This window comes from Alteromonas sp. AWQ4_252, assembly GCF_056158205.1.
Genome location: NZ_JBSWSV010000001.1, coordinates 2,767,549 through 2,825,219, shown reverse-complemented (window position 1 = coordinate 2,825,219; position 57,671 = coordinate 2,767,549). Strand labels below are relative to the sequence as shown.

The following is a 57,671-nucleotide window of genomic DNA, read 5'->3' as shown; positions in this document are numbered from 1 at the left end:
TATTTATTCAACAAAATCCTGATGTTATTGACCAAGGGGTATTCCACAATGACGTTATCTCTGTGGGCAATCAAAACGTGCTCTTTTACCATGAGCAAGCATTCTTAAATACCCACACAGTCCTCAATGAAATTAAAGCCAAATTTGGTGATAGCCCACTTCATTTTATTGAAGTTCCCTCGGCTTCTGTTTCTGTGCTGGATGCGGTTAGTACGTATTTGTTCAACACCCAGATAATTACATTGCCAGACGGTCATATGGCGATTATCGCACCTACGGAATGCCAGGAAAACAATGCTGTATCAGCTTATCTTGAACAACTGACTACCTTGGGCACTCCCATAAAAGAGGTGAAGTTTTTCGACGTAAAACAGAGCATGAAAAATGGTGGCGGACCAGCATGTTTGCGCCTGCGTGTAGCCATGACCGAACAAGAACTGGCCGCAACCAACCAGCATACCCTCATGAACGATATGTTGTTTGCCCGATTGAATCAATGGGTAGAGAAGCATTATCGCGACCGACTCAGTGAAGACGATTTACGGGATCCTGCACTTCTCAACGAAAGCCGTACCGCATTAGATGAACTCACACAAATTATGAAGCTCGGATCTGTTTATCCCTTTCAGCAATCATCATTGTGAGTTGCCATTAGAGCGTGACGAGTTTTTGTAACGGAAAGAAAACGTTTTGATAAGAAAAAAGGCTGTGGATTTTATCCACAGCCTTTTTTTAATTTGGTTTAGTTTGTGTTGTCACACCTAAAACCTGTACCAAAAGGACTGGACGGCGGTCGAATGTTTTCATTCGACGCATCTTCTGCCGCAATGCCATAGAGATACTTCATACTCGCACTGGCTTCACTGCCTGTCGACTGAGCAAATACAGTAATTTCTGCCTCATAGAATGCGGCGTATTCTCGCGGATAACGCAATTCAAGAGTAGCCTGACCATTTGCGTCAGTTTCATTCACGCCCTCCTTGAATGTTACGGAGCCAATGATACCTGGCGTAAGAAATCCGTCACCATTGGTATCTTCACTGTCTATTTCCAAAATACCATTGGCGTTAATATCTTCATTGTCACACATTGCCGTATATTCAAATATCTGCTCATCTTCGCCATCGATTTCCATGATATAACCCACTGTCCAGGTAGGTTCAACGAAGATCCAACCACCTTTGAAATACTGACCTCCCTGGCTGTATTTTACCGGTGTAGACGATGCGGTAAGAGCCACCCCTTCTACCGGTTGTCCAACGGCGTCAGTCACAAACACTGCAAATTCTTTCAGGTATGTGGTTGAATCCGGTTTTGATATTTCATTGCCCGTACCGATAGACACATCGAAAGCGCGATTGCCGACAGTAAGTGTCACGTCACCCGTTACACTGGGTTTATCCTGCACTGTAGCAGTAATTAACACGGCATCTTCACTGGTAACACCGCCAGAAGTAAATACCGTAGAAGCGATACCATTACTGTCTGTTGTAGCCTGGGATGGTGAAATAGAACCCGTACTGGTATCGTTTACCGTAAAGTTAACCACCTCATCTTTTACCAGATTTCCGGCAGGATCCCGAACTATCGCGGTAATTGTACTGGTTTGCCCGTCTGGACCTATTTGGTCCGGGGATGCATCAACCAGAATCGTGTTTGAATTGGTTGCCACAAATTCAACTTCAATAGATGCGCTGACTTCCTGACCGTCGTTATCAACGCCAGTTGCTGTTATTGCAGCAAGGCCAGCGTTGGTTGACGCGATACTGAAGCTAACTTTACCGTCGGTGCCTGTGGTGCCAACTTCATCTCCTGGGCGAATATCTCCTCTTGAGGCAGAAAACGTCACTTCGCCGCCGTCAAAGGGCGCACCGTCTTTGTTCCATGTCACTTCAATTACTGCATAATCACTCGCTTCGTAATTATTGTCTGGTGCGACCTCGATATCATCTTCAGGTACTGAACTAAAACCAAAATCATCTTGTTGAACTGTGATTTCAAACAGCTCTGATGTTACGTTTAATGCTTCAGCAGAAATGATTGCGAGCCCAGAAGCCGTACCGACGAAGCGAATAGTTCCCTGCCCTTCGGTACCCGTGTTTGTCGTGATGGATGTTCCCGCAGTGCCTTCATCCGTATTGCGCAATTCTCCCAGTGTGGTTGTAACGAGTACTTCCTGGTTAGTCAGGTTTGTGCCATCTGAATCCTGCACACGAATGGTGAGTTCGGTACTATCATTCACCGTCATCGACTTCGCACCGTTAATGGTAACCTCTGTGCCAACAATCAAAATATCGACTGTCTGAACTTGTTCACCCGCCGTTGCAGTTACTTGTACAGTTCGGAATGAAGCATCATTCTGACTGGTAACAATGGCTGTTGCGATGCCATTTTCCCCGGTGACCTCATCTACCTGCTGAATTTCCAGGCCTGCGTCTACCGGCGCTGAAAATGTCACTTCTACCCCTTCCATTAAAATACTGCGGGAATTTTTAACCAATGCAATGAGTTCGACTTCGTCCGAACCTGAAGAGGCAAGTGTCAGCGAGTTCGCATATAGTTCTAAATCGGCAGGTACATCATTTATTACTGTTGTACCCGTTGAAGAAAATGTAGTAGACGCAGTTGTGTCGTCCGGCAACGTCACTGTGATTTGCCCGTCGCCAGCTACTGTGCCAGGTGTCAGAACAATACTCGCCCTGCCATCACTGTCAGTTCTTGCTGTCCCGGTATCATTGCTAAACACAGCTAAATCATCGTTAGATAGAGAAAACGTTACCAAAGCGTCGGTGAGCGGATTATCGTTTTGATCCACCACTAACAAATTTACCGTTAGAGGATTGTCAGACGCCAGGTTTTTATCTTCATCCCCGGCAGCATTGACGACAGAAAACGTCACTGTGTATTCAGCATCTTCTTCTTCATCGCTTCCCGCCGACGTAAACGTAGTGGTGCCAGTGGTACCATCAGGCAAGGTTGCAGTTATTTGCCCATCGCCTGCAGCCGCTCCCACAACAAGCCCAATACTAGCTGAGCCGGAGTCGTCGGTTCTTGCCGTTCCAGTATCATTTCCGAAGGAGGCCAGATCTGCGTTTGAAAGAGAAAAGGTAATAAGCGTATCAGCAACAGGTGCACCTTCATCGTCAATGACAGATGCATTTATGGTTAATGGGTTATCTGTCGCAAGATTCCGGTCTGTGTCGCTATTTTGGTTTACGAGTGTGAGGGAAACCGTGTAAGTTGGATCACTGCTGTCGCCAGAGTCTCCGGAGCCGGTATCTGTATCGGAATCCCGCTCAAGGGAACCACCGCCTCCACAAGCAAATAATAAGAACAGCAAACTGAACAGCGTCAGAGACTTGGAATATGTTTTCATAGTTGTCTTCCTGGACCTCTAGTAATTGACAATACTGAAATATTTCTCATTTCATTCTGATATGATTCTGGCACACTAAAGCAATAAAAAAATTAAAAACATCGTTTTTAGGGAACTTACATGTCGCAATCTTCTAAAAAGCTCAGTCTTACTGCCAAAATCTTTATCGGCATGGGCACCGGAATCATTACCGGAGCTTTACTCCAATTTTTGTTCGATGATAGCGGAGATTTACGCTTTTCGATATTCGGCTTTAACTTTTCCACGTATGGGATTGTAGTAGAAGGTATATTCTCTACTATTGGTCAAATTTTTATTAATAGTCTCAAAATGTTAGTGGTACCACTTGTATTTGTTTCGTTAGTTTGTGGTACCTGTAGTCTTTCCGACCCGAGTAAGCTTGGCCGCCTTGGGTTTAAATCCATTTGCCTTTATATTCTAACAACGGCTATTGCGATTACACTGGCAATAAGTCTGGGATTATTAGTGTCGCCCGGAAGTGGGGTTAACATCCCTACCGATGCAGACTACGTTGCCAAAGAAGCCCCGTCATTTGCTCAGGTCATCATAAACATGTTCCCCACCAACCCCATCAAAGCAATGGCTGAAGGCAACATGCTACAAATTATTATCTTTGCTGTTTTGTTTGGCGTATCTATGGCCATGACGGGTGAAGCGGGTAAACGTTTGGGCGCTATTTTTGAAGACATCAATACGATTATCATGCGCCTGGTAACAATTATCATGAACCTTGCACCGTATGGTGTATTTGTTCTTATGGCGAAGTTATTTAGTACCATTGGGGCCGACATGCTGGGTAGTCTGGCAAAATATTTCTTCTTAGTCCTGTTCGTGTTATTTGTCCATGCGTTGTTAACGTACCCCATGCTTCTGAAAGCTTTCACCGGTCTAAGCCCCTTAGCAATGTTGATTAAGATGCGTGACGCTGCTTTGTTCGCTTTTACCACATCCAGTAGTAGTGCCACACTTCCTGTTACCATGGAAACTGCGCGCAACAAGTTAGGTGTAGGCAAATCAGTTTCTTCATTTACACTGCCGTTAGGTTCAACGATCAACATGGACGGCACCGCCATTATGCAAGGCGTTGCAACTGTGTTTATCGCTCAGGTCTATGCAGTGGACCTCACACTCGGTGATTACCTCATGGTTGTACTTACTGCGACACTGGCCTCAGTTGGAACCGCCGGTGTACCTGGTGTAGGACTAATAATGCTGGCAATGGTATTGCAACAGGTAAACCTGCCCGTTGAAGGTATTGCTCTTATTATTGGTGTAGACCGATTGTTAGACATGACACGCACTGTGGTGAACATCACTGGCGATTGTACCGTGTCATGCATTATTGCGAAAAGTGAAGGTGAACTTGATGAAGGCGTATTTAATGATCCCAGCGCTGGCATTAAAGAAGAAACCGTCGATTTTGAGCACTTCGACCACAATAAATAAGTAATTAGCGGGTTAGTTTCTGTCAAAGTGTCCCGAGACACTGATGACAGAAAACCCGCTTTAACTAGCCATTCAATGCCGAAGCCGGGGCAATGTGAACTGCCCTGGATGCGGGATACCAAGTAGCGAGCAAACACAAGACAAAGGCGACGCTGACTGTTACCACTACATCAGGCCATTGAAGCTCCGATGGCAGAAAATCTATAAAATAGATATCCCCAGACAACAATGTGACGCCCGTTAGCTGTTCTAAAAATGAGACAATAGTTGATAAATTCGGCGCGACTAACACACCACCAACCGTTCCAATAACAATGCCCAGCAGCCCGTTAATCAAGCCTTGAATAACGAATGTTTGACGTATCAGACGATCGGATGCGCCCATCGTTTTTAAAATCGCAATGCCCCCTCGCTTCTCTCTTACCGACATGACCAGTGACGACACAATATTAAAACAAGCTACCGCAATAACCAAAGTAAGCGCAATATATACTACGGTTCTTACCAGTTGAATGTCGTTGTACAAATGGCCCTGAGTACGAGTCCAGTATGATATGTAAACCGCTTGTGGGAAATCATAGCCGATACTCCTCATGGTTTCATAAGCACGATAGGGATCATTGAGCCTGAAGCGTAAACCTTGTGCACCAAAACTCACTCCCGCTTCTTCAGAGGCTTTCTCCAGGTGCATCATGGCGACGTAGTTGTCCATCTCACCGCCAACATTTAACGTACCAGCGATTGTTAGAGACATAGTGTGAGGTGCTTTAAATGACAGGTCCTGCGTAGCCGTGGGGATCAATATGGAAATACGGTCACCAGGTTGCAGTGAAAGTTTTTCCATAAACCCCGCCCCTAATAACACACTGTTTGAATTATTTTGAAATTCGAGCCAGTCAGCTTCATTTACCTGATCACGCCAACGGTCGTGTTTTGCAAAAGATAAATCAAGCCCGGTAAGCTCGATGGCCTTCAGCGTCCCCTTGTGTTGCAACATTCCGGTAATTTTGGTGTAGGGTTCAACACTGCTAACCCGGGGATCTTCATTGAGCTCTTTTGTCACCTGCTGCCAGTTATCAATGCCTTCTTCACTTATTGAATACAGTTCCCCGTGCGGAACCACAGCCAGGACCCGGGTTAGCAATTCGCGCTCGAAACCGTTCATGATTGATAGCAATACGATCAGAACAAAACAACCAAGTGCTATGCCTGCCGTAGATGAAAACGAAATAAAAGAGATGTAGCCATTGCGCTGTTTACCTTTTCTGAACCGAACCCCTAAAAACCAGGCTAATTGCATGCTAGCTCCCCTCTTCCACCAACTGACCATCTCTGATCCTAAGGGTCCTGTCCATTTTAGACGCAAGTGCTATGTCGTGGGTTACTACCACAAAACTGGTACCACTTGACTGACTTAGCCCGGTAAGCAAATCATAAACTTGCTCCCCGGTCTTGTTGTCCAAATTTCCCGTAGGTTCATCTGCCAGTACCACAGCTGGTTTGGTTACCAGCGCCCGGGCAATGGCTACCCTTTGCCTTTCTCCCCCTGAGAGCGCCGCGGGTTTGTGGTGCAGACGATGACTTAGCCCCACTTCACTGAGCATATCCGTAGCCAGCACCTGGGCTTTGTCAACGTCGTACTGACCGATTAGGAGTGGCATAGACACATTTTCTAATGCAGTAAACTCAGGTAATAAATGATGAAACTGGTAGATAAAACCCATTTTCTGGTTGCGCAGTGTTGCCAGGGCCTTTGCTTTCAGAGACGTCAACGCTTGCCCCTGAAACCACACTTCTCCTCGAGACGGTGTGTCCAGTCCGCCGAGGATATGCAGTAATGTGCTTTTCCCAGAGCCCGAGCTACCAAGCACAGCAACGTGCTCTCCTGCTTTAATTGAAAGACTTACGTCGGAAAGTACAGCGGTTTCAGTTTCGCCATCATGGTAGGTTTTAGACACCTCCCGACAAGCGAGAATATCATTCATAGAAAATTTCTTCGTGTAAATTTGAACCCGCAGAATGATACCGTGATACAGCGTATGTACCAAGCATAAGGGATTGAATAAATGAATATTTCGAGTAGATGGCGGAGCGGACGGGACTCGAACCCGCGACCCCCGGCGTGACAGGCCGGTATTCTAACCAACTGAACTACCGCTCCAAAGGGAATATTGCGAAACTAAATGGCGGAGCGGACGGGACTCGAACCCGCGACCCCCGGCGTGACAGGCCGGTATTCTAACCAACTGAACTACCGCTCCGAAGAACCATATTAGTTTTGCTATTGAAAAGTGGCGGAGCGGACGGGACTCGAACCCGCGACCCCCGGCGTGACAGGCCGGTATTCTAACCAACTGAACTACCGCTCCACATTTTCAATATTTTCAGCAGCTTGCAGAAACTTCGTTGAACTCTCTGCCCTGACTGCGGCGCAGATAATACGTATTCCCTATGGTCGAGTCAACGGTTTTTTTAGATAAAATTTCCCAATTGGGTTTGTTTGCGCGTTTTCTCGCCATGATGCTGCAATATAGAACAATTAAAATGAAAAAACGCATTTTTTTAGCGTCTTCGATTTATTCGCTTGGTTTTTTCTTTTTAAACTTGGCCAGCAGACCACTAAACATGCCAGACTTTGTCTTGTCTTTTTCAGTTTCTTGCGTAGCTTCAACAGTTTTAGGTTCTGTAGCTTTGCCCTCAGCGCCAGAGCGTTTTTTTCTTCGCCATAAAACCACGCCCGCTACAGCCACACCCACAACGACAATAGTGCCATTTACAATGCCTATCAATAAATAGAGGGTACTGTCATCCATGCCGTGGTGTTCTTTGTCTGCGTCAGGGGTTACCACAGGTGTATCGGTACTTTCCAACTCGGCGGCTAGCTGAGCCTCCATATCCACAGTTTCCCCCGGCTCTGCGACGTCTTCATCGTCTGTAGCGACTTCACCCAAAAATGTGAACTCAGGTACATCCAGGATCACATCACGACCGTCTACAGTGGTTGCATAAGCAGTTACTTTTATACGAAACAAGCCATCTTCGTAAGACAACACCCGATGAATTCGCGCCGCTTCGGAAGGTTCGGTAAGGGAAAAGTTCTGAATGTCACCGTTGGGGAAGCGCACTTTTCCATCAATCAACAGTGAATAAATGTCAATTTGATCACGTACTACGTCGATGACCACATCGTGATAACCAGACTGACCGTCGTCCAGAACAACATCTAATGTGACGGGGTTTGGATACAGCATTAGTACCGGGTCAACCTGTTCTCTTGAGAACATAGGCGTATCTACACTGAATACAGGTCGCCATTCGCCAGATGGAATTGCCAGGTTGAATTGCCCGGTGAAAACGCCATCCAAAGGCGCTTCGTCCATACCCCGCCCATTATCTTCAAAGGTTGCAATAAGCTCATCCGCCGCTCCGAAATTCGTGTAGTTAGGGTTATTAGTGCTTTTCAGCGTAATTGAAAGGTCTACTACATCACGAAATTGAGCATAATCGATAGGTTCGCCACCATTGGTCAGTCTTGCGGTCTGTTTGAGAACTTCGCCAGAAAAAATCACACTCGGTAAAGGTTGTGCATGAAGTTCAATATCTGATAATACCATTACCCGGCTGTCGGGAGAGATTTGCCCTACCGCTTGCCAGGGCCCTGGGACCGGATCCTTAATTTTGATCATGTCGTAGGTATCGTCGTCATACCACACCACATTTTCCCCATCAGCCTGACCAGAATAAATCTTAGAGCCATCTGGCCGCACCAATACCACCGACGCCGAACCGAAGTCACGGAAAAACAACATTGTCACTTCATCGACATTATGATCGATTCTGAACCGATTTCTCAGTAATAAGATGGAGTTTTGATAATCGTCACCGAGGGTTTCAACCACAGAAGCATTGTCTGCCTTCTCAACCTGGTCAGATTCAGACTGAGCCCACACAGCTCCGTTGCTCCTGTAAAGAAGTGCAACAACAATGATGAAAAGAACAACTAATTTTCGTGAGTTGTACGCCACAAACACTTACCACCGCTTTTTTGCACGATATCCAGACGCGCTTCATGTTGATCTAATTCATCGGCGGATGCAGTTATAACCTTTAATTTATTTCCGTTGCGTTGTATGCGTCTTATCCCGTCTGCATCTCCCCCGCTGTCACCATTATTCTGGCCGGCAAGGTTGAGCTTGGTTTGCCCGCCGGTCATCATTAAATAAACATCTGCCAGAATTTCGGCATCTAATAATGCCCCGTGTAATTCACGGTGACTGTTGTCTATTCCATAGCGTTTACACAACGCATCAAGATTGTTCTTTTGGCCGGGGTGCATTTTCCTGGCCAGCAGCAATGTGTCCAGTACGGTACAAATGTCATGGGTTTTTACTGACGACGTTGGCCCGTTCATGGCAAACTCGTGATCCATAAAGCCCACATCAAACGCAGCGTTGTGGATCACCAGTTGACCGCCATCAATAAAGCGGATGAAATCTTCAGCCACTGCTGAAAACACAGGTTTATCAGCCAGAAACTCATTGGTAATACCATGAACTTCGATGGCTTCCTGCTCGATTTCCCGTTGTGGGTTGATGTAAACATGAAAGTGATTACCCGTCAGTTTTCGGTTGATCACTTCCACACAGCCAATTTCTATTATCCGGTGTCCTTCCCGGGGTTCGATACCCGTTGTTTCCGTATCAAGTACTATCTGACGCATTTTTGCAACCTGCTTACAACTTATTTGATGGCAATATAGACAGTGCAGCCACTTTTTTCTGGCACTGAATCTGACAGACCTTTAGTATACCAAGCCAGAAAATCAGTAACAGCATAAAAAGAAGTACAGAGAAAAAAGGCGCTCATAACCTATGAAAAATATTGCAGTGTATACAGATGGCTCTTGTCTGGGTAACCCAGGTCCGGGAGGCTATGGCGCACTACTTATTTACAATAATCACGAAAAAGCACTCAGCGGTGGCTACTTCAATACCACTAACAACCGAATGGAGTTACTCGCCCCAGCGGTGGCACTTGAATGTCTCACTGAGACGTGTGAAGTTGATCTCACGACGGATAGTCAATACGTTAAAAATGGCATCAATCAATGGATCCATAACTGGAAGAAAAATGGGTGGCGTACCTCAGATAAAAAGCCGGTTAAGAATGCTGATCTCTGGCAACGCCTGGATGCCGCAGTACAAAAACACACGGTTAAATGGCACTGGGTCAAGGGTCACTCTGGTCACCCCGAAAATGAGCGCTGTGACGATTTAGCCCGCCAGGCCGCTGAGAACCCCACCCAGGACGATGAGGGGTTTAAAGGCTGACGTCTCTTATTGCCAGGTTACGATTACTTTCCCCATAGTGGCATTTTCTTCCAATAACTGGTGGGCCCGTTGAATTTGGTCAATGGGCAACACCGTATCGACATTGACAGCAAGTGTGCCATTGGCAAAACCTGGCATGGCGTGTGTCACGAAATCGTCAATCAGTGCAGCTTTATAATCGTCGTCGCGGTTGCGTAACGTGGAGCCCTGGATCCTGGCTCGCTTCGCCAGCAGTAGCGCCATATCAAGTTTGTCAGCATAGCGACCGGCTAGCATTGCCAGATACACCATCATTCCATCCCGGCTTAAAACCCTGAGATTGCGATTTACATAGTCGCCCCCTACAAAATCAAGAATGAAATTAACGCCCTCAGGCCATTGAGATTTAATTTTTTCAGCAAAATCTTGTTGTTTGTAATTTACCGTCAGCGAAGCGCCCTGCTGGCGGCACATAGCAAGTTTTTCCTCGCTGGATGCTGTGGTTGCAGTTTTTACGCCTTTAAAACGACACAACTGTAATGCAGCAAGCCCAACCCCACTTGCACCAGCGTGAATCAGTGCTCTGTCATCTTGTTGCAGGTTACCGATAGTAACAAGGGCCTGCCACGCTGTTAAAAAAACTTCGGTTATACCTGCCGCATGAGTTAAAGACACACCATCAGGAGCGGGCATCACGTGCCTTGCATCGACGTTGACAAACTCGGCGTATCCACCGCCTGGCACCAGCGCACACACTCTGTCTCCCACTGACCATTTGGATGCACCATCGCCCACTGCCGAAATCTCACCGGATACTTCCAACCCGAAGATCTCACTCTCTCCAGGTGGCGCAGGATACTTTCCCTGGCGCTGCAACGTATCAGCGCGGTTAACACCAAACGCCTTAACAGCAATGGTAACTTCACCCGCTTTACGTTCCGGTACCCGTGTCGTTTCAAGCTTAAGGGATCCAATCCCCTTCTTTGCATCATAGCTAACGTACTTCATTCTGCCCTCTTCTTGTGCTTTTTCTTTTGTTACAGTGTGGGTCGTGGGTTGGTTCAGTATACCTCACTGCACAGGTCGCGAAAGCCGCGGAATAAGGTTATAATTCGCGTCCTTTGCTTTTACTTATACAATTACGCCCATGCCTGCTTCTGTTATTCTTCATCCTCAACGTGATAAGTCACTTCGTCGTCGCCACCCTTGGATATTTGCAAGCGCGGTTGACACACTCAATGGCCGTTGTCGACCTGGCGACACGGTAGATGTATACAGCCATGACGGAGAATGGCTGGCCCGTGGCGCATGGTCACCGACATCTCAAATACGCGTAAGAGTATGGACTTTTGACAAATCGGAAGTTATCGACAATGGCTTTTTTGTCAGACGATTACAGTCAGCTCTTGCCTTGCGGCAAAAATGGGTCATTGCAGATCACACCAACAGCTACCGATTAATTGCTTCTGAGTCAGATGGTTTGCCCGGCGTCACCATTGATGTTTACAACGATGTTATTGTTATGCAATTACTCAGCGCTGGCGCCGATAAACAGCGCGATAAGCTTCTCTGGGCATTACAAAAGCTGTTACCTGGCAATGCTATTTTTGAGAGAAGCGATGTTGATGTTAGGGCGAAAGAGGGCCTTGAACCTCTTGTGGCATGTCGAGTCGGTGATATTTCAGAGCAAGTAGAAATTCTTGAAAATGGGATGCGAATTAACGTCGATGTAGAAAAAGGCCATAAAACTGGCTTTTACCTTGACCAAAGGGACAGTAGAAATGCGGTCAGACGCTATGCCAATAACGCTGACGTTCTTAATTGTTTTAGCTATACCGGTACCTTCGCTTGCGCGGCCCTGCGGGGAGGCGCCAAACACGTCACCAATGTAGATGTATCTGATAACGCGTTATCTCTTGCTGCAACACATCTCAATATCAACGGCTTCGGACCTGAACAAGCTGAAATGGTCAATAAAGATGTGTTTGAAGCATTGCGTGAATATCACACCAGCAAACGTCAGTTCGATATGGTTATCCTTGATCCACCAAAATTTGTCGATAGTAAAGCCTCTTTAAATCGGGCAGCCCGTGGATATAAAGACATTAATATGTATGGTATTCACGGGGTAAAATCAGGAGGTTTGCTATTTACGTTTAGCTGTTCTGGTCTCATGCCAGCAGACCTTTTCCAAAAAATCGTAGCAGATGCCGCACTGGATGCGGGAAGGACAATTAAAATCGTGGAAAGGCTCACCCAGGCCAAAGACCACCCGGTAATTGGAACCTTCCCCGAGGGCTACTATCTTAAGGGGTTGGTGTGTGAAGTGAGCGATTTATAATCGCTTACTTCATCTCAGAGATTTCAACGCCTATAACGCAACTGTCATCTGACTCAGCCACACAACGCACAACTGTCGCTACTGCAGACAACGAGGGAATTTGTGAACTATTTGAATCAATAGACACAACTACCTGAGTACCAAGCTCAATTGAGGGCTCTTCTACCTCTAAAGACATGCCTGTAGCACTGATATCCTTACAGACCGCCTGAAGCGTTCTACTGGATTCTTCGTCGTTAATTTGTACCTGACAGGGTGAATTCACCATCATCCTGAAAAAATTGCGCTTGTCGTCGTATCCTAACATCTATTACTTCTCCTAAACCTCTGGCTGCAACCTCATACTACATTCTCTTATAGGCGGTGGATGCACCTCTGTCAACTTGAAACAACCCTGATTATCCTAAAGTCACAATACCCGGACAATATGACAACCGTTTTAACCTGCTTTATCTGTTAGCTAAACTCCTCAATGGCGTTTATTACCCGCTTTGCAGACACGGGATATGCAGTACCCAGCTGTTGCGCAAAAAAAGACACTCTTAATTCTTCTATCATCCAGCGAATTGCAAGCAGTTCATGTGGCACTTTATGTTGTGGAAACTTACTGCACGCTTTAGTGAATGCTGCTTGCACTTTGTCAATTTGCTGCTGATGCATTCTGTCTTTGTTGGGGTCAATGGGCAATTTTTCCAAGCGTCTGGCAAGCCCCTTAATATAGCGATTCCAATCTACTAGTTTTTCACTGCCAATATCGGAAACAAACCCCTGATATACAAGTGAACTCAGATGTTGTTTTATATCACCCAATGCACTTACCATAGTTAGCGGTACGTTTCCTTTCATCTGTTTCTGACACTGGTGCGCCAGGGTTAGTCCTTCTTCCACCTGTTTTGCGATGGCCAATACCGTATCGTTAATTTCTGCTCTAACCAGGTCTAGACACTTTTTAAAATCTTCTTCTGAGCGAATATCCGTGTCGGCGCTCTTCATGTATTCCCCCGCCAGCTTATCAATACCCGCAAAAATGCAGTCATCAATGAGCGGCTTGATCTGGCCAAACGGGTTGAAATACAGGCCTAATTTAGCTTTATTAGGCAATTTGGCTTGCAGATAACTCAGCGGTGAAGGCATAGCATTGCGGATAAGTACATTTACGCCTTCCCGGTGTTGACGTCTGGCTTTCTCCGGTTCATCAACTAACACAATATCAACCTTGTTACCCCGGCGAACCAGTGCAGGAAACGCCTGAACTTCAAATCCACCTAGTTTCTGTGTGAACGTTTCTGGTATGTACTCCATATCCCAGGCTTCAATATTTTTGCGTTCCAACTCTGGTGTGGCGGCTTGTTCGAATGTGGCTTTCACCTGCCCCTGGCATTGCTTCTTTAGCGCCTCAAGGTCATCCCCACTGGCAATAACTTCACCTTTCTCACTCACCACTGCAAAATGCATCACCAGGTGTTTATCGAGTTGAGATAAATTCCACTCGTCTTCCTGGACTATTACTCCCGTCATTCTGCGCAATTTTTCGGTTAGCGCCGACAAAAGTGAAACCGGTTTGCCTCGTTTGTCGAAGGCACTTATATCAGCGAGGCAAGCCTCCGCGTAATCAGGTGCGGGAACGAAGTTTTTGCGTACCCGTTTTGGCAAGCCTCTGATCAAACTCACAACGAGTTCGTGCTGCAGGCCTGGAACTAACCAGTCAAAGCCGTCATTGCTAACCTGATTTAAAATGGGGAGTGGAATTGACACCGTCACGCCGTCGTCTTCAGCATTAGGTTCGAAGTGGTAGCGCAAGGGTAAACGAATACTGCCTTGCTGCCACGTATCCGGATAGGCATTTTCCACCGATTTCTTCGGCTGTTGACGATAAACGTCTTCTTCCGAAAAAAGTAACGATTCCTGCTGAGGGTGTTTTTGGTACCACTTTTTAAAGGCCGCTTCATTATTCACTTCAACCGGCAGGCGAGCTGAATAAAAAGCCACCAGCGTTTCTTCATCGACCATGATGTCACGGCGTCTGGTTTTCTTTTCCAGTTCGTCCACCTGGTCCAGCAGTGCTTGGTTATCTTGCAAAAAACCGTATTGAAGCTTGGTATCTCCTTCAATAAGTGCGTGACGAATAAATAGCGCCTGGCACACAGCCGGATCGATTCTACTGTACGTAATCGGCCGTTTTGGCACTATTGGCAAACCGAAAAGTGTGACTTTCTCGAACGCCACCACTGCCCCTCGCTTTTTCGACCAGTGGGGCTCGGAATAACTCGATTGCGTAACATGCGTAGCAAGTGGTTCAACCCATGTCGGATCTATCCTGGCGTTCATCCTGGCAAATAAGCGAGATGTTTCCACTAATTCCGCCGCCATGACCCATTTGGGTTGACCTTTGGCGAGTCCCGAACCTGGAAACAGCATAAATCGGGTGTTCCTGGAACCTATGTATTCCCGATCCTTGTCCTTTAACCCAAGGTGAGATAGTAGACCACTACACAACGCCTGATGAACAGATTGATAACTGGCCTGCTGGCTGCTGATTCCCAAACCAATTTCGGCGATAGATTTCTTCAGTTGACTAACAATATCCTGCCACTCACGCATACGTAAATAGTTGATAAATTGTGTTTTACACCACTTCCTCAACTGATTATTCGTCAGCGCCTGTTGCTGCTCTTTGAAGGCAAGCCAAACGTTGTACAGGCTTATAAAATCCGAATCTTTATCTGCGTATTCACTGTGCTTTTCATCTGCTTGCTGACGCTTTTCCTGAGGGCGTTCTCTGGGATCCTGAATAGTCAGTCCTGCGGCAATGACGAGTACTTCGTTAAGCGCATTCGTCTTGCCCGCTTCAATGACCATTCGCGCATATCTTGGGTCAACAGGTAATCGGGCTATCTTTCTGCCCAAAGACGTTAAAGCAGGCTTACCTTTGTTGCGTTCAATAGCTTGAATTTCCTCTAATAAACGAAATCCATCGGTAATATTTCTGTTGTCAGGAGGCTGAACAAAGGGAAAAGCACCTATATCGCCAAGACCTAACGCTAACATTTGCAAAATAACGCTGGCCAGATTTGTACGCAGTATTTCCGGGTCGGTAAATTCCGGTCTGCCAAGGTAGTCGTCTTCACTGTAGAGCCTGATACAAATACCATTTGAAACACGGCCACATCGCCCTGCCCTTTGATTCGCTGATGCTTGTGAAATAGGTTCAATGGGTAGGCGCTGAACTTTACTTCGGGCACTATAACGTGAAATCCTTGCCGTACCGGGGTCAATGACGTATTTAATACCAGGCACCGTCAAGGACGTCTCAGCTACGTTGGTGGCCAGCACTATACGCTGACCGCTATGAGACTGGAAAATACGATTTTGTTCTGCGGCGGAAAGCCGGGCATATAAGGGCACGATTTCCGTGTTGCGGTATTGCTGTTTTTGTAAGGCATCCTGGGTATCTCGGATCTCTCGTTCGCCGCTTAAGAAAACCAGAATATCGCCCGGTGCTTCGCCTCGTAGCTCATTCACAGCACCAACAATTGCTTCCGTTTGATCAATCTCTTCATCACTGTCTTCCCGATCGTGATATCTGATTTCAACCGGATAAGTACGTCCGCTCACTTCCACAATAGGTGCGTTATTAAAATGCTGACTAAATCGCTCGGGATCGATTGTCGCAGAGGTAATGATAAGTTTTAATTCGGGTCGCTTTGCAAGCAATTGCTTGAGATAACCAAGTAAAAAATCTATATTCAGACTGCGTTCGTGGGCTTCATCAATAATAATGGTGTCATATTGGTTTAGGAAGCGATCCTGTTGCATTTCCGCCAACAACATCCCATCAGTCATCAATTTAATATAGCTATTTTCACTGACCTGATCGGAAAAGCGAATTTTGAAACCCACTTTTTCACCCAATGGTGTGTCTAATTCTTCTGCAATTCTTGACGCCACACTACGTGCAGCAAGGCGGCGAGGCTGAGTGTGGGCAATCATACCTGCTATTCCGCGCCCCAATTCCAGGCAGATTTTGGGTAACTGCGTGGTTTTACCCGACCCTGTTTCCCCTGCCACAATCACCACCTGATGGTTAGCGATAGCTGCTTTGATATCGTCTTTTTTATCACTAACAGGAAGCGGCGGGTACTTTACTTCAGGAAGGTTGAGTTCTCGTAATCCACGCCTTTCAGCTGACACCGCCATGTGCTGAGCCAGCGACGTTAAGCGCTTGTGCCCCTCTTCCGGATTTTTTTTCATTATTGCCGATAAACGTTGGAGCTGGCGGCGAAACGGAAATCGGTCAGCTACCATGCACTTGGGCAACAATTCGTACATAGCAGGAAGCGATGGCTTAGTGAGATCAAACGACAATGAACAATCCTTACGGTAAAACCCGACACACTTTATACTGAAAAAAGGCGCAATAGTTTACCATAAAACCACGTCATTGCAGTTGCTTATCGGCCCCTTAACTCACTAGGCGTATTGCCTGTCCAGCGTTTTACCGCCCGTCTGAAATTAGTTAAATCGGTGATGGCCATTTTTAACGCACTTTGCTCGTTTGACAACTGACAAACCTGCAGCAGAAATATCACCTGCTCCCGCTTTACTTCGTCTGAAAGCCACGTAAATGTGACGTTATAGCCCTTGAGCTTTCTTTTAAGCGTGGCGGGGCTTACGCGTAGCGCCTCAGCCACATCAATTGTACTTGCCTGCGCGTTACGCGTAACCATTTCTCTAATAACATCAGGCAATAATTGACCGACTTTAAGATGCTTCTTGTAGTGACATATAGACGCGCGAAGCAAAAATGAATCAGCGTGTTTAAACGTTGCTTGCATGACGTCTTGACTGATGCTAAACCCGGTAAACGACTGCTCAAAGCATAAACGACGCCCCAAATGCATCTCATAATTTGCAATATAACGAGGTCGTGCGCTGGAAAAATGAAAATGAATTGGGAGACGATGACCACACCATTTTTTGGTAAGTGCAATCAGACATGCCATGACTAACTCGCTGGCCAAACTAAATGCTTTGCTCTTTCCCATCCCATCGCGAAATAAATAGAAAAGTGTATTTTGTTGGCGATAATGACCGATAGATATTAATGGGCATACGGGCAATAAAAAAACTGACAATACACTAAACGCCTGTGACGTATTTTTCGCGTAACGCAGTGCCCGAACCAGTCCGGCATAGTGTGACGTTGCCAAAGCCTGTCCAACCTGGAAGGTAAAATCTTTCGCTCTGACTTGTTTGTGGGCGTTTAGCAACAATGATTCAAACTGGTTTGCTGATATGTAGTCATTTTCTGTCAGTGTATTTTCGAATAACCCTGTGCCACGAAGCAGTTTATTTATATCTGCGCCCAGTGCCCTGGCCACATCAATCACCGCCGAACACAATGGTGAGGCCGGGATCACCCGCTCATCGTGGCTAATAAATTCCGCCTTTACCAACGAACTACTCATGAAGCCGCCATTAATTTACGTTTTGACAGGCCACTTTGCAAAACACTAACAACGTGTTCAGCGGACATATGGCTCTCAATTTGCGTTACAGCTGTTCGTACCGACTGGAATACTGCGGTAGTATTCACTCCACTTTTAAATGCAAGGTGATGAACCGATGTTTCAATATCTTCGGCGATATTCTGTGCGCCGTTATGATGTAAACCGTGTAGTAATAAGATAAATCGGTCACCAGCGTAACGGCAAACCAGGTCACTTTCCCTCACATGCATTACCAACAGGCGGGCAATCTCTCGCAAAAATCGATTACCTTCAACATAACCATGATTGTCGTTAAAAGACGAAAAACCGTTTATGTCAAGCATCAGCGCACTTGCTTGTTCCCCGCTCCTGCGAAGCTCGTCCACACGCTTACACCAATAATCAGCCATGTATAATTGTGTCACCTCATCTATTTGATTGTGATTGCGATAAGCCCATTCACGACGCTGAAGTTGTTTATTCAGCGCTTTTTGCTCGTTGTGCCAGGCCATAAGGCCTACGGACATAATCACCATACCAAGGGCGGCAGGCATTGACTCCATCATGCTCAACCAGTCTGCGGCAGATGAATATGAAAATACTTCATCAAGAAAGTCCAAAATGGCGGTAAATGCAAAACAATTTAAACCTGCAACCATCAGGTTGGTAACCGTACCGGGCGGCCGACTGGCAATGGCAGCAACTATCCAGATCAAAGCAAATACAACCACACTGCCCTCGCCGACCACGTCCATTATTTCGACATCCGCTCTCGGCTTTAAGGTACCATTGGTGAAACTGAGAAAAATAGCCAGGATTTGGATGGCAAAACTTGCACCAATCAAATGGCTCTGTCGATAACGGTAAACTGAATTCATAAATCCTCATTGCTGTGGTTAACTCGGATCAAATAACCCGAACCTGTGCTACTTTAACAGGGTCATTTTGGCTCACTAATATGACAATTAGGTGATTCCGCTCACCTTAAATTAATCAAAATTTCAAAAATTCAACGATAAAACAATGAGTTAAATGGGGGTCTTTTGGGCTCACTAAAGTGTAATAGCTATAAAAACTAGGTAAAATCAATGCTTTATGACAGTAAGTGTCATAGAGAAGTCACATTTTTGTCATCTAATCTTTTTAGCTTAGCGAGCAATAAAAAAACACACGATTTTATTTAGGAACTCGCACATGCTTCGCTTATCTAAACTCTCGTTACATTGTATAGCAGCACTCAGTCTGTCATCTGTGGCTGTTGCGGCCCATGCCGGTGATATTGCAGGACAGTTAACCAATACTGATAAATCACGTGTCTTTGCCGGTGCGCAAGTAAAAATAAAGGAACTCAACCTTCTTACCGAAAGTCGACGTGATGGTTCCTTCCGTTTCAATAATATTCCGGCAGGAAACTATACATTGCAGGTAAGCTATTTAGGTGCTCAACCTGTGACTCAAACCGTAAATGTAAATGATGAAGGTGCTATATCACCGGTGATTTTGTTGTCTGATAACGGTAAAGCTATAGCGGACATACTGGTAAAGGGGCAGCGCAGCGGACAGGCCAGCGCTATCAACCAGCAGAGAGTATCTGACAGAATATCTTCTGTGGTTTCAGCCGATGCTATTGGCCAATTTCCAGATCAAAACGCCGCTGAAGCACTACAACGCTTGCCCGGATTATCCATCGAACGCGATCAGGGTGAAGGCCGTTTTGTGGGCATCCGCGGTATCGATCCTAACCTCAACAATGTCACCATAAATGGTCTTAACATTCCTTCTCCGGAAGGTGGGGTTCGGTCAGTAGCTCTGGACGTTATTCCATCAGAGCTGATCCAAACCCTGGAAGTGTCTAAATCAGTTACTTCTGACATGGATGGTGATGCAATTGGTGGTGCCATTGAAGTAAAAAGCGTCAGTGCATTTGATTATCAACAAGACACTGCAAAAATCACGGCTCAGGCTAGCCATAATGAATTGGTGGAAAAAACGAGTCCGAAGCTGTCTGGTAGCGTCACCCACAAATTTAGTGAGTCACTAGGTGTAGCTGCAGCGCTATCGTGGTTTGAGCGTGATTTTGGTTCAGACAATATCGAAAGCAATGGGGACGACGAACTGGAACAACGGGATTACACCATTACCCGGGAGCGTCTTGGTGCCGCGTTGAACGTAGATTTCAGACCGGATTTCAATAACCAGTACTTTATTCGCACGCTCTATAGTGCATTCTCTGATGATGAATACCGCCAGGCAAACATATATACCTTCGACGGGGAAGACTCAGAAATAGAAAGGGAAAGTAAAGACCGCTACGAAAAACAGACCATCACCACCATCGCCGCCGGAGGCGAACACCAGTTACAAACCTGGGATATTAATTGGCAGTTAGGTTATGCAAAGTCTGATGAAGATGAACCGGATGCTTTGTATTACGTGTTTAAACAAGATAATGACAGTATCAGTGCAGATCTTGAGACTCGTATTCCTCAACTGACCCAAAATGCTGAGGCTATGCAACTCACGGCCTATGATTTGGACGAAATTAGTTCTGAGAAAAACTATACTAAAGACACGGAAGTCAGTGCCAAAATTGATTTTATCCGCAAAATCACCTTGGGTGACTACAACGGTGAATTCAAATTTGGTAGTAAATATCGCAGTCGCGAAAAAGAACGCGCCAGCGACGTGTTTATATACGATGGTGACTTTGACGGCATAACAGGTGAAGCCTTTGCAGACAGTCAACCAGATTGGGGATTGGGCGATTTTGGCGACGGTATCAACCGCCGGGCATTGAGATCAGATTTTGACGCAAATCGCAGTAGTCTCGAACTTGCTGAACTCGACTCAGAAGTTGAATCTAACGGTGCATCTTATGTCAATAACGAAGACATTTTCGCTGCATATGCCATGGTAACAGCTGATATTGAAGAGCTTCGAATTGTTGCTGGTGTCCGTTACGAAAGAACAGATTTCAGCACAGACGGTATGCGCGTGGAATTGATCGAAAATGAAGAGACCGATGTTGAAGAAGTTATCAACACCCCCTGGTCTGCAGACAGAGATTACGATCACTGGTTACCGAGCATCAATGCAAGGTATAACCTGAACGACAAGGTAGTTATCAGAGGCGCCTTTACACAAACCCTTTCCCGTCCAAAATTTGAAGATGTAGCCGCATTCCAAATCATCGAAAGTAAAACTGAAGAGGATGATGGAGAATTCGTTACCGAAAGAGAAGCGGAAGTTGGCAACCCCGAATTGCAACCCTACGAAGCCAACAACTTTGATTTGTCAGTTGAGTACTATCCTGGCTCAATCGGCGTACTATCTGCTGGTTACTTCTACAAGGACATCGACAATTTTGTGGTTTATGCCGACGTTGCAGGTACCGACGACTGGGCCGGGTTTGAAGAGGTTGTTCAACCTATCAATGGCGAATCCGCCAGCTTACAAGGTGTTGAATTATCCTGGGTAAAGGCTTTCGATAACGGCTTTCTTATGTCTGCGAATGGTACCTTCTCTTCCTCCGACGCCACAACATTTCTAGACGGTGAGCGCTACGAGACCAGCCTACCCAATCAATCAGATACTGTGGGCAACCTTACCCTGGGCTATGAAAACAACTCAGTTAGCTTGCGCCTTACGATGACATACAAGAGTGAAAACTTAGAAGAAATAGATGGTGATATGCTCCGAATGGAAGACGATCACCAGCAAGTGGATTTTTCCGGCAAATATTACATTAACGACAGCATGCTGCTGTATGTTAACGGTATTAATTTGACTGATGAGCCCTATTACCACTATTTCGACCAACGCAACCGCAATGCCCAGTTTGAAGAGTACGGACGTACTTTCGAAATTGGTTTTACCTGGCAAATGTGAAGCTATAAACCAGGGGCGCATTTGCGCTCCTATCTTGCCACTTGATTAAGAAAAGGGCTATAACCTTGAAAACAACCTCTTTTGCGCTTTCTGTTTTATTCTTCAATTTACTGTTAATGCCGAGTAAAGCATATTCAGCTTCGTCATCGTCAGCAGTCACCCCAGAATGGCTTTCAGTTAGTGGACAACAATTAACGCCAATCATTCACAACAGTCGACTGTTATATTTGGTTACCAGTGAAACAGACGGACTGTTACTACTTAACAATAAGAGTGATTTACTAGCTCAGCTTAAAGGTCACTTCAGTCAGTCTGACATATTAATACAAGCTGACGGTCAATATTTAATTGCAGCACTGAATAACGATAGCTATGGCGTAGAACTTTATACAATCAATCACCTGTTTACTGAATTCTCCAAAGTCACTTCACTTGCTGCAAAAACAGCAGATATAGAAGCGGTTTGTCTGGCAGTCACCGATGATATCCCTGTGATCACAACTATCGACGCTACAGGCGTTATGCAGCAACATTTGTTGAATAACGGACATACACAGCCACTGCGTTCAGTTAACGTGGGTACCGGTATTAAGTCGTGCCAGTCTTCCGCTGATGAAAACCGTATTTACCTTGCTGATGAATACGCAGGCTTATGGGGGTATCCTTATCATGCAGAAAGTGGTGATGGTAAAGCTCTGATCGCTCATAGTGAAGGTACTGAGGGTGTAGGCATTGACCATAATGGGTTTGTTGCCTGGGTATCTCCCGCAGAACCAGTCGTTATGATGCATGGCGACGGAATCAACCATACGATTAAGATAAACGGCGATGTCGAAGTAGAAACTGTGCGTATTACACGCATGAAAAATACGCTCATTGCTGGCATGTACGACGATAAAACAGGAGGCCTTTTCACGGTGCGTTTTCCTGCCCCGAAAGAAAACGACAGTGTAAGCGATACAATGCAGCCTGACGCCAGTTTACACGCCTTCGAACAAACCTCGCCTGTAGCCAGATTTGGCGATGCCGCTGATGATCCGGCCATCTGGTATTTCGATAATGCCCCCATGCATTCAGTCGTTATTGGCACCGACAAAAAAGCAGGACTTAACCTTTACGATTTATCCGGCCAACAATTGCAACACTTGCCAGTCGGACGACTGAACAATGTCGATGTGCGAACCCACTGGGAAACGCCAAAAGGTACGATATCCCTTGCCGCAGCCACAAACAGAACCAGTAGAACTATTGATGTATTTGCATTAGACAACACAACCAGACGTGCGAAACCTATTGCAAAATTGTCATCTGCGTTGAACGACCTTTACGGTCTTTGTATGTATCGTAATGACGGTATACTCGACGTGCTGGCAAACGACACTGACGGTAACTATGAGCGGCACCGCCTGTCATATAATGGCTCTTCAATAAGCAGTGAAATTATCGAGACCTTCACTGTGCCCTCACAACCTGAGGGATGCGTTGCTGATGATGACAACTCAGTATTGTACTACGGTGAAGAGAGCACGGGTATTTGGATGCGTTCACTGGCTACTACCGGCAGTGCAGCAACGCTAATTGCTGAGGTGGGAGGCAAAATTAAGGACGATATAGAAGGTATGGCACTGTTTGATGTTGATGGAGAACGTTACCTGATAGTTTCCAGCCAGGGCAATAACAGCTACGGCGTTTATGCCACAACTGGCGATTACAAGCTACTGGGCGCTTTCAACATTACAACAAACTATGACAAAGGTATCGATGGCGTGTCGGAAACCGATGGTCTTGACGCTATTTCACTACCCATCTCTGACGATTTACCAGAGGGTATTTTAGTTGTGCAAGATGGACATAATGTCATGCCCTCAGAGCCGCAAAACTTCAAATTAGTAAAAGGCAGTGCACTGGCAGCGTTCATAAGGTCAAATCGTTAGTCTGCACTGATATTTATTGTTGTGGTAGCAGCAAAGCAGCTATTCAAACTGCTTTGCTGTATCCCGACTGTAGCTGCTTGTCTATAGCGCGTAAAACGGCTGCCCGGTTAATAGAGCCAACCAAGTTTCCATCGTCGTCGATCACTGGAAATACTCTTGGTTTTTCACAAATAAGCTTTTGCGCTACTTCTAAGACTGAATTCCATGGTTTAACAACGGCCACGTCTTTTTGCATAATGTCTTTAACTCTGCAGACTTGTTCCCGGTAGTAGCTGGATTCTATCATTTGCACCAGGCAATCCTGCTCTGACAGAAAGCCCACTACCTTCCCGTTTTTGTCTTGCACAGCACTACCCGTTTGATTACTTGCAAGCAATGTTTCCACCGCCTCAGCCACAGGCATATCATCAAAAAGTTTAGCTGGGTGTGTATTCATATAATCGCTGACCAACAAAGATTCCATGGTTCCCCCTTAACGGTCTTCACAACACAACGACAAAGCCAGTAAACGGGAAAGAATGCAATTTTTATTTGCGAGCTGAACCGCAACTATCGCGCTTGTAATCAATTGGCTATCCCATTACCAGCCTCTCTTTGAGAGTAGACCTAAGACACCGAGATAGCGAGAATTTTTACAATTTTTTTAAAAGATTATTAAAGTTTTCCCACATTTTATAAAGACCTTTGGCAACCTCGCCATTCTTGTCAATTTTAGCGCGGTACATGCCAGCAGAATTGAAAAGTGCCGCTATATTTCAATGCTTGTCGAGAGCGATAACCCCAAAAAAACCATTTTCATAATCGTCCTGTTTCGTTGCTCAACTTAAGACCAGTATATGCTACCGTTGCTGGCAGGCATACCACAGCACTGGTATAGTGCGTGACGCGTGAAGTCATACAGAGGAAACGATATTTTCATGAGTCAGCAATCAACCACCCTGCTTTGGCACGATTACGAAACATGGGGAGCCAACCCTCAAAAAGATGCCCCGTGTCAGTTTGCCGCCATTCGCACAGATACTGACCTGAATATTGTTGATAAGCCCATTAATATTATGGCCCGGATCGCCAATGATGCACTCCCTCATCCTCAGGCATGCCTGGTGACAGGTATTACTCCACAACAATCTTTGCGCGACGGAATGACAGAGGCAGAATTTTGCCAGAAGATTCACCATGAGATGAGTAAACCGAATACCTGCGTAGTCGGTTTCAATAGTATTCGTTTTGACGATGAAGTAAGCAGGCACCTTTTCTACAGAAACTTTTACGATCCCTACGGGCGAGAATGGCGAAACGGCAACTCCCGTTGGGATATAATAGATTTGGCCAGGGCTTGTTATGCACTTCGTCCCGAAGGTATTGAGTGGCCGTTAAAGGAAGACGGTACACCAAGCTTTAAACTTGAGGCTCTCACTAAGGAAAATAACCTTAATCACGGACAAGCTCACGATGCGTTATCTGATGTTCACGCTACCATAGCACTGGCAAAGTTAATTAAAACTAAACAACCAAAGCTATTTGATTATGGATTTAAACTGCGCAGCAAACACGAAGTCGCAAAGCAATTTGATTTCTCAAGACCTTCGGTGTTACTCCACGTATCTTCGAAAATACCCGCCAGCCAAGGTTGTTGCACCTGGGTTATGCCTGTAGCACCTCATCCTACAAACAGCAATGCGATCATTGTGATAGATCTTTCCAAGGACGTAACCCCCCTGCTTGAAGATGACGCTGACACACTTAGAGAAAAACTCTACACGTCAAATCATGACCTCGACGGTATTCCCCGACCTGGGCTAAAGCTCATACACATAAACCGCTCTCCCTTTGTTACCACCGCTAAGGCTATGGACGAACAGAATGCATCCCGAATCGGCTTAGACCGCGACCTTTGCCTTAGACATTATCAAATCCTCGCATCTAGAGAGGATCTTCGGGAGAAAGTACTGAACGTGTACAATCAGCAACCTGAAGAGAAAGACATGGATGCAGACCACTCGCTATACAGTGGAGGCTTCTTATCTGACGAAGAGCGACGTTGGTGTGACGAGGTAAGACACAGTGAGCCTGAAAATCTTGATAGTTTCCACAATACAACACAAAACCTGACCTTGCGTACCTTGCTTTTTCGCTATCGGGCGAGAAATTATCCACATACTTTAACAGCAGATGAAGTGCAAAGGTGGCAAATTCACCGGCAGTATCGTTTAACTGATCGAAATTCGCCATCTTCCATAACATTGGAAACGTATTTACTTGAATTGGAAGGGTTAATTGAAACCCATCGCGAAGACCCTAACAAACAAGCCATTTTAAGGGCACTTTATCAATACGCGCAAAACCTTTGACGCGCATGAGATTTTCACTATAAAGTATAATAATTAAAGGCCTGATCATCATCTGCCGATAAGCCTATATTGCAGTTTAATGGAACCATAATGAAAGGTATTTCTCTCGAGTTCGATAGCGACACTCAACTTCTCACGCTACTCGCACGGCCTAATGACATGCAGTCAGAGATCACTATCGACGATGTCAAAGCACTGATAGAAGAAGCGCACTATGAGGCACTGTTCCTTTCAGCAGAAACATTGAAATCTACCTGTGACAAAGCCAACCTTTACTATAAAACCGGTGATACAAGCCCAATTAGTGCCGTTATTGCCGAATTGCGCCACGCTGAAGTCAGTTTTAAAATAAGCAACGACAATCTCACTGCGTCACTAATCTTAACTGCACCTTATGGTGGTCGTTTACCTACCGCGACAAATATCCGAAACTTGGCTCACAAAGCAAGAATTAAGCGAGGTCTCGGTATGCGTCACATTCAAAAAGTTTTAGATGAGGCCTCCCTTGCAGAGCCAGGAAAAATTTTTGAAAGGGTAATAGCTAAAGGCCTGCCGCCCAGAAACGGTCGAAATTCACGATTTATCCCATTGGTTCCAAACGCATTAGAACGAGTTTTAAAACCGCAGACTGACGACTCTGACAAGACCGATTTACGAAATTTGGGCGATGTCATCTGCGTAAAAAAAGGGGCACCAGTGGTACGCCGCACTCCCCCTACAGAGGGGAGAGCAGGTTTTGATGTTCGAGGCTCAGTATTAGCCCCCACTCCCGGCGAGTGGCTTGAGTTTAAAATGGGTAAGAATACAGAAATAAGTCCGGAAGACGAAAATATACTTATTTCAACCTTGTCTGGTATGCCCAAATATCGTGAGTTAGTGATGAACATTGATGACACGTTTATTTGCAATGGCGTGAATGTTGGATCCGGACACGTGACTTATGACGGTGCAATATTGGTCAATGGCGATGTTGCAGAGAAAATGATTGTAAAGGCAACGAAGGACATCACAATCAACGGGTTCGTCGAGTCAGCAACAATTGAAGCAGGTGGTGATATTATCATCACCGAAGGTGCCATGGGCAAAGTCACGGACAATGAGAATGGATACGCGTGTACCCTTATCTCTGGTGGTAATATACATGTTCAACACGGACAAGGCCTTGATATCAAAGCCCAGGAGAACATTTCAGTAGGCAGACAAATGGCATACAGCAGGCTCAAAGCAGGTGGCAGTATCACTGTGGGCCGAGCTCCAAGACCAATGGGTAATTTGTTTGCCTGTGAGATAGCTTGCCGAAATAAAGTTGAAGCAGGAACTCTTGGTGCAATCTCCGGAAGCACACTTAAAATTGATTTTTCAGAAGGTCTACGGGAGATAGAAGAAAAACAAATGGCGATTAAGGAGATGCTTGACCAGCTCCGTCAAAATAACACCCGGCACAAAGAACAACTAGACATCATCAATAATCGAATATGCCATAAAGAACTCGCCAGTAAAGTAGCTGAGGCCAAAGCACTGCTTAACAATGAAACCGCCTTGCTAAACTGGCTCGAAGTAAAGGCTCTGGATTTAAAGAGACGAAAAGAGGAATATCTGAATCGTATCAGCCTTATCGCCAATAAACGATTGTATGCCGGCGTCTCTGCGAAGCTAAATAGTCGCAATTGGCGTTCTGACAAAGAGTTCGATCGCTGCGTGATATCTTATGCAAACCACAAGTGGATTTATGAACCTCAGGTGTGAGTCAACACGCTCTGTTGAGAGTGCAAACAGGTTAGTCTGAAAAAGCGACTACATTCCCACCCTGATGCTTTGACGCAATGATGGCTTTGGTCAGGTCATTATTCCATTCCTGATAGTCTTGAGCAGACTGCAATTCAGCAACACCCACGAAAATATATTTGCAATCAGATAAGGTGTTAAGGAACTGAGTAAGTAAGCGATTCGCAACATGACCAGCTTCTTCCGCCTTGGTTTGTGGACAGAGAATAACGAAACGATTTCGCTCAGCTCTGGCTGTTACATCTACATCCCGAACTGTAGATAAACAAATTGAAGCAAGCTTTCGACTACAGCTGTCTCTACATTCCGTTGACATTGCTTTTTCAGTAAATTCAGGTAATTCTACGCCAATTAATGTACATGGATGATGAAAACGCTGGTAGCGAGATATTTCTTCTTCTACTTTTTTGAGAAAGTAATTTCGATTATATAGCCCAGAAACATCGTCCCGAATGGACAAAAATTCGAGCGTTCTGGTTTTCTCTAACAGGTTACTTTGTAACACTTCAATTTCATCATTTTTGTAAGCTATCTGTCGCTGAAAATCCTGCACTACCCGATTTCGCCATGAGAACAGAGCAACAATCCCTATTGCACCAAATACAATAACCATCACAGGCCAATATTTGGCGTTTTGCACTTGTTTCACAGACGTCCAGCGCTTGTGAATTTGCACTTCACGGCTTTCTGGAATTTGACTTATCGCCTTGTTTAAAACGGGCAAAAGATGGGCATATTGAGTATTAACACCAATCGAGAGCGAATTAAAGGGTTCAGCGAAACCAACAATACTCAAATCATCCAACTGATGGCTATTGATCAGGGTATAAACGCTGAGCAATGAACTTACCATTAGATCGATTTCGCCAGAGCTCACTTTCTGCAGACCTTCAAGTTCTGAATTAACGTATTGTGTTAACACATCGGGATAATAACGCGCCAAATATTCAGCGTGTCGAAAACCTGCCACAATACCTACCCGCTTGTTACCAACACCACCGAACCCTTGAATAATAGGCAAGGCGCGTTTACCAATAAGTACGCTCGGCGCATCAATGTATGAATGAGAAAAATCGAGAAAAGATTCCCGACTAGGCGTTTTGTTTATCATTGGCGTTATCATACACTTGCCAGATTCGACGGCAGCTAAAGAATCCTGCCAATTCTCGGTTGGAACCAGGATAAACTCGATGTCTGTTAGCTCGGAAATGATGTTCAAATAGTCTGCGGAAACGCCAATATGTTTACCATTTCGAAGGGCTTCGTATGGCATCCAATTAGGATCGATACAATATGTCACTTCCGTTGTCGATGCTTTAGTTGGCGCACTAACAACAAGGATCGTCAGTGTAAATAATATTGAAACTAGAAAAGAGAGCCGATTGAGCAAAAATACCTCAGTGTCGCAAACAGAATAAAACGGCAGTGATTATGGCGTAACTTGCTATCGCAACGCAATAAGCGAACCAACCTATGAAACTGGTTTCATACAGTCCAAGCAAATTTTGTTTAACCAACGCAATAATAACAACTGTGATTATTAATCTAAATAAACATAAAGAGAATCTAATTAATACTGTGCTATGGCAACAAAAAACCTCTCACCCATTTTTATTAATAAAAAAAACCCTGCTCAAGAGCAGGGTTTCAAAGAAAACAGCCTGAACATTATGCACGTCTGCGCATTACCAAACCGCCCATTGCCAGCGCTAATATAACCAGCATAGAAGGCTCAGATACTGATACGGAAACGGAGGATACCACTTCCACTTCATCTTCAAACGACTCCCAAATAAAACTATTGTTTGGTAAATCAAAGATAGATACGTAGTTATCAATAGTTGAAAACGCGTCGAAGTATACGTAGTAGAACCAGCCATCAATATCTTCGGCATCCAGTGTTATGAACTCTGAACCAGCAAACAAGTTATCAACGTCAATAATCGCTTCAAAGTCGTTCACCACTGGGCCATAGCCTATAGCGATCGGAATAATAATACTCACTACATCTAAACCTATCATATCTGCGGTACTAACCAAGCCCAAACCCGAGTTGATCAGCGAATCATCCAGTTCCATCTCGATGGTAGCGATTTCGAGACCACCAGCAGAGATAGTTTCTGTTATCAACGCAGCATTGGAACTTGCGGTGAACAGCATAGTGCAAGAAAGCAATGCTGCGGTAAAAAGTGATTTAATGTTTCTCATGTACTTCTGCCTTTTTAAATCGAGCACAGCAAGCTGTGCTCATTGATTGATTGTTAATTATTCTTGAATTGCTTCTACCAGTGTAGTGCCTTGAACAACACCATCACCATCATAGAAGGTCACAGTTCCCATATAAGGAAGACCAGATGTAAGACCCCTAGCGTTAATGCGAACATCGTTAGGTCTACCTTCTACAGCTCGAGGTGTCATTGACATGCGCGTTCCACTTTCGGCGCCATCAACAAACCATATTGGCATGCGGAAAGTCGTTTCTTCGACACCGTTTAAGTCATAACCATGAACCCAAACAATATAGAAGTCACCTGCATCACCATCGGCAGCCGGCTCTGGGTTAAGCAAGGTAACGTCTTCATCAGAACCTGCATTTAACGATGCACCAACCTGAGAACAGGAAAAAGCGATACAACGATAAACATAGAGATCCAAATCAGTTCCAGCCTGATCTACCAATGCATCGCTTAACATGAACCGTGCAACTGTAGTGCCTTCTGGTATGAGGAAGAAGCTCGTAGACAAGCCTTCTTCATTAAACGCAAAGCTGCTATCAGGATCCTGCTGCACGGTATCCTCAAGAATACCTGGTGCTGACAAGCCGGTGTAATCAATGCTGGCTCTGCCAGTATAATTCATACCTGCTGAGAAGAATCCACGTCCGCGACTGTTCAAACCAACGGAAACCGACTCAGGTACGTCGATGAGTACGTCTGATACTGGCTTAACCGCAACCGGGCTGCGAACTACTGTGCCATCAGAACCTGTTAAGACCACGGCGCCAAAAACCCAATCATCAAGAACACTCGTCTCGGTCTTATCTAGGGTGATTGTATAAGCAGAAATTCCACCAGCGTCTACTTCAAGCATATCGCCAGGAACCTGGTTAAATGCAGAATCGTACCCCTGAACCGAAACGCTCAGTGATTCAAGACCTTCTACTGAGATAGTGTATGTACCACCAACACCCGTTACATCAGTAACGTAACGCACCACAGTTTCTTCACCCGACAACTCACCAACCGCAATAGAGGGGTAGTTCATTTGAGAAGTATCTGTAGGATAGTTAAGGTCCTCCAATTGATCACAGGTGATGCCCCATTGTGAGGCAACAAACGTACCATCACCCAGGCCACACATGAAACCTAAATAGTCACCCAGTTGTGTATCGTAAGTAAGCCCAGGAGCCATGGCGGCAACAGGCGCGGCATGACCTGCACCAAAATCAAACGGGTCAGCAGGTGTGAAGCCATCTTCTTTGGTTACTTCCTGATAAGCAGTCGTCATCAGGGCGGACTTAACCTGCGCCGGAGTCCAGGTTGGATTCTGGTCGATAAGCAAGGCTGCCATACCGGCAATATGCGGTGAAGACATAGACGTACCGCTCAGGTAAGCCACCTGCTCTCCCTGAGCACCAAACATGGGTGTATCCGTTGTCGCGGCTAAGATACGTACGCCAGGCGCAGTAATATCAGGCTTGATCACGTCAAGGGTAGACAAGTTTGGACCACGGCTTGAGAAGCCAGCCATCATATTGCCAACTTCTTGTTGTTCAAGGAAAGTACCAGGGCCCATAGTAACAGTAACGTTACCGCCTTCAACGACTGAAGAGTTGAGTTGCGCACCAACGGACTGGCTCACCATACCACCGGGAATAACACCCACGTTGGTACCACCCATAACTGTTACACCGTTACCGTTGTCGTAAACCACGACAGCTTTGGCACCTGAATCAACAGCACGAGTTACCTTTTCAGTAAAGGCACAAGACCCACGTGAAATAAGCGCAATGTTTCCAGAAATTGCATCGGCGTTATCCAGTGGTGTAGAAGCACCATCGACATAACACGCTTCCAGCGGCTGCGCCACTACCAAGGAACCAGAAACTTCACCTGATTCGGCCAAAGGTAGTGTAATTGCACCTTCAGTAAAGGCGTAAGTTTCATCCGCACCAAACGCATTAACTTCCAGACCATTAACAACAGAGGTGCCATCATAAGTAGATGCACCTACTGACGCAACCCATGGTGCAGGCGTACCAACAGTAAACTGAGTAGGACCAGAGTTACCGGCAGAAACAGAAACGAACACACCGGCTTGCGCTGCGCGTAACATCGCCGCTGTTGATGGGTATGTCATATCATCGCGGCTACCGCCGATAGAGAAGTTAATGACGTCTACACCATCTGCTACGGCGTCATCGATAGCGGCCATACTGTCACTAGGGAAACAGCCAGCTTCATCAGCCCCCTCTGGGCTGGTGTAATCTGAGTTCCAGCACACTTTGTACATTGCAACACGTGCACGAGGAGCGATACCACTCATTGTGCCAATTTGTACGCCACCTTTCATGGCTGCGACGCCTTCATTACCCGCAGCGGTACTTGCAGTGTGGCTACCGTGTCCATCTGCGTCACGAGGAGAGATAAATTCACCTAAATCAGTTTGAATATCGTACACAGATTCAAAGGTGTCTTTGTAATAGCGCGCACCGATTAACTTGTTGTTACAGCTAAAAGTACCAGCCTCGGTTTCTTCACCTGCGTCACAGCTACCGTTCCAGCCAAAAGTAGACGGGTCAGAATAGGTGCCGTCGTCAGCAAAGCTCGGGTTTTCAGGAGTAATACCCGTATCGAGTATACCTACAACGACATCTTCACCTTTTATACCCAGGTCGTGCTGACCACCAGGGCCGGTGAGGCCGAGAAATTCAGGCGTATTTGCTGTGTCGACTTTAAAAGGAATGTCTTCCCATACATTAACCACTTCAGGGTTTGCTTTTAACGCTTCAACCTGAGCGGGGGTAAGCTTGGCAGAAAAACCGTTAAAGCTGTGAACGTAGTTATGGATAATATTTACGCCACCAACTGCCTTGGCTGCATTGCGTTGCTGACGTTTGAGTTTACTGGTGTAACGACGAACGCGCTTAGAATCTGCTGCGTACTGATTACCCGTAGTTGTGATTGTCTGATTTTTGGGAATAAGTTCCCCAATTTCTTCTGCGTAGGCGATACCTGGAGAGTTTTTCATCTGAATGATGTAAACACCAGTACCCTTGGTAGCGTTGAGGGAACTTCCTGCCTCTGTAACGTTTACATCCTGGAGAAAGACCTGTTGAGCAGAAACCGTACTGGATAGTCCAGCGGTAACTGCCATTGAGATCATGGTTCCCAATAGCTTCTTCTTAAATGTCATTTGCGTCTCCCATTGACACTTTTTTTTGTTTTGCGGTTACCTTCAGAAAAAAACTTTCTTTTTATCGTCGGGAATTAACATTTTTTCGCATGACGCGAAATCGTGACCCGCTTTCTGGATTTACTGCAAATTTATTATTATCTCGCTCATGTTTAATAAAAAACATTAAGCATGAGCGAATTTTTTAACATTCAACAATCACACCATTAATTTAAATCATTGATAAATTGAAGATTATCAGAGATAAAAAGTATAGCCAGTCAAATAAATGTAAAAATTATTGACATTGGAACGAACAAAAAGAAGGCATCTTGGGCAATTTTTATACTCACAAAAATTTAAAGTGAAAATTTTTATTCTGTAGGAATAAAAAAGGCAGCGTAAATACGCTGCCTGCCATTAGTTTATCAAGAACTGTATTGCTATAGCATCTCCACTGCCAGTGCTACGCCTTCACCACCACCAATACACAATGAAGCGACACCCTTTTTAGCGCCCTTGTGTTTTAGTGCATGTAATAAGGTAACCAACACCCGAGCACCGGACGCTCCGATGGGATGGCCTAATGCACATGCACCACCATGAATATTCACTTTAGTAGCATCCAGCTCCAATTTTTTGATCGCCAGCATGGTAACCATGGCAAACGCTTCGTTAATCTCCCAGATATCCACATCCCCAGTTTGCCAACCTGCTTTATCAAGCACTTTTTCCATTGCCCCCACAGGCGCAACAGTAAAGTTTTCTGGCTCTATAGAATGAGTGGCATGAGCGACAACCTTCGCAAGTGGCGTAAGGCCGAGTGTCTCCGCTTTTGCTGCTGACATTACCAGCAGCGCCGCAGCACCGTCAGAAATCGAGCTGGAATTTGCCGCAGTCACAGTGCCGTCTTTTTTGAAGGCTGGTCGCAGTGAAGGGATTTTATCCGGTCTCGCGTTGCCCGGACCTTCATCTGTGTCCACCACGACATCACCTTTCCGTGTAGAAATAGTCACCGGACAAATTTCTTCACTAAAGGCGCCACTGTTAATAGCTTCATTGGCCCGGGATAAAGATGTCAACGCATACTCGTCCATTTGCCCTCGGGTTAAGCCCTCGGCATCGGCAGTATCTTGCGCAAAACACCCCATAGCTTTACCGTCATAGGCATTTTCCAAACCATCGAGCATCATATGGTCGAGCACCTGACCATGGCCCATGCGATAGCCACTTCTTGCTTTAGGCAACATATAAGGCGCATTGCTCATGCTTTCCATGCCTCCAGCAACGATTACTTCAGCACTTCCTGCTTTAATCAAATCGTAAGCAAGCATGACTGATTTTAAACCAGAGCCACATACTTTATTTATTGTCATGGCACCGGCTGACAAGGGAAGCCCAGCTTTTAAGGTCGCCTGACGTGCAGGTGCCTGCCCCAAACCGGCAGGAAGAACACAGCCCATGATAACTTCATTAACCTGGCTAACATCAATATCTTTACATACAGCCTTTACTACTTCTGCGCCCAATTGCGTCGACTCGACAGGAGAAAGACTTCCGTTAAATCCACCCATTGGCGTTCTTTTTGCCGCTACAATTACTACCGCATTATCGCTCATAGTTTATTGCCTCACTGTTTGTTGATAAATCATCACTATGCTGCACTGCACAATATTGCCAGTACAACATATCTAACAGAAAAACGTAACAGAATCTTTGCAGAGATTGACGGTACATTTTTCTTACTTTACCTTAACGTTAACTGCATTTTACGTTAACGTTAACCCCTTATACAATTGTAGTTTCATAGGCCGAATACAGCACGACTCAGTATTGCGTTCATCAACGAAACGAGAATCGAAATGAAAAACATAAAAGAAACAAAAACTTATTCTATTGGTGAACTGGCCAAGGAGTTTGATGTTACACCACGTTCCATTCGGTTTTATGAAGAGCAAGCTTTACTTCATCCAGGTCGCACCGGTCAGAATCGAATTTACAATAACAAAGACAAGGTGCGGTTAAAGCTAATTTTACGTGGTAAGAGGTTGGGCTTCTCCTTAGCTGAAGTGAAAAACCTGTTCAAACTTTATGATTCAAACCCTGATTCTGCGCTTCAGTTGGAAACCATGTTGCAAATGACAGAACAAAAGCGAGCCCACCTTCGTCAGCAGTTGGAAGATATTCAAATGTTAATGGTGGAACTGGACGAAGTAGAAGCCAGATGCCGGGAAGAACTTGAAGAATTAAAACGAGGACACAAAAAATGAACACCCTCTACCCCAGTTTAAACTTTGGTCTGGGCGAAGACATTGATATGTTGCGAGATCACATTAGTCAGTTCGCCAGCAATGAAATAGCGCCTTTAGCCCACTCATCCGATGAAGAGAATAGCTTTCCCAATGCACTGTGGCCTAAATTCGGCGACATGGGGTTACTCGGTATTACAGTCAGTGAGCAATATGGTGGCGTGGAAATGGGTTACCTTGCCCATACAGTGGCAATGGAAGAGATCAGCAGAGCTTCCGCAGGTATTGGTTTAAGCTATGGCGCACATTCAAATCTTTGCGTTAATCAAATATATAGAAACGGAAATGAAAGCCAAAAAGAAAAGTATTTACCTGGTTTAGTTTCCGGCGCCCACGTGGGTGCACTCGCCATGAGTGAGCCAAATGCAGGGTCAGATGTGGTTTCTATGAAACTTAAGGCCGAGAAGAAAGGCGACCGATATATTCTGAACGGTAACAAAATGTGGATCACTAACGGCCCCGACGCCCACACCTTTGTAATTTATGCAAAAACAGATATCAGTGCCGGCGCCAAGGGAATTTCTGCCTTTATTGTTGAGCGAGATTTCCCGGGGTTCAGTCGGGCGCAAAAGCTCGACAAACTGGGCATGCGCTCTTCGAATACCTGTGAATTAGTTTTCGAAGATTGTGAAGTCCCAGAGGAAAACCTGATGGGCATGGAAGGCGACGGTGTTCGTATTCTCATGAGTGGCCTGGACTATGAGAGGCTTGTCTTGTCCGGCGGCCCCCTTGGCATAATGCAAGCTTGTATGGATATCGTTGTTCCCTATATTCACGACCGTCAACAGTTCGGCAAACCCATTGGAGAGTTTCAACTAATTCAGGGGAAAATTGCCGATATGTACACCCGGATGAATGCAGCCCGTGCTTATGTCTATACCGTAGCCAAAGCCTGTGACCGCGGTGAAACCACACGCAAGGATGCCGCAGGTGCAATATTGTACGCAGCCGAATGTGCCACATCGCTTGCTCTTGATGCCATTCAGATCCTCGGTGGCAACGGATACATCAATGAATATGACACCGGCAGACTGCTGCGAGATGCAAAGCTTTACGAAATTGGCGCGGGTACATCTGAAATCAGACGTATGCTAATTGGCCGCGAATTGTTTAAAGAATCACAATAATCTTTGCGTTAACGCTTTCAACTGGATTTTTTTAGGAGGGGTTATGCCCGTTCTTTCTTCAACGGTAAACACTCAGCATCCAGGCTTTCAGGAGAACGCTGACAACATGCGTACTCTTGTCGCTGATCTACATAGTAAAATTGCACTAATTGCAAAAGGTGGCGGCGAGAAAGCGGCCGCAAAACATCAGTCCAGAGGTAAATTACTGGCCAGAGATCGTATCGACGTACTCTTAGACAATGATTCGCCTTTCCTGGAAATTGGTCAGCTTGCAGCCTGGGAAGTCTATGATGACTATGTGCCTGGTGCAGGTGTAGTCGCCGGTATTGGTACGATCGCAGGTACACAATGTATGATTATTGCCAACGATGCCACGGTGAAAGGGGGAACTTATTATCCGCTTACCGTAAAAAAGCACCTTCGCGCCCAAGCCATAGCGGAACAAAATTATTTGCCATGTATCTATTTGGTTGATTCCGGTGGTGCTAATCTACCAAGGCAGGATGAAGTTTTTCCCGACCGGGAACACTTCGGCAGGATCTTTTTTAATCAAGCCAGAATGTCGGCGAAAAACATTCCTCAAATTGCAGTCGTTATGGGTTCCTGTACTGCCGGTGGTGCCTATGTACCCGCAATGGCAGATGAAAGTATTATCGTAAAAGAGCAAGGTACAATTTTTCTCGGCGGTCCACCATTAGTCAAGGCGGCAACAGGTGAAGTCGTTAGCGCCGAGGAACTGGGAGGTGGTGATGTCCACACTCGCACGTCTGGCGTAGCAGATCTTCTTGCTAATAATGATAACCATGCGTTATCAATGGCACGGGATGTAGTCAGCAGACTAAACCGACCAGCGCCTGCCTATAATGGAACCTCGCAGTTCGAAGAACCTTGTTTCGCAGCCGAAGAAATTTACGGCATCATTCCCAAAGATCCACGCCAGACATTTGATGTAAGAGAAGTCATTGCCCGCATTGTCGACAGTTCAGCCTTTGACGAATTTAAGCCCCTGTTTGGTACTACGCTGGTTTGTGGTTACGCGTCTTTGTACGGTATGCCAGTTGGCATTGTTGCAAATAACGGCATCTTATTTGGGGAAAGTGCCCAGAAAGGGGCCCATTTCATCCAATTGTGCGCCAAGAGAAAAATTCCCCTGCTATTTTTGCAAAATATCACCGGTTTTATGGTTGGTAAGCAGTACGAAACTGCCGGTATCGCCAAACACGGAGCGAAAATGGTGACTGCGGTAGCATGCGCCAACGTGCCCAAACTGACCCTTGTTATCGGAGGAAGTTTTGGAGCAGGCAATTACGGTATGTGCGGACGGGCTTACGACCCCCGGTTTATGTTCATGTGGCCGAACGCGCGGATCTCTGTGATGGGTGGCGAGCAAGCTGCTGGTGTACTTGCACAGGTCAAGCGAGACCAAAAGGAAAACGCAGGTGAAACTTGGTCAGATGAGGCAGAACAAGCTTTTAAAGCTCCTATTATCGATACCTATGAACAACAAGGCCACCCATATTATGCCTCCGCCCGTTTATGGGACGATGGTGTGATAGACCCTGCTGACAGCCGTCGCGTGCTCGGTATGGCCCTGTCAGTGTCCTTAAACGCACCGGTTGAAGAAACCCAGTTTGGCATTTTCAGGATGTGAGGGAAATATCATGACACAACAAGACAGTGTATTGCTGACGATTGCTCCCAATGGAGTGGCAACACTCGCCTTAAACCGCCCTGAGAAGCACAATGCGTTTGACGATGTTCTCATTGCCAGGTTATCAACATTGCTGGACGAGGTTGCGATAGATAAAACCATTCGCGTCGTGATTATTAGTGCAACAGGCAAGAGCTTCAGTGCAGGTGCAGATATAAACTGGATGAAACGCATGGCGAGCTACTCTGCCCAAGAGAATAAAAGAGATGCGCTGGCCCTCGCCACCATGCTGGATAAGCTAAACCGACTGAACAAACCTACTATTGCACGTGTCCAGGGGGCAGCATTTGGCGGTGCCATCGGCATCATTGCTTGCTGCGATATGGCCATTGCTACAAAGCTGAGTAAGTTTTGTTTGAGTGAAGTACGTCTCGGTCTCATTCCAGCCACCATTTCCCCTTATGTAATTGAGGCTATGGGCGCCAGAGTATGCAGAAGGTACTTTCAAACCGCTGAAGTGTTCAGTGCCCGTCGAGCAAGGCGGCTGGGCCTGATAAGCGAATGCGTTACTGAAGCTGAACTGGATGAAGCCATCACCTCACTTACAACGGATTTGCTTAAAAATGGGCCCAGCGCAATGACACAAGCCAAACAACTGGTTTCAACCATCGCTTATCAGCCTGTGAACGCTCAACTAATGGCACACACCAGTCAAATGATCGCTGACATCAGAGTATCTGATGAAGGACAAGAAGGCCTTCAGGCATTCATAGACAAACGTCACCCAGCCTGGAGGGAATTCAACCATGATTAAAAAAATTCTCATTGCCAATCGGGGGGAAATTGCATGCCGAGTCATACGCACAGCAAGATCACTGGGTATAAAAACCGTTGCGGTCTATTCAGAAGCAGATCGACGAGCTCTCCACGTTCTTCAGGCTGACGAAGCTGTCTTCATCGGCGAAGCCCCAGCTAAATCAAGCTATTTGTGTATTGACAAAATTCTCAATGCTGCAAAGTCAACACAGGCCGATGGGATTCACCCAGGGTACGGTTTTCTATCAGAAAATGCCGATTTTGCGCAGGCTTGTAAAGATAATGGCATTGTCTTTATTGGCCCACCGCCAGCGTCAATTGAGGCGATGGGGTCAAAGTCTGCGGCAAAAACCATTATGGAAAAAGCCGGTGTGCCCTTGGTGCCGGGTTATCACGGAGACGATCAAACCGATGCGACACTTCGCAAAGCGGCAGAAGAAATGGGCTACCCGGTTCTTCTAAAAGCCGCGGCAGGAGGCGGCGGAAAAGGCATGAGACAAGTGCACAATAGTGCCGAATTTGACCAGGCTCTTGCTGCAGCAAAACGAGAAGCGATGGCGAGCTTCGGCGACGATATTATGCTGGTAGAAAAATATCTCACCCGTCCACGACATATTGAGTTTCAGGTTTTTTGCGATTCTCTGGGCGGTGGCGTATATCTATTTGAGCGTGATTGTTCCGTGCAGCGTCGCCATCAAAAAATCATTGAGGAAGCCCCTGCCCCAAATATGCCACAAGCTCTGCGCAAGCAAATGGGAGAAGCAGCCTTGCGCGCCGCCCAGGCGATTGATTACGTCGGAGCTGGAACCGTTGAGTTCTTGTTGGACGAAGATGGTAAGTTCTACTTCATGGAAATGAATACCAGACTGCAGGTAGAGCATCCGGTCACAGAAATGATTACCGGTGAAGATTTAGTTGCCTGGCAAATTGTCGTTGCGCAAGGTTTGCCGTTGCCTAAAACACAAGAACAGCTTGTTATTCAGGGGCACGCATTTGAAGCTAGAATATATGCCGAAGATGCTGATAACAACTTCCTCCCTGCCACCGGAACGCTGGAAATGCTGAAAACTCCGGTGCAATCTGAGCACGTGCGAATAGATACAGGTGTCACTGAAGGTGATGAAGTATCAATGTTTTACGATCCTATGATTGCCAAGCTTGTAGTGTGGGATGCAAATCGCGATGCAGCTCTGTTCAGACTCGCGAATGCGCTTCGTGATTATCGCATTGGAGGCGTAACCACTAACACTGATTATCTGCACAGACTCGCAACACACCCAGCATTCATCGATGCGGCACTATCAACAACCTTTATTGAAAAGTACCAAAACGATTTAAAACCCCTTTGTAGTGTTCCTTCTCATTACCTACCGGTGATGGCCGTTTCAACCCTTGCTCACAACCGTGATTCCAATGATTCACCCTGGGGCCAGAACCCCAATTGGCGCATGAACGCTCGCAAGAAACAAACCGTATGGTTGAAAGTGGGTGATCAGCATGTTGAGGCGCAGATCACCTACCCTCACAACAAAAGTGCCTGGATTGTTGAAACCGATTCGTCGGTGTGGAAGCTTGATTTTCAACGCCGTGGGCAGGCGTTACATGCGGTAGTTGATGGGCATTCAATGAATTTCACTTTGTATGAGGGCACTACCGAGTGGCAGCTCTTTGGTGATGATGCAGTGATAACCTTTACTCCCCAACACTTGGCTAAAGGTGAAGAAGAAACCAGTCATCATCAAGGCGATTTTCGTGCTCCGATGAATGGGACTATAGTCGCGTGCCCTGTTGTTGAGGGCGCTCATGTTGAAAAGGGAACGGTACTTGTGGTGATGGAAGCCATGAAGATGGAGCACAATATTACAGCCCCAGTGGCTGGCACCTTGGAAACGCTCTACTGTGCCCCAGGTGACATGGTTAACGGTGAGCAACAATTACTGGTATTTAGTGCAGATGAATAATCGTTATCCAGATACTGTAACCCTGGTAGAAGTAGGTCCAAGAGACGGCCTGCAAAATGAAGTCGCCACAGTTACAACGGAACAAAAAATACACTTCATTGACATGCTAAGCAAAAGCGGGTTGTCTCGTATCGAAGCAGGTAGTTTTGTGTCTCCCAAATGGGTACCACAGATGGCCGGCTCCAAAGAAGTGTTGTCCAGGATACATCGTGTAGAAGGCGTACGCTATTGTGCATTAACCCCCAACGTGCGCGGCTTGGATGACGCATTAGCATCAGGGGCCGATGAAGTAGCGGTTTTCGGTGCGGCATCGGAAGCCTTCTCACAAAAAAATATAAATTGTTCAATATCTGATAGCCTCAAGCGATTTGAGCCAGTAGTTTCTCGTGCTCTAAATGCAAATGTTCCCGTCAGAGGCTATGTATCTTGTGTGTTAGGTTGCCCTTATGAGGGCGAAATATCACCGAAAGCGGTAGCCGAAGTCACTGCTGCACTATTGGACATGGGTTGTTACGAAGTGTCGCTGGGCGATACCATTGGCACGGGTACTCCGTTAAAAACGGCAAACATGCTAAATGCTGTACTAAGCCATTCGCCAGTGCATAAACTGGCGGCCCATTTCCACGATACTTATGGTCAAGCACTAGCAAACCTGTTGGTTGCTTTACAGTCTGGTATTTCCGTTATCGACAGTGCTGTTGCAGGTTTAGGTGGCTGCCCTTACGCGCATGGCGCCAGCGGTAATGTGGCCACCGAAGACGTACTGTATATGCTGAGCGGCATGGGAATTAAAACCAATGTAAATATGACATCAGTATTGGAAGCAAGTCGATATATTTGCGACGTTATTGGTAAAAAACCGGTTTCAAAAGTGGCTGTAGCCATGACGGTAAAGAAATAGCGCCAAGGTTTTCCACAAAGAAGCCGGCGTTATTTACGGCTGTTGATTTTCCACAACTGTTTTCAGATTTTCCAGGCCCATTTCAAAATCCGGACCAATCATTCCATCAATAAACAGCGCCATATATCGATTGACTGGGTTTAACCCCATATCTCCTGCATCAGACCAGGTGACCAATGTACCCTCGTCTGCGTTTTCAAAAGTTAGTTCACCGGTTGAGGTCATATCAAAATCGGGAAAGTAAAGACGATAAGTGACTCTACGGTTGTGTTTTAAGTCGATTATTTCCATTTCTCCGTCCCCCTGGGTTTCACTGCGCCAGGAAGACGTCATTCCAATAGCTCTGTCAGCACCAGAATAACTAACCTGCATGTTTGGATCGCGCTTAAACCACACGCCCCACATCGGCCAGGCTTTTAAATCTACTACATTTGGGTAAATATCTTCAGGTTCTGCTTGGATAATAACTTGCCGCTCCACCCGGTATTCAGAAGGCAATATCAAGCCTATAGCCAGTAAGCCAACGATGAGAACCGCAAAAAATATAATTGAACGCTTCAACCAAACCATATCAACCCCCTTTATTTTTAACAAATATAAAACATTTACATTACATTTTCACCAGTAAATGCCGTGAATGGTCGTGAAAATTGGCTAATGACGTAGTTTCGTACCTGATCACCATTAACATTGCTGACCCACTGAACATTGCTCCCCTCACCTTCAGAAGCTCTGTAAGTCTCTCCTGCATTGGGTGTTTGTACACTCACAGCAATAAAACCCGAAGAAGTTGAAAAGGCTGAAGATGGCAAACCTATGATCGACGTTGCTAAAATATCCCATAAGAAGTACGTGAATTCGTAAGCCGGTATAGCTGTTACTGTGGCAGCCCAGAATTGACCAGCTAAATCAGAAACCTCTGTATTTGCCTCTGCCAGTTGGGTCAAAAACGCCCTGTCTACTGGCAGTGCATTGGTCGCGTCCAGCGGCACCAGTAATACTTTAACACCACTACTTATAAATTCCAGGGTGGCTTTGGGATCCCAATAGGCATTCCACTCTGCGCTGCCATTGTGGTCATGCATAGCAACATTTCCTTTGACATCCACGGCACCGCCCATCCAGATTGCCTTGTCAATTTTATCAGCTATTGAAGGTGAGGCCTGTAATGCATGAGATAAATTCGAACACGGGCCGGTCATTAACACGGTAACCGGTTGAGTGCATTTAGTTATCGTGTGAACCATCCATTCATCTGCCGAAAGTTCACTGACGTTGTGAGAACTCTCTTTTACCCGCAGCATAACAGGCATACTGTGACACACCCGCGGTTGTGCACGCCAGTCTGGTGGAAATGGATTAGGCCCTACTTTATTTCCAACGGCCACGGGAATATTGTGGTTGCCGGTCAGCGCTAAAATTTTCAATGTACTCAATAGCGCGTCATCCGGATAACAATCTGCCGGAGTGATAGTAATACCTAACACATCGACATCTTCCATGGAGAGCAGCAATAGCAGGGAGAGTAAATCATCAATGCCGCCATCATGGTCAAAGATCACAGCCGTACGCTCATTATTTTCTTGCATTCGTTATCCTTATCTGGTGTTACCGCTTATCTTGTGTAAGATGGTATTTATCATTTAAGACAAGTAAGTCTAAATGGTTTAAGACATTTTTTACATCTCAGGCACAGTAGTAGCGTGCTTTTACATGGAGAAATAATATGGCTGATAACAGTTCACGCTATATCAGTAATCTTACCCGTGATACCTACGCGCTCATTCTCGCCGGAGGAAAAGGGTCCAGACTGCATGAACTGACTACCTGGCGGGCGAAGCCAGCCTTATACTTTGGTGGTAAATTCCGCATCATCGACTTTCCTCTGTCAAATTGCATTAACTCCGGCATCCGACGTATCGGTGTCGTTACCCAATACAAATCTCACTCATTAATACGCCACCTCGTTCGCGGTTGGGGACACTTTAAAAAAGAACTGTCCGAATCTGTAGAAATTTTACCGGCATCGCAACGGTTTTCAGATTCATGGTACGAAGGCACGGCCGACGCAGTATTCCAGAATATTGATATTATCCGAGATGAATTGCCCAAATATGTGATGATATTATCAGGCGACCATATCTATCGTATGGACTATGGACCAATGCTGGCAAGACATGTTGAAAGTGGCGCCAGAATGACAGTGTCTTGCATGTCTGTACCCATTGAAGAAGCTGCTGGGGCATTCGGCGTCATGTCTGTAGATGAAAATATGCGGATACTTGGTTTTGAAGAAAAACCCGAAAAGCCCAGTCCAATCCCCGGCGACGACACCCGCTGCCTCGCCTCCATGGGGAATTATATATTTGATACCGAATTTTTATTTGAACAGCTCCAAAGAGATGCCGATACTACAGGCTCCCAACGTGACTTCGGCAAGGATATCATCCCATCTATTATTGAAGATCACGACGTCTTTGCATATCCGTTTCAAAACTCCGGTGACGAGGAGGCTTACTGGCGGGACGTGGGTACCATTGACTCGTTTTGGGAAGCTAATATGGAAATGGTTGCGCCCGTTCCTCAGCTCAACCTCTATGACAGGAAGTGGCCAATATGGACATACCAGGAACAATTGCCACCAGCCAAATTTGTATGGGACGAAGACGGACGCCGCGGTGAAGCCATCAACTCTGTGGTGTCAGGTGGGTGTATTATTTCTGGTTCTACCCTGAGACGAAGTCTGTGTTTTTCCAATGTAAGGCTGCACTCTTACAGCAACATTGAAGAAGCCGTAATATTGCCAGACGTAGAGGTTATGCGTAATTGTAAGTTGAAAAAAGTTATCATCGACCGTGGTTGTGTTGTACCTGAAGGCAGTGTCATTGGCTATAACCATGATGAAGACCGCGCCCGCGGCTTCCGGGTTTCAGACAAAGGCGTCGTATTGGTAACCCGTGAAATGCTGGGTATGCCAGTAGGGTTCCGCCAGCGTTAATTCTGACCCCATTCCCTGAGCGTTGCAGCAATAAGTTCTGCAACCTGCTCGGGTTTTTCTAATGGGAACATATGTCCGCCATCAACATATGAACGGGCGATATTGTTATCTCTGATAAACCTGTCCACATCAGAACGTCTGGATACGCTAGAATCGCTCCCCTGAACGAGCAGTGCAGGACACCGTAATCTCCCTTTATACGAATTTAAATGGTGAGGAAAATGTCTGAAAATATCAGCCTCAACGTCTCGCATGAAAGTCAGCTTTCTATATTCACCTTCTACAGCAGTGGCACTGTTAACGTAATCGCGAATGCAACGCTTATCCATATTTTTAAACAGTGCCTTACCGGCAAAGTAGGCTTCAACATTGTCTTGCTTTGACCAGTGAGTCCGTCGGATCTTAGCCAGTTTGGACGGTGTTATTTTATCCATTAACCCCAGTGCTTTTGCCAGTTTGATAAAGTAACGGTTGAATCCATAAACAATTGGCGGGTCAAGCATGATCAGACCCTGAACCCGATGTGGGGTTCGGCAGGCCAACATAAATGAGAGTACAGCGCCAAACGAGTGGCCGACTAGCCATACGGGTTCATCCCCCACTTGTTTCGCCAGGAAATCTGCCAATTCATCTACCTGAGATTCCCAGTTCCCAGCAACGGAATAACCTGGATGATGGCCAAACTGAGGCTTCGCTATGACCGTCCAGTCATCGGGCAATGCATTGAAAAGCGAAGTGTAGCTTTGTGCGGGGAAACCATTAGCATGAGCAAAGTGAAGCGTCGGCATAATTGTTTTATCTCATTTGACGTACTGTACAACTTGGTGTTTACAAATTGGCTGTTTTAAAAAACTCTGGTAGCATACATCAAAACTCATCCGACCAGAACAATTATGCATGTAGATGAACTCCTCACATTACCGGTAATGTCTGCCACCAGTGAAACGACGTGGCAAAGTGATCCATTAGTCATTCCCAAAAACTGGACCCAAGGTCGAACCGCATTCGGCGGTATTTCTGCGGCCATGGCTTATCAGGCCGTCGTCACAAATGTTACTGATGATCGAGTACTTCGCTCATTTACCACTAATTTTGTTGGCCCATTACTGGCAGACCAACCATTTACTATTTTAGTGACTTGCCTGAGAACAGGAAAAAGTGTTTCTCAATACACCGCACAAATTGTTCAAAATGATAAAGTGTGTGTGTTCAGTCAGGCGTGTTTTGGCATGGCAAGAAAATCCAAGGTAAGAGTGGATAACACAGACACTCATGGCATGCAGTGGCCCGTGAAAGCAAAGTTCATCCCACAGATCCCAAAAGTCACACCGAAGTTTTTCCAACACTACGATTTATCCATTTCAGAAGGTGGATTGCCGTTTACGAATAAATCAACCAGTTGTTATCACGGCTTTATGCGCTACAAAAAAGCACCAGCAGAAATGACCGATGCTCACCTGATAGCCATGATAGATGCCTGGCCTCCAACGTTATTACAAATGCTCAGGTGGCCCGCACCTGCCAGTACTGTAAGTTGGAATTTAGAATTTATCCACCCCCACCATCCGGTTAACGGCGAAGACTGGTTCGCTTATCAGGTTAATACCCGACAAGCAGCTGATGGATACGGCCATACTGAAGCGACCATCTGGAATCGTCACAATGACGTCGTGGCAATAAGCCGTCAAACGGTGGCCGTTTTTGATTGAGAAGTGTAAAACGCCGGCCTAATGTGCATAAATGGTGTCGGCGTTTAATAGAGCATAAATGAATTGGGGTTAAACAAAGACATAACACTGATGCATTGCAAATTTGTAATGTCTAAAGCGTCTTCTAAATCTTCTTTGTTCAAAGACAAGCCTTCGTGAAGGCCAGCCGGTAAATTGTTGTAACTGGGATACACTTCGGGGTTGACGTTGTCTAACGCTAACACATAAGACAATTGCAGGATTTTTACGTCTTCATCTTCAACCCCGCTATCCGTATCGTGTATAAGTGATACAGGTCTGGCAATAGCGTCAGGAATATTCCATTTCTTAATTAGTGCAGCAGATAATTCCGCGTAAGTAAAACCTAAAATTGCCTGTTGCAATTCCGCAGGGCTAACACGGGCATTAAAAGCGAGGCAACGCTTGGCTTCCTGGGGCAGCAAGGACACCACGACCAACTCGCCAACCGAATGAAGTAAACCACATACAAACAGGCGCTCTGGCTCGCGAAGTCTTCGGCTTTCAGCAAAGTATTTTGCAAGCAATGCGCAACTAACACTCTGTTCCCAGAATTTATCGAGATCTATAATTTTTGATTCTACCCCACTAAATGCGTGGGTGATGCCGTAGGCCAGCGCTAAATCATAAGCCGAGCGTGTGCCTATAACCTGCAACGCTTTACTGATAGTCTCAATTTTATTGGGAAAACGATATAAAGAACTGTTGGAGACCTTAAGCATCTGGGACGTCAATCCGGGATCAAACGCGATGATTTCGGCGATATCATCAATGCTAGCAGCACTGTCGTCCATACACTCTTTCAATCGAATGACTGCATCGGGTAAAACAAATATGTCACTGGCTTTATCTGCAATATCTTGTAAATTCATTAACACTTGCTCCACCACTACATCGAAAAAAAATGTGTTCACGCTGTTTCAAAGAGGTTTTATTACGGATTTACTCACTGTGACTTTCCGTAAAATCCTAACACCACTATTCTCAATTACTCTCTCTTTATATAGGCTATTAACATGTCTCATGCCAGCCTTAAATCACCTTTTCACCTGAAGTATAAGTTTCTTTAATCAAGAGTTTTCTGCTCCCATCTTAGAATATCAAAAAAAACAATACTTCCTCATATCATCAATGTACCAACGTATGAAAATGAGTACGCAAAGCCTCACGATATTATCATCAGCGCTTTCACGCCGAATTTGTTACCATTTACCCTCGTTTAACCCGTTTTTGTGAAATACCTTTCAATGTCTGATACAACACCCACGGCGGTAATTATTGGTTATGTGTGGCCAGAATCTAACTCATCTGCTGCCGGGCAAAATATGATGGGAATAATCAATAGTTTTCTCACCAGGCAATGGCGTGTCATCTTTATGAGTGCCAGTAACGATTCTCCCTATGTGGATAAAATTGAGCACCCATTTTTTAGTTTCGAAACAACCGCCCTGAATTGTGAAACCTTCGACAACAGAATTGGCCATCTGCGTCCTGAGGTTGTCATATTCGACCGTTTTATGACCGAAGAGCAATTCAGTGCCCGCGTTCGGCTACAGTGTCCGGAAGCCTTTAGAATATTAAATACCGAAGATCTTCACAGTTTAAGAACCCAACGGATGGAGAGCGTAAAAAAAGGTCAACAAGCCAATATTGACACTCCGGATAACAGCGAAAAAACACACCGGGAAGTAGCGGCAATTCTGCGCAGCGACCTTACTCTTGTCATCTCATCTGCAGAGTTAACTCTACTTCAAGACGTATACAGGGTGCCGTCAAAACAGTTGTGTTTTTTACCGCTATTTTTGGGTAGTGGCCCAGAGTCTCTTAAGGAGTTTTCCAGAAGGCAAGATTTTGTATTTATTGGTAACTTTCGCCATGCCCCGAATTGGGATGCCGTCCTTGAGCTGCAGAGGCTCTGGCCATCGATTAGAAGGAAGTTACCCCAGGCAAACCTGAATATTTACGGTGCTTACCCACCTAAAAAAGCCATGGCAATGGATAATATAAAAACAGGGTTTCGAGTCCAGGGTTGGTCAGACAATGCAGCGACAACCGTTGCCGAGCACAGAGTGATGCTTGCACCTTTGCGGTTTGGCGCCGGTGTTAAAGGCAAATTAGTCCTTGCCATGCAATGCCAAACGCCTTCCGTCACGACAGACATTGGGGCGGAAGGTATTGCAGATAATGCCCAGTGGCCAGGCAGTGTTGTTGGGTCAGATAGCGACTTCGTTGATGCGGCCATAACTCTCTATACTAATGAGCAGCACTGGATTGCAGCCCAATCGAAGAGCTCGCCAATTCTTGAAAGACAGTTTGACAGTGAGAAAAATGCAGCTAATTTTCACCTTGCGCTCAACAGTGCATTAAAAGATATCGAACTGTGGCGAGCTGACCTTTTTATGCAGGGGTTATTGTGGCATCACTCATTGCGTGCCACTCAATATATGACGCAATGGATTGAAGCTAAAAATCGACCTGATCCCTGAGACTATTAACTCTGGATACCGGTGCACAAACGGTTAACCACTTGGTTGAGTCCGTTCGCTCTGGAGTCAGTGAGTACTCGTTCCAGGTTGAGGGCTGACAGGTATTGACGCAGGGAAAACGCTGTTTTTTCTGCATCCGGCCATTCAACATATTCAATAAGTAGTGCCAGCACCCCTCTCATCACTTTGGCATCTGACCACCCATAATATAATCTGGTTTCGGGGTCTTGTCTCAGCCATACTTTACTCTGGCAACCCGGCACCAAATAACGCTCAGTTTGGAAATCAGGCGACAATGCTCTCAACCGCTTTCCCGCCAGCATGATGGCCCGCAGTTTTTCATCCCACCCCCTTGCATTCATTACTGCGCCGGCTAGCGGTCCAGCCTTGTCGCTCACAGGCTTTCTTCCCGCAAACTCTCTAGTAATTCAAGGGCAGAAATTTGAATGCCTGCATCGTCCCCAGTCAAAGGGAATATGGCTATATCCGTATTATTTTTCGCTAGGCCTGGTAACCAAACTTCAATAAAGGTTTGCACGGGTATGACCTGGGCGTGGCTATTTTCCGGTATTTCCTGCCATGTATCGACAAGATCAGCATGGGGCCAGACAGGTAAACAGAGTTGATCGCCTTGTTCAATCATCACAAATCCATCACTGCCTTGGGCAAGCCAAATCTCATTGGCTTTAATGACATATTGAAGAAATAACGCCTGTCTTTCTTCGGCATTCAGGCTCGTTGCCTGCTTGATAACAACCTCTGACAGCTTAACAGTAAGGGTCTGGGGAAACATGGTATTCTCTTTCAATCGTAGTAGGCCCAGTATATCAACGAAACGATGAAAACACATTGATTGATGAATGTGGAAAACCCGTTTCACGTAATTAAAGTCCGTGCTACCCTTTGATTCTTAAAGAACTTGGTGCCAATCACAATGGTTTCTGAATACCACATCGTATCTCCTCTTCATAATAAGAATCTTCCTCTTGAAGAAGAGCAATTTAAAGAGCTTAAAAGGGCTCGCAAGCGCATATCTGCTTCATACGCTATCAATCATAAGTTTTACCTGGTCGAAGCTAATCTCAGACTTATCACTGAGGCGCTTTTGGTGTTTATGGAAAAGTATATGTCTGCTGCAAGTGCAGATGATTTGCTGCAGGCCAGTCATCGTGTAAATGCCTGTGTGAACAATTATGTGTTAAGCGCAAGAACGTACACGGCGCAACTAAAGCGGCACATTCAATCTTGTTTGCCACATGACAGAATGAAAGTGAACGAAGTTACTGAGCAAATGGAAAACGAGTATAAGCGCAGCTTTAGCTACCGCTTCGTTGAATGTCTCTACGATTACGTTTCCTACTACGGCCTTAGCATCCATGCTGTGCAAATTTCCGGCGTGGTAGCCGAGAGTCAGGGGCCTTCGCAAACCTTTTCTTTAAAAGCCTTCATAGATCGTGATTATCTTGGCGGCCCTGGCGATTTTAGAGCATCAGTGTTAAAAGAAACGCCCGCCAGAATCGAACTCATTGGTCTGTTAGAGGAGTATATGGATAGTCTCAGCGCAATTCACAATGTCGCCTTGTCCATAGTAACACCTGTGGCACAAAGCAGTGAGGCAACTATTCAGGATTATATTTACGTTTTCAGCGCCAAGCACGGCATACAGCAGAATTTATTTGTGGAGCACACTACCGGACAAGGGGAAGAAGATAAATACGACCAATTTCCAATTACGATGTACGTTGACAAAGCGCCGCAGTTTAACTCTGAGTTCAAAGGTACTGATGTGCTGCAAAAACAAATAGCAACCCCGGATGTCACCCGCTACATACCAGGGTATTGCTCATCAGAACATTTGAGTTTTAATTACTACAGGATGTCGCAATGGTTAGCACCAGGCTCACTACTGAACTGTCAGTTACCCGTTACCGTTGTTCTTTTTCCATGGCGGGGATCTATAGCAAACTTCGAAAACATTGGTCATTTCGTTGAAGCATGTAGCAAAGGCATAGGTTTAATGACTACCCTATTGCAAAATTTCACCAACAACCAAAACCAACTCGTGTACGTAGACGTCGATCACAAAGCATGCACTTTCGCATTCACCAGCGATAATACTGGTGCTTTACACGCATTTCTTGAGTCCATGACCTGCCCTGAAGCATTTTCGGTCCCAGACATTGACCTAATTGACGAAAAAGCACATGACTATGTGATCAGGAAAACGACATCACTGACTAGCTGATTTTTTTATCATACCATCTGCTGCTATTTAGTATTTCAGATAGAGATTTAGCCGAGCCGTAGTAATGCCCTTGGAAATAGTCAATATTCCAGGTACTGGCGAGCTGTTGAAATTCCGGTGAATTGATACCATCAAGCAATACCTTTTTATCCAGCGCCAGGGCAAAATTAGCGATAGCAGGAACGGCTTTGCGGTAATTGTCTTCCCCATTTTCTACCAGCGCGTCACCATCTATTTTTACAGCAAACGCACTGTCTTCTAGAAGGAAGTTCAACGAACCACTATCACTAACAAAGTCAGAAAGGTAAAAATTGAATCCGTGTTTTCGCAACGCACGAACAGTTAACTTACTTCTGTGCTCAGTTTGTTGCTGTGGTTTGATACCCAACACAAACTGATAAGCTGACACATGAAAATCTCTCACAAAAGTTGCCAATTGCTCGGCAATGGCTGGTGAGTAGATGTTTAGCAATTCACTATCAACAAAGAGTTTCACATCTTGCAAACCGCTTGTAGTGAGTAATCTGCTGGCAATACACAATTCCCGCAGCATGGTTATCCATAGCGGGTTTTGCAGGCCCTCCCTGCCTTCAGCCCGTTGCAACACTGGTATATTGCGAATAGGCTCCCCATAGCAGGAAAACTGCGCATCCAAACCCACTAGGTTTTCTTCCCTATCAAAAATAGGGCGAAACGATGTACCAATTTCATCATTTGCAATAGCTGTTTTTATGTCACTTTTTAGCGCTAAGTTGTACCTGGCTGGAGCGGGTTGTTCCTCGGAGAAAGCTAATGCCACATTTTTACCTTTTCGACGGGCCTCATGAAGCGCTGTTTCTGCGCATCTTAAAAGGTTTTCAGCAGACTGTCTGTCATTGGCAATGGCAAAACCGATACTGGCTGTTAAATCAATATCATTGCCGTTTAAAGTGTAAGGTAAAGAAAGTGCTTTGAGTAATTCTGTGGACAAAAGTGCCACATCGCCATCACCTTGATTCAACACAATGAATTTGCTGCCGCTGGGGCGGATAAGGATATCTGACTCCGGAATGGATTGTTCAATACGTGTTGCACACCCCATGAGCAGTTCATCAGCCAGTTCATGACCATACTCTTCACTTACCCGGCTTAAATTATCTACATGTATGTTTATAACCCCTCTTAACGCTTGAGAAAACACAGCTTCATCGAGCAATAAGTTGAGGTATTGTTGATTACCAGCACCGGTTAGGGCATCACTGAAAGCAAGATTTTCCAACTTGCGTTCAGCTTTTTGTAACTCGGATAAGTCAGAAATGGTGATGACATACAAATCATCGGAATGGGGCTCATCAAGCCTGGACACTGTAACAAACGCTGGAAAAACAGTATTGTTTTTTCGACGTAGCGATAGTTTATGCCGTAATACCGAAGAAGGTATTTGCTCACAAGACGACAATACCGAATCTGGAATACCGAGGTCATTCAATGTCAGGGGTGGTTGTTCGTTTTCAAACCCCAGTAATCTGTACAGGGAGCGGTTTCCCTGAGTGACGTGATAGGAAGCATTAAGTATCGCGACGCCCTCGGCCAGCTGATCAAGGATAATAGAAGAGAGTCGTAACTTCCTGCTGGTTACCTGTTTCTCGGTAACATCTACAACCGCGCCAATAGTAACGTGTTCATCGGCAATAGACACTTCTGAAAACAACACGTCTAGCCAACATTCATTCCCCTGTTCATCTTTTGGCACCCTGATTGTTTTTCTCAGGCAGGACTGTGATTGCATGTCTGCTAACACAGCGTCTTTATCTTCCTCATTAAAAAGAGACAAAAATTGGGCTACAGTGGTTTCCGTTCCCCCGCCCAAACGGTGTTTCAAGCTTGCTGCACCTGTGTAAGTGAATCGGCTCCCGCTCTCATCGAGCTCAAAAATACCCGCGTCTGCCGCTTCAGCAGCTAACCTGAAACGCGCCTCCGCTCCTTTCAACGCCGACTCTAGCTCAAAACGCTTTAGTGCCGTCTCGCAACTTACCTTAATCGTTTTATGATCAAAAGGTTTGACAATATAGCCGTAAGGAGACGTATCAAGGGCAGCAGACAACACACCGTCATCGGAAAATGACGTGGTGTAAATCAGTGGTATGTGGTGCTGGCTTCTAATTTTTTTAGCCGCATTTATACCATTGCCGCCCTCACCTAAGTGAATATCCATTAATATAAGTTCTGGCTGCAACCCATCCACCATTTCTACAGCCTGTCCTTCCGAACGCGCAAGGCCAACGACATTGGCCCCCATATCGGCCAACTCTCTCGCCAGATAGGTTGCGGCAATGGTCGTATCTTCGACAATTAGTACGCGTTTATCGGTAAGTAAACTCATATTTCTCCACAAACTCAGTCAGTCTGCTTAATTCAATAATTCAACAAGCGCGTCTGTTAGCGCAGAGTCGGAAACGGGCTTGGTCAATACGGGTATATCACGGAGTGTGTCAGGAAGTATCAAATCCTCGCCGTAACCACTGATAATGATAACGGGAACACCTTTACGTCTCACTTCTTCAATTAATTCAAAGGTTGTTTCTCTGCCGAGGTGCACATCGAAAAGGGCTAACTCCGGGGTTCGCCTTTCAAAGCTTTGACGCGCCGTTTCTAAACTACCTGCAATACTAACACTTTCAACATGCATTCTCTTCAGCTTTTTCTGCATATCTAACGCGATGACCAGGCTGTCTTCTACGATAATCGCCTCCTGAATTAATCCTGTTGACGGCATCACAGGCGCGGTAGTTTGGGGGACACGAGCACTTTTGTCCGTATTTTCTTTATCGAAATGTAAAAAACGAGAAGGTACTGTAAAAGTCGCTTTTAACCCTGTAGGAGCAAAGTCAATATCCGCCTGTCCGTCAAGTTCATGAGGAACAACACTTCTAATCATTGTCAGCCCAAAACTCTCTCGCTCTGGCGGCGATACGGGCGGCCCACCCCGCTCTTCCCATTTGATGACGAGCTCGCTTTTCTCATTGTTGTACCAGTTCACGTACACCGTACCTTTATTTTTAGAATCAGAAAGCGCGCCATATTTGGCTGCGTTAGTGAACATTTCGTGCATAACCAAAACCAGCGGCGTAGCGGCGTAGGGTGAAATTAACACGTCATCACCGTCGAGCTCGATCTCGCTGTTAACGTTAATGTAAGCCTGAATTTCCGTTTGCAGCATTTTTAGAAAGGACACTTCCGACCATTCAGACGCCGTCAACTGATCATGTGCTGAGGCAAGTGCCACCAGTCTTCCTGTAAGTACGGCAATAAATTCACTTAAGCTTCTGTCTTTCTGCTCTGTTTGCGCTACGATGGCATTAACCAGATTTAAAATATTGCGTACCCGGTGATTGAGCTCAGAGATAAGAATTTCTTGTTTCCTGCTCGCTTGCAGCATCAGCTCATCGCGCTCGTGAGCATGTCTGATAATGACTTCCAACAAGGTAACCCGCAATGACTCGGCATCCTGCAGTGATTGTTCAGTCCATTCGTGGCAACTGTCGTTATGGGTCTGCTTCCACAATTCAAAACTGCCTCTGGGCATTAATCGCGCGCCATTTGGACCAAGAGATACTGGTTTCTCTGGGTTGCCCGCCCAATTTACCGTTTTGGTTTGTGGTTTCCTGTAAAATAACAAGTAATCCCGCGGACTTTTAGACAATGGGATGGCCAGTACGCCGGCTATACCATTGTCATCTGTCTGGTAGCAATCAATTACTGCGGCCAGACTTTCTATTGGCGCAACCTCACTTGCCGCCAGGACATTGAGTTTACGACAAACTATTTTTAGCATCTCTGTATTTAAGCAAGAACCATCATTTTTAGCCTGGCCATCAAAAACCACGCTCATTCCATCACACGGAATAAGGTTTCGCAGTACCGGGAATTGACTGGCTATCATATCTCGCAGCGAGCCAGAAGACGGCATAGTCGCTAGCAACTGGTTGTGAACATTTCGCGCCTGTGTCCGTTCTATATCTTGTTCTCGTGCCAAGCGGGAAGACAATTCCAACGCAAAAACTTCGGCAAACATTTCAAGTTCAGTGCGCATAAAATAGGAAGGAATTTTCTCACTGTAGTGATGACAGGCGAATAAACCCCACAGCTTTCCATTAACCACAATCGAAACAGACATGGAAGCATTTACTCCCATGTTTTTAAGGTATTCAATGTGGATTGGTGAAACGGCTCTTAATGTGGAAAATGACAAATCTAACGGTTGGGTTTTATTCTGGTTTGCAGGTTGAATTGGTACCACTGTATCTTCGACGTTGCCAATAACTCTGAGCAAGTTTTTTATATACAACGCCCTTGCTTGTTTTGGGATATCCGATGCAGGATAACGAAGGCCAAGAAAAGATTCTAATTCAAAGCGTTTGCTTTCAGCGATGACTTCACCAGCGCCATCCGGTAAAAACTGGTAGACCATAACGCGATCATAGCCGCTGATGAGTTGAATTTGTTGTGCCACCATCTCAATGAGGTGACTGCTATCTTTAGCGCGATAAAATTGCGTCAGCAACGACCTGACAAATTGTTCAGGGTCTTTTGTAGGGCTGAAGATTTCTTCACACTCCACAACAATATAATCGCCGTTGTGGTGAACTGAAATGTCCACTCGCTTACCGGTTGCCACAATTTTCCGGTTGAAGAGGCGCTCATTTCTACGGGTAATCATGGCTGATTGCAGCGCTGACCTAATGTCGTGAATGGTTCCGCGATCGAACCACTTTTTCAGAGGCTCACCCAATACCTCCTGCCACTCACAATCCAAATAATACGAGGTATTCTCGGAGCAATACGCAATAAGCCAATCAGATTGCAGTGCCAATAAAAACCCGAAAGACTGCACACTGCCTAACAAGTGTATTGGTTCGCGGTCGCAGGTTGTTAAATCGACCTCAACGTCAGGGGCGACTTCATCGCGGTTTGTCATGAATGGCACCTCTGATTGCGGTATGATGTACACTGAAATTTACTTACCGCCAGAATATCAGAACAACTCATTGATGAATATAAATAAACTATTTTCTTACCTAAAAGAAGATACAGCTGAAGCTCACCATGCACTTGAAAATACTTACCCATTTTCCCAGCAAATGAACAAAAAGACTTTTACAGCAGAAAGTTATCTGGCGAGCTTGCACACTTTACTGGCCTTCCACAACTATGCGACTCCGTTTGTGCGCGCCCTGCCCAACTCGTTAGCCGAGCTAAACAAAGTCAGCGCTGTGATACCTGCATTAAAGGCCGATATCAACGCCTTGGCATCGGCGCCGCTACCAACATTTACCTTTGTAGGCCCCAAAATGCCGGTAACCCCCGAATCACAACTCGCTTGTGCCTACGTATGGATAGGCTCTTCGATGGGCGCACGTATCATTTCTCGCTGGATGACTAAGGAAAACCTCCAATTACCCATTAATTATTACGCTGCCATGACATCAGTAGGCACAGGTTGGACAGAGTTTCGCGAGCAGGCTGTTGAGTATGCACAGGGCCACGAGGTTGATATTCACCAGGTAAGTCAGTTCGCGAATCAGTTGTTTTTTGGGTTGATGGATACGGCGAAAGCCAATTGGCCCAGTGAGTGAAAAAGTTTTAATGGTTTATCAGTATGCGATTAGCGTACACACAGTTTACAGTAGAGGAATTATTGAATGAAAATTGTATCGTTTAACATCAACGGGATCAGAGCTCGCTTGCACCAGCTTGCTGCACTAATAGAAAAGCACCAACCTGATGTCATCGGCTTACAGGAAATAAAAGTGCACAACGAACAGTTCCCACTGGAAGCGGTAAAGGAGTTGGGTTATCACGTTTTCTATCACGGTCAAAAAAGTCACTATGGTGTAGCCATGCTTACCAAGCAGGCGCCAGTTGATGTACAGCTGGGTTTCCCCACCGACGACGAAGATGCACAACGACGAATGATTATGGTTACGCTTACCGATAAGCATGATAAGCCAGTGCGGATCCTCAACGGCTATTTTCCCCAGGGAGAAAACGAAAAGCACGAAACAAAGTATCCTGCGAAACGGAAGTTTTATGCTGATTTAATGGGTTATTTGGCTGAACACCACAATCCAGATGAC

Annotated in this window: 43 protein-coding genes and 3 tRNA genes (2 of these 46 only partly in view); 20 read left to right on the top strand and 26 right to left on the bottom strand. The window is 45.7% G+C overall.

Going from position 1 to position 57,671, the window contains the following annotated elements:
• A protein-coding gene (gene astB / locus ACXACM_RS12445) for an N-succinylarginine dihydrolase (RefSeq protein WP_474822080.1) crosses the window boundary here: on the top strand, positions 1-644 show its 3' portion. It extends 703 nt beyond the left edge of the window; the window shows 644 of its 1,347 coding nt (coding positions 704-1,347); its start codon lies beyond the left edge, outside the window; it ends in the stop codon at positions 642-644.
• Between the two features lie 98 nt (positions 645-742).
• Here the strand turns inward: astB and ACXACM_RS12440 are convergent, their stop codons facing one another.
• Positions 743-3,376, bottom strand: a complete 2,634-nt coding sequence (locus tag ACXACM_RS12440) for an Ig-like domain-containing protein (RefSeq protein WP_474822079.1) — start codon at positions 3,374-3,376, stop codon at positions 743-745.
• A 120-nt stretch (positions 3,377-3,496) separates the two neighbouring features.
• Between ACXACM_RS12440 and ACXACM_RS12435 the strand changes: the two genes are divergently transcribed.
• The gene (locus ACXACM_RS12435; RefSeq protein WP_474822077.1) at positions 3,497-4,843 is read left to right on the top strand and encodes a dicarboxylate/amino acid:cation symporter; all 1,347 of its coding nucleotides are present in this window, start codon (positions 3,497-3,499) and stop codon (positions 4,841-4,843) included.
• 64 nt (positions 4,844-4,907) lie between these two features.
• On the opposite strand, the gene lolE is transcribed toward ACXACM_RS12435, so the two are convergent.
• The 7 genes from lolE to dnaQ form a co-directional block, all read right to left on the bottom strand.
• Positions 4,908-6,143, bottom strand: coding sequence for a lipoprotein-releasing ABC transporter permease subunit LolE (lolE, locus tag ACXACM_RS12430; RefSeq protein ID WP_474822076.1), 1,236 nt, complete (start codon positions 6,141-6,143; stop codon positions 4,908-4,910).
• A gap of 1 nt (position 6,144) precedes the next feature.
• Positions 6,145-6,828 carry a lipoprotein-releasing ABC transporter ATP-binding protein LolD gene (lolD, locus tag ACXACM_RS12425; protein WP_474822075.1) on the bottom strand — a complete coding sequence of 228 codons (684 nt, stop codon included), beginning with the start codon at positions 6,826-6,828 and terminating at the stop codon, positions 6,145-6,147.
• A gap of 99 nt (positions 6,829-6,927) precedes the next feature.
• Positions 6,928-7,004 (bottom strand) — tRNA-Asp (locus ACXACM_RS12420).
• 23 nt (positions 7,005-7,027) lie between these two features.
• A tRNA-Asp gene (locus ACXACM_RS12415) sits at positions 7,028-7,104 on the bottom strand.
• A 31-nt stretch (positions 7,105-7,135) separates the two neighbouring features.
• Positions 7,136-7,212, bottom strand: a tRNA-Asp gene (locus tag ACXACM_RS12410).
• 207 nt (positions 7,213-7,419) lie between these two features.
• A complete protein-coding gene (locus ACXACM_RS12405; RefSeq protein WP_474822073.1) occupies positions 7,420-8,793 on the bottom strand; it encodes a TIGR03503 family protein in 1,374 nt (457 codons plus the stop codon).
• Between the two features lie 50 nt (positions 8,794-8,843).
• Positions 8,844-9,563, bottom strand: coding sequence for a DNA polymerase III subunit epsilon (gene dnaQ, locus ACXACM_RS12400; RefSeq protein ID WP_474822072.1), 720 nt, complete (start codon positions 9,561-9,563; stop codon positions 8,844-8,846).
• A gap of 151 nt (positions 9,564-9,714) precedes the next feature.
• On the opposite strand from dnaQ, the gene rnhA reads away from it, so the two are divergent.
• On the top strand, positions 9,715-10,173 hold the full coding sequence (gene rnhA / locus ACXACM_RS12395; RefSeq protein ID WP_474822071.1) for a ribonuclease HI: 459 nt from the start codon (positions 9,715-9,717) through the stop codon (positions 10,171-10,173).
• Positions 10,174-10,179: 6 nt separating this feature from the next.
• Here the strand turns inward: rnhA and ACXACM_RS12390 are convergent, their stop codons facing one another.
• Positions 10,180-11,160, bottom strand: a complete 981-nt coding sequence (locus ACXACM_RS12390; protein WP_474822069.1) for an NAD(P)H-quinone oxidoreductase — start codon at positions 11,158-11,160, stop codon at positions 10,180-10,182.
• 139 nt (positions 11,161-11,299) lie between these two features.
• Here ACXACM_RS12390 and ACXACM_RS12385 point away from each other — a divergent pair, with 139 nt between their 5' ends.
• The gene (locus ACXACM_RS12385; RefSeq protein ID WP_474822068.1) at positions 11,300-12,493 is read left to right on the top strand and encodes a class I SAM-dependent rRNA methyltransferase; all 1,194 of its coding nucleotides are present in this window, start codon (positions 11,300-11,302) and stop codon (positions 12,491-12,493) included.
• 4 nt (positions 12,494-12,497) lie between these two features.
• Here ACXACM_RS12385 and ACXACM_RS12380 read toward each other — a convergent pair whose 3' ends face one another.
• From ACXACM_RS12380 to ACXACM_RS12365, 4 genes are all read right to left on the bottom strand, one after another.
• Positions 12,498-12,800 (bottom strand): PilZ domain-containing protein, encoded by a 303-nt coding sequence (locus tag ACXACM_RS12380; protein ID WP_474822066.1) that lies wholly within the window; start codon positions 12,798-12,800, stop codon positions 12,498-12,500.
• Between the two features lie 149 nt (positions 12,801-12,949).
• The gene (gene hrpA, locus ACXACM_RS12375; RefSeq protein WP_474824330.1) at positions 12,950-16,822 is read right to left on the bottom strand and encodes an ATP-dependent RNA helicase HrpA; all 3,873 of its coding nucleotides are present in this window, start codon (positions 16,820-16,822) and stop codon (positions 12,950-12,952) included.
• A 122-nt stretch (positions 16,823-16,944) separates the two neighbouring features.
• The gene (locus ACXACM_RS12370) at positions 16,945-17,961 is read right to left on the bottom strand and encodes a helix-turn-helix domain-containing protein (protein WP_474822064.1); all 1,017 of its coding nucleotides are present in this window, start codon (positions 17,959-17,961) and stop codon (positions 16,945-16,947) included.
• On the bottom strand, positions 17,958-18,860 hold the full coding sequence (locus ACXACM_RS12365; RefSeq protein ID WP_474822063.1) for a GGDEF domain-containing protein: 903 nt from the start codon (positions 18,858-18,860) through the stop codon (positions 17,958-17,960). The genes ACXACM_RS12370 and ACXACM_RS12365 overlap by 4 nt, the downstream gene beginning before the upstream one ends.
• Positions 18,861-19,176: 316 nt before the next feature.
• Here ACXACM_RS12365 and ACXACM_RS12360 point away from each other — a divergent pair, with 316 nt between their 5' ends.
• Both ACXACM_RS12360 and ACXACM_RS12355 read left to right on the top strand, forming a co-directional pair.
• A complete protein-coding gene (locus tag ACXACM_RS12360) occupies positions 19,177-21,870 on the top strand; it encodes a TonB-dependent receptor (protein ID WP_474822062.1) in 2,694 nt (897 codons plus the stop codon).
• A gap of 65 nt (positions 21,871-21,935) precedes the next feature.
• Positions 21,936-23,804 (top strand): phytase, encoded by a 1,869-nt coding sequence (locus ACXACM_RS12355; RefSeq protein WP_474822060.1) that lies wholly within the window; start codon positions 21,936-21,938, stop codon positions 23,802-23,804.
• 43 nt (positions 23,805-23,847) lie between these two features.
• On the opposite strand, the gene ACXACM_RS12350 is transcribed toward ACXACM_RS12355, so the two are convergent.
• Positions 23,848-24,267, bottom strand: a complete 420-nt coding sequence (locus ACXACM_RS12350; protein WP_474822059.1) for a CBS domain-containing protein — start codon at positions 24,265-24,267, stop codon at positions 23,848-23,850.
• A 454-nt stretch (positions 24,268-24,721) separates the two neighbouring features.
• Here ACXACM_RS12350 and sbcB point away from each other — a divergent pair, with 454 nt between their 5' ends.
• On the top strand, positions 24,722-26,155 hold the full coding sequence (gene sbcB / locus ACXACM_RS12345; protein WP_474822058.1) for an exodeoxyribonuclease I: 1,434 nt from the start codon (positions 24,722-24,724) through the stop codon (positions 26,153-26,155).
• A gap of 90 nt (positions 26,156-26,245) precedes the next feature.
• Positions 26,246-27,901: a DUF342 domain-containing protein gene (locus ACXACM_RS12340; RefSeq protein ID WP_474822056.1), complete on the top strand. Its 1,656-nt coding sequence runs from the start codon at positions 26,246-26,248 to the stop codon at positions 27,899-27,901.
• A gap of 31 nt (positions 27,902-27,932) precedes the next feature.
• Here ACXACM_RS12340 and ACXACM_RS12335 read toward each other — a convergent pair whose 3' ends face one another.
• The 4 genes from ACXACM_RS12335 to ACXACM_RS12320 all read right to left on the bottom strand — a co-directional run bounded on the left by ACXACM_RS12335 (position 27,933) and on the right by ACXACM_RS12320 (position 34,953).
• A complete protein-coding gene (locus tag ACXACM_RS12335) occupies positions 27,933-29,240 on the bottom strand; it encodes a transporter substrate-binding domain-containing protein (RefSeq protein ID WP_474822055.1) in 1,308 nt (435 codons plus the stop codon).
• Positions 29,241-29,608: 368 nt separating this feature from the next.
• Positions 29,609-30,148: a PEP-CTERM sorting domain-containing protein gene (locus ACXACM_RS12330; RefSeq protein ID WP_474822053.1), complete on the bottom strand. Its 540-nt coding sequence runs from the start codon at positions 30,146-30,148 to the stop codon at positions 29,609-29,611.
• 57 nt (positions 30,149-30,205) lie between these two features.
• A complete protein-coding gene (locus ACXACM_RS12325; protein ID WP_474822051.1) occupies positions 30,206-33,355 on the bottom strand; it encodes a S8 family serine peptidase in 3,150 nt (1,049 codons plus the stop codon).
• Between the two features lie 422 nt (positions 33,356-33,777).
• A complete protein-coding gene (locus ACXACM_RS12320) occupies positions 33,778-34,953 on the bottom strand; it encodes a thiolase family protein (RefSeq protein WP_474822050.1) in 1,176 nt (391 codons plus the stop codon).
• Between the two features lie 243 nt (positions 34,954-35,196).
• On the opposite strand from ACXACM_RS12320, the gene ACXACM_RS12315 reads away from it, so the two are divergent.
• From ACXACM_RS12315 to ACXACM_RS12290, 6 genes are read left to right on the top strand one after another with little or no spacing between them, the layout of a single operon-like run.
• The gene (locus ACXACM_RS12315) at positions 35,197-35,604 is read left to right on the top strand and encodes a MerR family transcriptional regulator (protein WP_474822049.1); all 408 of its coding nucleotides are present in this window, start codon (positions 35,197-35,199) and stop codon (positions 35,602-35,604) included.
• A complete protein-coding gene (locus ACXACM_RS12310; protein WP_474822047.1) occupies positions 35,601-36,770 on the top strand; it encodes an isovaleryl-CoA dehydrogenase in 1,170 nt (389 codons plus the stop codon). Before ACXACM_RS12315 ends, ACXACM_RS12310 begins: the two co-directional genes overlap by 4 nt.
• A gap of 43 nt (positions 36,771-36,813) precedes the next feature.
• Complete coding sequence (locus ACXACM_RS12305) at positions 36,814-38,421, top strand: carboxyl transferase domain-containing protein (protein WP_474822046.1); 1,608 nt, start codon at positions 36,814-36,816, stop codon at positions 38,419-38,421.
• A gap of 10 nt (positions 38,422-38,431) precedes the next feature.
• Entirely contained in the window at positions 38,432-39,235 is an 804-nt protein-coding gene (locus tag ACXACM_RS12300; RefSeq protein ID WP_474822045.1) for an enoyl-CoA hydratase/isomerase family protein, read from the top strand.
• Positions 39,228-41,198 carry an acetyl/propionyl/methylcrotonyl-CoA carboxylase subunit alpha gene (locus ACXACM_RS12295; RefSeq protein WP_474822043.1) on the top strand — a complete coding sequence of 657 codons (1,971 nt, stop codon included), beginning with the start codon at positions 39,228-39,230 and terminating at the stop codon, positions 41,196-41,198. Before ACXACM_RS12300 ends, ACXACM_RS12295 begins: the two co-directional genes overlap by 8 nt.
• Positions 41,191-42,099, top strand: a complete 909-nt coding sequence (locus ACXACM_RS12290; protein ID WP_474822042.1) for a hydroxymethylglutaryl-CoA lyase — start codon at positions 41,191-41,193, stop codon at positions 42,097-42,099. The genes ACXACM_RS12295 and ACXACM_RS12290 overlap by 8 nt, the downstream gene beginning before the upstream one ends.
• A 33-nt stretch (positions 42,100-42,132) precedes the next feature.
• Here the strand turns inward: ACXACM_RS12290 and ACXACM_RS12285 are convergent, their stop codons facing one another.
• Both ACXACM_RS12285 and ACXACM_RS12280 read right to left on the bottom strand, forming a co-directional pair.
• Entirely contained in the window at positions 42,133-42,669 is a 537-nt protein-coding gene (locus ACXACM_RS12285; RefSeq protein ID WP_474822041.1) for an SRPBCC family protein, read from the bottom strand.
• Between the two features lie 35 nt (positions 42,670-42,704).
• Positions 42,705-43,688, bottom strand: a complete 984-nt coding sequence (locus ACXACM_RS12280; protein WP_474822039.1) for a nucleoside hydrolase — start codon at positions 43,686-43,688, stop codon at positions 42,705-42,707.
• A gap of 137 nt (positions 43,689-43,825) precedes the next feature.
• On the opposite strand from ACXACM_RS12280, the gene glgC reads away from it, so the two are divergent.
• A complete protein-coding gene (glgC, locus tag ACXACM_RS12275) occupies positions 43,826-45,097 on the top strand; it encodes a glucose-1-phosphate adenylyltransferase (RefSeq protein WP_474822038.1) in 1,272 nt (423 codons plus the stop codon).
• Here the strand turns inward: glgC and ACXACM_RS12270 are convergent.
• Positions 45,094-45,885: an alpha/beta fold hydrolase gene (locus ACXACM_RS12270; RefSeq protein WP_474822037.1), complete on the bottom strand. Its 792-nt coding sequence runs from the start codon at positions 45,883-45,885 to the stop codon at positions 45,094-45,096. The genes glgC and ACXACM_RS12270 overlap by 4 nt on opposite strands.
• A 105-nt stretch (positions 45,886-45,990) precedes the next feature.
• Between ACXACM_RS12270 and ACXACM_RS12265 the strand changes: the two genes are divergently transcribed.
• Entirely contained in the window at positions 45,991-46,806 is an 816-nt protein-coding gene (locus tag ACXACM_RS12265; RefSeq protein ID WP_474822035.1) for an acyl-CoA thioesterase, read from the top strand.
• A 44-nt stretch (positions 46,807-46,850) separates the two neighbouring features.
• Here the strand turns inward: ACXACM_RS12265 and ACXACM_RS12260 are convergent, their stop codons facing one another.
• Positions 46,851-47,696: an HDOD domain-containing protein gene (locus tag ACXACM_RS12260; RefSeq protein ID WP_474824328.1), complete on the bottom strand. Its 846-nt coding sequence runs from the start codon at positions 47,694-47,696 to the stop codon at positions 46,851-46,853.
• A 375-nt stretch (positions 47,697-48,071) separates the two neighbouring features.
• Between ACXACM_RS12260 and ACXACM_RS12255 the strand changes: the two genes are divergently transcribed.
• Complete coding sequence (locus ACXACM_RS12255) at positions 48,072-49,310, top strand: glycosyltransferase (protein ID WP_474822034.1); 1,239 nt, start codon at positions 48,072-48,074, stop codon at positions 49,308-49,310.
• 5 nt (positions 49,311-49,315) lie between these two features.
• On the opposite strand, the gene ACXACM_RS12250 is transcribed toward ACXACM_RS12255, so the two are convergent.
• On the bottom strand, positions 49,316-49,708 hold the full coding sequence (locus ACXACM_RS12250) for a SufE family protein (RefSeq protein ID WP_474822033.1): 393 nt from the start codon (positions 49,706-49,708) through the stop codon (positions 49,316-49,318).
• The gene (locus tag ACXACM_RS12245) at positions 49,705-50,103 is read right to left on the bottom strand and encodes a DUF2750 domain-containing protein (protein ID WP_474822031.1); all 399 of its coding nucleotides are present in this window, start codon (positions 50,101-50,103) and stop codon (positions 49,705-49,707) included. The genes ACXACM_RS12250 and ACXACM_RS12245 overlap by 4 nt, the downstream gene beginning before the upstream one ends.
• A 129-nt stretch (positions 50,104-50,232) precedes the next feature.
• Between ACXACM_RS12245 and ACXACM_RS12240 the strand changes: the two genes are divergently transcribed.
• Positions 50,233-51,555 carry a hypothetical protein gene (locus tag ACXACM_RS12240; protein ID WP_474822030.1) on the top strand — a complete coding sequence of 441 codons (1,323 nt, stop codon included), beginning with the start codon at positions 50,233-50,235 and terminating at the stop codon, positions 51,553-51,555.
• Here ACXACM_RS12240 and ACXACM_RS12235 read toward each other — a convergent pair.
• Together ACXACM_RS12235 and ACXACM_RS12230 are read right to left on the bottom strand one after the other, a co-directional pair.
• Positions 51,548-53,917: a diguanylate cyclase domain-containing protein gene (locus ACXACM_RS12235; protein WP_474822029.1), complete on the bottom strand. Its 2,370-nt coding sequence runs from the start codon at positions 53,915-53,917 to the stop codon at positions 51,548-51,550. The two genes, ACXACM_RS12240 and ACXACM_RS12235, sit on opposite strands and share 8 nt — an antisense overlap.
• Positions 53,918-53,944: 27 nt before the next feature.
• Positions 53,945-56,512, bottom strand: a complete 2,568-nt coding sequence (locus ACXACM_RS12230) for an HWE histidine kinase domain-containing protein (protein ID WP_474822028.1) — start codon at positions 56,510-56,512, stop codon at positions 53,945-53,947.
• Between ACXACM_RS12230 and ACXACM_RS12225 the strand changes: the two genes are divergently transcribed.
• Positions 56,511-57,170, top strand: coding sequence for a biliverdin-producing heme oxygenase (locus tag ACXACM_RS12225; protein ID WP_474822027.1), 660 nt, complete (start codon positions 56,511-56,513; stop codon positions 57,168-57,170). The genes ACXACM_RS12230 and ACXACM_RS12225 overlap by 2 nt on opposite strands.
• A 66-nt stretch (positions 57,171-57,236) precedes the next feature.
• A protein-coding gene (gene xthA / locus ACXACM_RS12220; protein ID WP_474822026.1) for an exodeoxyribonuclease III crosses the window boundary here: on the top strand, positions 57,237-57,671 show its 5' portion. 375 nt of this gene lie beyond the right edge of the window; 435 of the gene's 810 nt are visible here — the first part of the coding sequence; its start codon is at positions 57,237-57,239; the stop codon falls past the right edge of the window.

Excerpts from the sequence above, each read along its gene's own strand:
- ACXACM_RS12365 (WP_474822063.1), bottom strand. The coding sequence starts at position 18,860 with ATGAATTCAGTTTACCGTTATCGACAGAGCCATTTGATTGGTGCAAGT.
- ACXACM_RS12245 (WP_474822031.1), bottom strand. The coding sequence starts at position 50,103 with ATGTTTCCCCAGACCCTTACTGTTAAGCTGTCAGAGGTTGTTATCAAG.
- ACXACM_RS12290 (WP_474822042.1), top strand. The coding sequence starts at position 41,191 with ATGAATAATCGTTATCCAGATACTGTAACCCTGGTAGAAGTAGGTCCA.
- ACXACM_RS12310 (WP_474822047.1), top strand. The coding sequence starts at position 35,601 with ATGAACACCCTCTACCCCAGTTTAAACTTTGGTCTGGGCGAAGACATT.
- ACXACM_RS12305 (WP_474822046.1), top strand. The coding sequence starts at position 36,814 with ATGCCCGTTCTTTCTTCAACGGTAAACACTCAGCATCCAGGCTTTCAG.
- ACXACM_RS12380 (WP_474822066.1), bottom strand. The coding sequence starts at position 12,800 with ATGTTAGGATACGACGACAAGCGCAATTTTTTCAGGATGATGGTGAAT.
- glgC (WP_474822038.1), top strand. The coding sequence starts at position 43,826 with ATGGCTGATAACAGTTCACGCTATATCAGTAATCTTACCCGTGATACC.
- ACXACM_RS12325 (WP_474822051.1), bottom strand. The coding sequence starts at position 33,355 with ATGACATTTAAGAAGAAGCTATTGGGAACCATGATCTCAATGGCAGTT.
- sbcB (WP_474822058.1), top strand. The coding sequence starts at position 24,722 with ATGAGTCAGCAATCAACCACCCTGCTTTGGCACGATTACGAAACATGG.
- ACXACM_RS12320 (WP_474822050.1), bottom strand. The coding sequence starts at position 34,953 with ATGAGCGATAATGCGGTAGTAATTGTAGCGGCAAAAAGAACGCCAATG.
- ACXACM_RS12295 (WP_474822043.1), top strand. The coding sequence starts at position 39,228 with ATGATTAAAAAAATTCTCATTGCCAATCGGGGGGAAATTGCATGCCGA.
- ACXACM_RS12330 (WP_474822053.1), bottom strand. The coding sequence starts at position 30,148 with ATGAGAAACATTAAATCACTTTTTACCGCAGCATTGCTTTCTTGCACT.
- ACXACM_RS12440 (WP_474822079.1), bottom strand. The coding sequence starts at position 3,376 with ATGAAAACATATTCCAAGTCTCTGACGCTGTTCAGTTTGCTGTTCTTA.
- lolD (WP_474822075.1), bottom strand. The coding sequence starts at position 6,828 with ATGAATGATATTCTCGCTTGTCGGGAGGTGTCTAAAACCTACCATGAT.
- ACXACM_RS12270 (WP_474822037.1), bottom strand. The coding sequence starts at position 45,885 with ATGCCGACGCTTCACTTTGCTCATGCTAATGGTTTCCCCGCACAAAGC.
- rnhA (WP_474822071.1), top strand. The coding sequence starts at position 9,715 with ATGAAAAATATTGCAGTGTATACAGATGGCTCTTGTCTGGGTAACCCA.
- ACXACM_RS12350 (WP_474822059.1), bottom strand. The coding sequence starts at position 24,267 with ATGGAATCTTTGTTGGTCAGCGATTATATGAATACACACCCAGCTAAA.
- ACXACM_RS12340 (WP_474822056.1), top strand. The coding sequence starts at position 26,246 with ATGAAAGGTATTTCTCTCGAGTTCGATAGCGACACTCAACTTCTCACG.
- ACXACM_RS12315 (WP_474822049.1), top strand. The coding sequence starts at position 35,197 with ATGAAAAACATAAAAGAAACAAAAACTTATTCTATTGGTGAACTGGCC.
- ACXACM_RS12255 (WP_474822034.1), top strand. The coding sequence starts at position 48,072 with ATGTCTGATACAACACCCACGGCGGTAATTATTGGTTATGTGTGGCCA.
- ACXACM_RS12390 (WP_474822069.1), bottom strand. The coding sequence starts at position 11,160 with ATGAAGTACGTTAGCTATGATGCAAAGAAGGGGATTGGATCCCTTAAG.
- ACXACM_RS12300 (WP_474822045.1), top strand. The coding sequence starts at position 38,432 with ATGACACAACAAGACAGTGTATTGCTGACGATTGCTCCCAATGGAGTG.
- ACXACM_RS12385 (WP_474822068.1), top strand. The coding sequence starts at position 11,300 with ATGCCTGCTTCTGTTATTCTTCATCCTCAACGTGATAAGTCACTTCGT.
- lolE (WP_474822076.1), bottom strand. The coding sequence starts at position 6,143 with ATGCAATTAGCCTGGTTTTTAGGGGTTCGGTTCAGAAAAGGTAAACAG.
- ACXACM_RS12225 (WP_474822027.1), top strand. The coding sequence starts at position 56,511 with ATGAATGGCACCTCTGATTGCGGTATGATGTACACTGAAATTTACTTA.
- ACXACM_RS12280 (WP_474822039.1), bottom strand. The coding sequence starts at position 43,688 with ATGCAAGAAAATAATGAGCGTACGGCTGTGATCTTTGACCATGATGGC.
- ACXACM_RS12360 (WP_474822062.1), top strand. The coding sequence starts at position 19,177 with ATGCTTCGCTTATCTAAACTCTCGTTACATTGTATAGCAGCACTCAGT.
- dnaQ (WP_474822072.1), bottom strand. The coding sequence starts at position 9,563 with ATGCGTCAGATAGTACTTGATACGGAAACAACGGGTATCGAACCCCGG.
- ACXACM_RS12260 (WP_474824328.1), bottom strand. The coding sequence starts at position 47,696 with ATGAATTTACAAGATATTGCAGATAAAGCCAGTGACATATTTGTTTTA.
- ACXACM_RS12230 (WP_474822028.1), bottom strand. The coding sequence starts at position 56,512 with ATGACAAACCGCGATGAAGTCGCCCCTGACGTTGAGGTCGATTTAACA.
- ACXACM_RS12435 (WP_474822077.1), top strand. The coding sequence starts at position 3,497 with ATGTCGCAATCTTCTAAAAAGCTCAGTCTTACTGCCAAAATCTTTATC.
- ACXACM_RS12370 (WP_474822064.1), bottom strand. The coding sequence starts at position 17,961 with ATGAGTAGTTCGTTGGTAAAGGCGGAATTTATTAGCCACGATGAGCGG.
- ACXACM_RS12235 (WP_474822029.1), bottom strand. The coding sequence starts at position 53,917 with ATGAGTTTACTTACCGATAAACGCGTACTAATTGTCGAAGATACGACC.
- ACXACM_RS12285 (WP_474822041.1), bottom strand. The coding sequence starts at position 42,669 with ATGGTTTGGTTGAAGCGTTCAATTATATTTTTTGCGGTTCTCATCGTT.
- ACXACM_RS12265 (WP_474822035.1), top strand. The coding sequence starts at position 45,991 with ATGCATGTAGATGAACTCCTCACATTACCGGTAATGTCTGCCACCAGT.
- hrpA (WP_474824330.1), bottom strand. The coding sequence starts at position 16,822 with ATGTACGAATTGTTGCCCAAGTGCATGGTAGCTGACCGATTTCCGTTT.